The sequence below is a fragment of the Actinokineospora xionganensis genome, assembly GCF_014323725.1.
Lineage (GTDB): Bacteria > Actinomycetota > Actinomycetes > Mycobacteriales > Pseudonocardiaceae > Actinokineospora > Actinokineospora xionganensis.
Window position 1 is genome coordinate 171,318 of sequence record NZ_JABVED010000009.1, and the last position, 55,492, is coordinate 226,809.

Annotated in this window: 59 protein-coding genes and 1 tRNA gene (1 of these 60 running past the window's edge); 22 read left to right on the plus strand and 38 right to left on the minus strand. The window is 69.5% G+C overall.

From position 1 onward, the window contains the following. Positions 1-16: 16 nt before the first annotated feature. Together GPZ80_RS17455 and GPZ80_RS17460 are read right to left on the minus strand one after the other, a co-directional pair. Positions 17-889, minus strand: coding sequence for an SCO6745 family protein (locus GPZ80_RS17455; protein ID WP_187221433.1), 873 nt, complete (start codon positions 887-889; stop codon positions 17-19). 10 nt (positions 890-899) lie between these two features. Beyond that, entirely contained in the window at positions 900-1,208 is a 309-nt protein-coding gene (locus GPZ80_RS17460) for an MTH1187 family thiamine-binding protein (RefSeq protein ID WP_187221434.1), read from the minus strand. Between the two features lie 44 nt (positions 1,209-1,252). Between GPZ80_RS17460 and GPZ80_RS17465 the strand changes: the two genes are divergently transcribed. The 3 genes from GPZ80_RS17465 (at position 1,253) to GPZ80_RS17475 (ending at position 4,620) form a co-directional block, all read left to right on the plus strand. Next, the gene (locus GPZ80_RS17465; RefSeq protein ID WP_187221435.1) at positions 1,253-2,296 is read left to right on the plus strand and encodes a DNA polymerase IV; all 1,044 of its coding nucleotides are present in this window, start codon (positions 1,253-1,255) and stop codon (positions 2,294-2,296) included. Between the two features lie 36 nt (positions 2,297-2,332). Beyond that, complete coding sequence (locus GPZ80_RS17470) at positions 2,333-2,836, plus strand: MarR family winged helix-turn-helix transcriptional regulator (protein WP_091370617.1); 504 nt, start codon at positions 2,333-2,335, stop codon at positions 2,834-2,836. Positions 2,837-2,910: 74 nt separating this feature from the next. Next, positions 2,911-4,620 carry a hypothetical protein gene (locus GPZ80_RS17475; RefSeq protein WP_187221436.1) on the plus strand — a complete coding sequence of 570 codons (1,710 nt, stop codon included), beginning with the start codon at positions 2,911-2,913 and terminating at the stop codon, positions 4,618-4,620. On the opposite strand, the gene GPZ80_RS17480 is transcribed toward GPZ80_RS17475, so the two are convergent. From GPZ80_RS17480 to GPZ80_RS17500, 5 genes are all read right to left on the minus strand, one after another. Further along, a complete protein-coding gene (locus GPZ80_RS17480; protein ID WP_187221437.1) occupies positions 4,588-4,911 on the minus strand; it encodes a DUF3817 domain-containing protein in 324 nt (107 codons plus the stop codon). The two genes, GPZ80_RS17475 and GPZ80_RS17480, sit on opposite strands and share 33 nt — an antisense overlap. A gap of 54 nt (positions 4,912-4,965) precedes the next feature. Next, on the minus strand, positions 4,966-6,015 hold the full coding sequence (locus tag GPZ80_RS17485; protein ID WP_187221438.1) for an ABC transporter permease: 1,050 nt from the start codon (positions 6,013-6,015) through the stop codon (positions 4,966-4,968). Then, a complete protein-coding gene (locus GPZ80_RS17490) occupies positions 6,012-6,923 on the minus strand; it encodes an ABC transporter ATP-binding protein (protein ID WP_187221439.1) in 912 nt (303 codons plus the stop codon). Before GPZ80_RS17490 ends, GPZ80_RS17485 begins: the two co-directional genes overlap by 4 nt. 70 nt (positions 6,924-6,993) lie before the next feature. After that, the gene (gene meaB, locus GPZ80_RS17495) at positions 6,994-7,962 is read right to left on the minus strand and encodes a methylmalonyl Co-A mutase-associated GTPase MeaB (protein ID WP_187221440.1); all 969 of its coding nucleotides are present in this window, start codon (positions 7,960-7,962) and stop codon (positions 6,994-6,996) included. A gap of 2 nt (positions 7,963-7,964) precedes the next feature. Beyond that, complete coding sequence (locus GPZ80_RS17500; RefSeq protein WP_187221441.1) at positions 7,965-9,152, minus strand: acetyl-CoA C-acetyltransferase; 1,188 nt, start codon at positions 9,150-9,152, stop codon at positions 7,965-7,967. 131 nt (positions 9,153-9,283) lie between these two features. On the opposite strand from GPZ80_RS17500, the gene mce reads away from it, so the two are divergent. The 3 genes from mce to GPZ80_RS17515 all read left to right on the plus strand — a co-directional run bounded on the left by mce (position 9,284) and on the right by GPZ80_RS17515 (position 10,871). Beyond that, complete coding sequence (gene mce, locus GPZ80_RS17505; protein WP_187221442.1) at positions 9,284-9,730, plus strand: methylmalonyl-CoA epimerase; 447 nt, start codon at positions 9,284-9,286, stop codon at positions 9,728-9,730. Between the two features lie 114 nt (positions 9,731-9,844). Continuing rightward, on the plus strand, positions 9,845-10,699 hold the full coding sequence (locus tag GPZ80_RS17510; RefSeq protein WP_187221443.1) for a helix-turn-helix domain-containing protein: 855 nt from the start codon (positions 9,845-9,847) through the stop codon (positions 10,697-10,699). 7 nt (positions 10,700-10,706) lie between these two features. After that, positions 10,707-10,871 carry a DUF397 domain-containing protein gene (locus GPZ80_RS17515; protein WP_312880401.1) on the plus strand — a complete coding sequence of 55 codons (165 nt, stop codon included), beginning with the start codon at positions 10,707-10,709 and terminating at the stop codon, positions 10,869-10,871. A 42-nt stretch (positions 10,872-10,913) separates the two neighbouring features. Here the strand turns inward: GPZ80_RS17515 and GPZ80_RS17520 are convergent, their stop codons facing one another. The 6 genes from GPZ80_RS17520 to GPZ80_RS17545 form a co-directional block, all read right to left on the minus strand. Continuing rightward, positions 10,914-11,231: a hypothetical protein gene (locus GPZ80_RS17520; protein ID WP_187221445.1), complete on the minus strand. Its 318-nt coding sequence runs from the start codon at positions 11,229-11,231 to the stop codon at positions 10,914-10,916. A gap of 7 nt (positions 11,232-11,238) precedes the next feature. Next, positions 11,239-12,951: a High-affinity nickel-transporter gene (locus tag GPZ80_RS32775; RefSeq protein ID WP_312880402.1), complete on the minus strand. Its 1,713-nt coding sequence runs from the start codon at positions 12,949-12,951 to the stop codon at positions 11,239-11,241. Then, positions 12,948-14,243, minus strand: coding sequence for a tetratricopeptide repeat protein (locus GPZ80_RS17530; protein WP_187221446.1), 1,296 nt, complete (start codon positions 14,241-14,243; stop codon positions 12,948-12,950). The genes GPZ80_RS32775 and GPZ80_RS17530 overlap by 4 nt, the downstream gene beginning before the upstream one ends. Before the next feature lie 64 nt (positions 14,244-14,307). After that, complete coding sequence (locus tag GPZ80_RS17535) at positions 14,308-15,894, minus strand: DUF4331 domain-containing protein (protein WP_187221447.1); 1,587 nt, start codon at positions 15,892-15,894, stop codon at positions 14,308-14,310. Between the two features lie 133 nt (positions 15,895-16,027). Beyond that, positions 16,028-17,488: a peptide MFS transporter gene (locus GPZ80_RS17540; protein ID WP_187221448.1), complete on the minus strand. Its 1,461-nt coding sequence runs from the start codon at positions 17,486-17,488 to the stop codon at positions 16,028-16,030. Positions 17,489-17,576: 88 nt separating this feature from the next. Further along, positions 17,577-17,873: a VOC family protein gene (locus GPZ80_RS17545; RefSeq protein WP_187221449.1), complete on the minus strand. Its 297-nt coding sequence runs from the start codon at positions 17,871-17,873 to the stop codon at positions 17,577-17,579. Between the two features lie 42 nt (positions 17,874-17,915). Here GPZ80_RS17545 and GPZ80_RS17550 point away from each other — a divergent pair, with 42 nt between their 5' ends. Then, positions 17,916-18,437, plus strand: a complete 522-nt coding sequence (locus GPZ80_RS17550; RefSeq protein ID WP_376771689.1) for a TetR/AcrR family transcriptional regulator — start codon at positions 17,916-17,918, stop codon at positions 18,435-18,437. 10 nt (positions 18,438-18,447) lie between these two features. Here the strand turns inward: GPZ80_RS17550 and GPZ80_RS17555 are convergent, their stop codons facing one another. Beyond that, a complete protein-coding gene (locus GPZ80_RS17555; RefSeq protein ID WP_446678427.1) occupies positions 18,448-18,819 on the minus strand; it encodes an SPW repeat protein in 372 nt (123 codons plus the stop codon). A 190-nt stretch (positions 18,820-19,009) separates the two neighbouring features. Between GPZ80_RS17555 and ccrA the strand changes: the two genes are divergently transcribed. Continuing rightward, positions 19,010-20,341, plus strand: coding sequence for a crotonyl-CoA carboxylase/reductase (ccrA, locus tag GPZ80_RS17560; protein ID WP_187221451.1), 1,332 nt, complete (start codon positions 19,010-19,012; stop codon positions 20,339-20,341). Positions 20,342-20,422: 81 nt separating this feature from the next. After that, positions 20,423-21,625: a chromosome segregation protein gene (locus GPZ80_RS17565; protein WP_187221452.1), complete on the plus strand. Its 1,203-nt coding sequence runs from the start codon at positions 20,423-20,425 to the stop codon at positions 21,623-21,625. 156 nt (positions 21,626-21,781) lie between these two features. Here the strand turns inward: GPZ80_RS17565 and GPZ80_RS17570 are convergent, their stop codons facing one another. After that, a complete protein-coding gene (locus tag GPZ80_RS17570; RefSeq protein ID WP_246477199.1) occupies positions 21,782-22,225 on the minus strand; it encodes a nucleoside deaminase in 444 nt (147 codons plus the stop codon). A gap of 94 nt (positions 22,226-22,319) precedes the next feature. Between GPZ80_RS17570 and GPZ80_RS17575 the strand changes: the two genes are divergently transcribed. Beyond that, a complete protein-coding gene (locus tag GPZ80_RS17575; protein ID WP_187221453.1) occupies positions 22,320-22,772 on the plus strand; it encodes a universal stress protein in 453 nt (150 codons plus the stop codon). Between the two features lie 39 nt (positions 22,773-22,811). Here the strand turns inward: GPZ80_RS17575 and GPZ80_RS17580 are convergent, their stop codons facing one another. Further along, positions 22,812-23,687 (minus strand): RNA-guided endonuclease InsQ/TnpB family protein, encoded by an 876-nt coding sequence (locus GPZ80_RS17580; protein ID WP_312880403.1) that lies wholly within the window; start codon positions 23,685-23,687, stop codon positions 22,812-22,814. A 218-nt stretch (positions 23,688-23,905) separates the two neighbouring features. On the opposite strand from GPZ80_RS17580, the gene GPZ80_RS17585 reads away from it, so the two are divergent. Next, complete coding sequence (locus tag GPZ80_RS17585; RefSeq protein ID WP_187221454.1) at positions 23,906-24,940, plus strand: adenylate/guanylate cyclase domain-containing protein; 1,035 nt, start codon at positions 23,906-23,908, stop codon at positions 24,938-24,940. 31 nt (positions 24,941-24,971) lie between these two features. On the opposite strand, the gene GPZ80_RS17590 is transcribed toward GPZ80_RS17585, so the two are convergent. From GPZ80_RS17590 to GPZ80_RS17600, 3 genes are all read right to left on the minus strand, one after another. Continuing rightward, positions 24,972-25,715 (minus strand): alpha/beta fold hydrolase, encoded by a 744-nt coding sequence (locus tag GPZ80_RS17590; protein WP_187221455.1) that lies wholly within the window; start codon positions 25,713-25,715, stop codon positions 24,972-24,974. A gap of 16 nt (positions 25,716-25,731) precedes the next feature. Further along, the gene (locus tag GPZ80_RS17595; RefSeq protein ID WP_187221456.1) at positions 25,732-26,313 is read right to left on the minus strand and encodes a hypothetical protein; all 582 of its coding nucleotides are present in this window, start codon (positions 26,311-26,313) and stop codon (positions 25,732-25,734) included. A 169-nt stretch (positions 26,314-26,482) separates the two neighbouring features. Continuing rightward, positions 26,483-26,785, minus strand: a complete 303-nt coding sequence (locus GPZ80_RS17600) for an Rv1322 family protein (protein WP_187221457.1) — start codon at positions 26,783-26,785, stop codon at positions 26,483-26,485. A gap of 79 nt (positions 26,786-26,864) precedes the next feature. Here GPZ80_RS17600 and GPZ80_RS17605 point away from each other — a divergent pair, with 79 nt between their 5' ends. Continuing rightward, positions 26,865-27,077, plus strand: coding sequence for an FmdB family zinc ribbon protein (locus GPZ80_RS17605; RefSeq protein WP_312880404.1), 213 nt, complete (start codon positions 26,865-26,867; stop codon positions 27,075-27,077). Between the two features lie 51 nt (positions 27,078-27,128). Here the strand turns inward: GPZ80_RS17605 and GPZ80_RS17610 are convergent, their stop codons facing one another. From GPZ80_RS17610 to GPZ80_RS17630, 5 genes are all read right to left on the minus strand, one after another. Next, positions 27,129-28,904: a 3-hydroxyacyl-CoA dehydrogenase family protein gene (locus tag GPZ80_RS17610; RefSeq protein ID WP_187221459.1), complete on the minus strand. Its 1,776-nt coding sequence runs from the start codon at positions 28,902-28,904 to the stop codon at positions 27,129-27,131. 107 nt (positions 28,905-29,011) lie between these two features. Beyond that, on the minus strand, positions 29,012-29,686 hold the full coding sequence (dhaM, locus tag GPZ80_RS17615; protein WP_187221460.1) for a dihydroxyacetone kinase phosphoryl donor subunit DhaM: 675 nt from the start codon (positions 29,684-29,686) through the stop codon (positions 29,012-29,014). Then, entirely contained in the window at positions 29,683-30,291 is a 609-nt protein-coding gene (dhaL, locus tag GPZ80_RS17620) for a dihydroxyacetone kinase subunit DhaL (RefSeq protein ID WP_187221461.1), read from the minus strand. Before dhaL ends, dhaM begins: the two co-directional genes overlap by 4 nt. Beyond that, entirely contained in the window at positions 30,291-31,292 is a 1,002-nt protein-coding gene (gene dhaK, locus GPZ80_RS17625; RefSeq protein ID WP_187221462.1) for a dihydroxyacetone kinase subunit DhaK, read from the minus strand. The genes dhaL and dhaK overlap by 1 nt, the downstream gene beginning before the upstream one ends. Positions 31,293-31,365: 73 nt before the next feature. Further along, positions 31,366-32,364 carry a hypothetical protein gene (locus GPZ80_RS17630; RefSeq protein ID WP_187221463.1) on the minus strand — a complete coding sequence of 333 codons (999 nt, stop codon included), beginning with the start codon at positions 32,362-32,364 and terminating at the stop codon, positions 31,366-31,368. A 207-nt stretch (positions 32,365-32,571) separates the two neighbouring features. Between GPZ80_RS17630 and GPZ80_RS17635 the strand changes: the two genes are divergently transcribed. Beyond that, complete coding sequence (locus tag GPZ80_RS17635) at positions 32,572-33,627, plus strand: cobalamin-independent methionine synthase II family protein (RefSeq protein WP_187221464.1); 1,056 nt, start codon at positions 32,572-32,574, stop codon at positions 33,625-33,627. Between the two features lie 50 nt (positions 33,628-33,677). Here the strand turns inward: GPZ80_RS17635 and GPZ80_RS17640 are convergent, their stop codons facing one another. Further along, entirely contained in the window at positions 33,678-34,172 is a 495-nt protein-coding gene (locus GPZ80_RS17640) for a hypothetical protein (protein ID WP_187221465.1), read from the minus strand. 106 nt (positions 34,173-34,278) lie between these two features. Continuing rightward, the gene (gene nucS, locus GPZ80_RS17645; RefSeq protein ID WP_187221530.1) at positions 34,279-34,938 is read right to left on the minus strand and encodes an endonuclease NucS; all 660 of its coding nucleotides are present in this window, start codon (positions 34,936-34,938) and stop codon (positions 34,279-34,281) included. 45 nt (positions 34,939-34,983) lie between these two features. Here nucS and GPZ80_RS17650 point away from each other — a divergent pair, with 45 nt between their 5' ends. Continuing rightward, positions 34,984-35,541, plus strand: coding sequence for an NUDIX domain-containing protein (locus GPZ80_RS17650; RefSeq protein WP_512699354.1), 558 nt, complete (start codon positions 34,984-34,986; stop codon positions 35,539-35,541). 332 nt (positions 35,542-35,873) lie between these two features. Here GPZ80_RS17650 and GPZ80_RS17655 read toward each other — a convergent pair whose 3' ends face one another. Further along, the gene (locus GPZ80_RS17655) at positions 35,874-36,518 is read right to left on the minus strand and encodes a response regulator (RefSeq protein ID WP_187221466.1); all 645 of its coding nucleotides are present in this window, start codon (positions 36,516-36,518) and stop codon (positions 35,874-35,876) included. Beyond that, positions 36,515-37,672 (minus strand): sensor histidine kinase, encoded by a 1,158-nt coding sequence (locus GPZ80_RS33735; RefSeq protein ID WP_187221467.1) that lies wholly within the window; start codon positions 37,670-37,672, stop codon positions 36,515-36,517. The genes GPZ80_RS17655 and GPZ80_RS33735 overlap by 4 nt, the downstream gene beginning before the upstream one ends. 134 nt (positions 37,673-37,806) lie before the next feature. Between GPZ80_RS33735 and GPZ80_RS17665 the strand changes: the two genes are divergently transcribed. Both GPZ80_RS17665 and GPZ80_RS17670 read left to right on the plus strand, forming a co-directional pair. After that, positions 37,807-38,397, plus strand: coding sequence for a hypothetical protein (locus GPZ80_RS17665; protein ID WP_187221468.1), 591 nt, complete (start codon positions 37,807-37,809; stop codon positions 38,395-38,397). Positions 38,398-38,465: 68 nt separating this feature from the next. Then, positions 38,466-39,977, plus strand: a complete 1,512-nt coding sequence (locus GPZ80_RS17670; RefSeq protein ID WP_187221469.1) for a chitinase — start codon at positions 38,466-38,468, stop codon at positions 39,975-39,977. Here the strand turns inward: GPZ80_RS17670 and GPZ80_RS17675 are convergent. From GPZ80_RS17675 to GPZ80_RS17705, 7 genes are all read right to left on the minus strand, one after another. Beyond that, positions 39,974-40,612 carry a GNAT family N-acetyltransferase gene (locus GPZ80_RS17675; protein ID WP_187221470.1) on the minus strand — a complete coding sequence of 213 codons (639 nt, stop codon included), beginning with the start codon at positions 40,610-40,612 and terminating at the stop codon, positions 39,974-39,976. The two genes, GPZ80_RS17670 and GPZ80_RS17675, sit on opposite strands and share 4 nt — an antisense overlap. Further along, positions 40,612-41,385: an enoyl-CoA hydratase-related protein gene (locus GPZ80_RS17680; protein ID WP_187221471.1), complete on the minus strand. Its 774-nt coding sequence runs from the start codon at positions 41,383-41,385 to the stop codon at positions 40,612-40,614. Before GPZ80_RS17680 ends, GPZ80_RS17675 begins: the two co-directional genes overlap by 1 nt. A gap of 81 nt (positions 41,386-41,466) precedes the next feature. Continuing rightward, the gene (gene ehuA, locus GPZ80_RS17685) at positions 41,467-42,231 is read right to left on the minus strand and encodes an ectoine/hydroxyectoine ABC transporter ATP-binding protein EhuA (RefSeq protein ID WP_187221532.1); all 765 of its coding nucleotides are present in this window, start codon (positions 42,229-42,231) and stop codon (positions 41,467-41,469) included. 7 nt (positions 42,232-42,238) lie between these two features. Further along, the gene (ehuD, locus tag GPZ80_RS17690; protein ID WP_187221472.1) at positions 42,239-42,895 is read right to left on the minus strand and encodes an ectoine/hydroxyectoine ABC transporter permease subunit EhuD; all 657 of its coding nucleotides are present in this window, start codon (positions 42,893-42,895) and stop codon (positions 42,239-42,241) included. Next, entirely contained in the window at positions 42,892-43,587 is a 696-nt protein-coding gene (gene ehuC, locus GPZ80_RS17695; RefSeq protein WP_187221473.1) for an ectoine/hydroxyectoine ABC transporter permease subunit EhuC, read from the minus strand. The genes ehuD and ehuC overlap by 4 nt, the downstream gene beginning before the upstream one ends. A 7-nt stretch (positions 43,588-43,594) precedes the next feature. Beyond that, positions 43,595-44,482 carry an ectoine/hydroxyectoine ABC transporter substrate-binding protein EhuB gene (gene ehuB, locus GPZ80_RS17700; protein ID WP_187221474.1) on the minus strand — a complete coding sequence of 296 codons (888 nt, stop codon included), beginning with the start codon at positions 44,480-44,482 and terminating at the stop codon, positions 43,595-43,597. Between the two features lie 100 nt (positions 44,483-44,582). Next, the gene (locus tag GPZ80_RS17705; protein ID WP_187221475.1) at positions 44,583-46,601 is read right to left on the minus strand and encodes an ethylmalonyl-CoA mutase; all 2,019 of its coding nucleotides are present in this window, start codon (positions 46,599-46,601) and stop codon (positions 44,583-44,585) included. Between the two features lie 134 nt (positions 46,602-46,735). Here GPZ80_RS17705 and GPZ80_RS17710 point away from each other — a divergent pair, with 134 nt between their 5' ends. Continuing rightward, positions 46,736-47,605 (plus strand): trypsin-like serine protease, encoded by an 870-nt coding sequence (locus GPZ80_RS17710; protein WP_187221476.1) that lies wholly within the window; start codon positions 46,736-46,738, stop codon positions 47,603-47,605. Positions 47,606-47,938: 333 nt separating this feature from the next. Next, a tRNA-Arg gene (locus tag GPZ80_RS17715) sits at positions 47,939-48,012 on the plus strand. A gap of 1 nt (position 48,013) precedes the next feature. Here the strand turns inward: GPZ80_RS17715 and GPZ80_RS17720 are convergent. Next, positions 48,014-48,661: a DUF998 domain-containing protein gene (locus GPZ80_RS17720; RefSeq protein ID WP_187221477.1), complete on the minus strand. Its 648-nt coding sequence runs from the start codon at positions 48,659-48,661 to the stop codon at positions 48,014-48,016. Positions 48,662-48,808: 147 nt separating this feature from the next. Here GPZ80_RS17720 and GPZ80_RS17725 point away from each other — a divergent pair, with 147 nt between their 5' ends. Next, complete coding sequence (locus GPZ80_RS17725) at positions 48,809-49,099, plus strand: hypothetical protein (protein ID WP_187221478.1); 291 nt, start codon at positions 48,809-48,811, stop codon at positions 49,097-49,099. A gap of 138 nt (positions 49,100-49,237) precedes the next feature. Here GPZ80_RS17725 and ggt read toward each other — a convergent pair whose 3' ends face one another. Beyond that, positions 49,238-51,016, minus strand: a complete 1,779-nt coding sequence (ggt, locus tag GPZ80_RS17730) for a gamma-glutamyltransferase (RefSeq protein WP_187221479.1) — start codon at positions 51,014-51,016, stop codon at positions 49,238-49,240. Positions 51,017-51,386: 370 nt separating this feature from the next. Here ggt and GPZ80_RS17735 point away from each other — a divergent pair, with 370 nt between their 5' ends. After that, positions 51,387-52,484: a sulfite oxidase gene (locus GPZ80_RS17735; protein WP_187221480.1), complete on the plus strand. Its 1,098-nt coding sequence runs from the start codon at positions 51,387-51,389 to the stop codon at positions 52,482-52,484. 42 nt (positions 52,485-52,526) lie between these two features. Here GPZ80_RS17735 and murA read toward each other — a convergent pair whose 3' ends face one another. Then, a complete protein-coding gene (murA, locus tag GPZ80_RS17740; protein ID WP_187221481.1) occupies positions 52,527-53,801 on the minus strand; it encodes a UDP-N-acetylglucosamine 1-carboxyvinyltransferase in 1,275 nt (424 codons plus the stop codon). Between the two features lie 70 nt (positions 53,802-53,871). Between murA and GPZ80_RS17745 the strand changes: the two genes are divergently transcribed. Both GPZ80_RS17745 and GPZ80_RS33740 read left to right on the plus strand, forming a co-directional pair. Next, positions 53,872-54,444, plus strand: coding sequence for a cob(I)yrinic acid a,c-diamide adenosyltransferase (locus GPZ80_RS17745; RefSeq protein WP_187221482.1), 573 nt, complete (start codon positions 53,872-53,874; stop codon positions 54,442-54,444). A gap of 233 nt (positions 54,445-54,677) precedes the next feature. After that, positions 54,678-55,492: the beginning of a sensor histidine kinase gene (locus tag GPZ80_RS33740; protein WP_187221483.1), read on the plus strand. 838 nt of this gene lie beyond the right edge of the window; the window shows 815 of its 1,653 coding nt (coding positions 1-815); the start codon lies at positions 54,678-54,680; its stop codon lies beyond the right edge, outside the window.

Genomic DNA, 55,492 nt, shown 5'->3' on the forward strand with positions numbered 1-55,492 from the left:
CGTCCGCGCCACACCCCTAGCTCCCGGCCATCTCGGCCAACGCGGTCTCCGGCGCTAGCCCCATCGGGTTGACCCGCATCGCCTCGTTCTGCCTGGTGATCCGCAGTGACAGCGGTGCGAGCAGCTCCACCAGCCGGGTCGTGCCCTGCTCGCCGAGCTGTGTCCACGGCGTGGACGCCGCCTCGTCGGTGAGCGCCTCGACGGTCTCCCGCAGGTCCCGGCCGTCGGCGGTCAGCCCGCTGTCGTCGATCAGGTCGCGTTCGCGCAGGCGGTCCTCGGCGGCGGTCCACTCGTCCTGGGGCCAGTTGCGGGCCTTGCGCATGTACTCCGGGGTCATCCCGTTGTCGGCGGCGAAGAGGACCAGCGTCTCGCACGGGTCGAGGCCCGCGGTGATGAGCGCGGCGACATGGCCGTCGCCGCGGGACTCGCGCAGGGTCGTCGCGGCCTGCCACAGCGCCAGGTGCGGCTCCTCGGGCAGGTCGAGCGCGGCGTTGGCGGCGGCGAGCGCGCGGCCCGCCGTCGGCGCCCAGCCCGCCGCGGTACGCGCGAGGTCGGCCGCCTCGGCGATCTCCGGGCCGGACACGGCCGCGCCCAGCATCCGGCGCAGCGCGCCGTCCACGCCTGTGAGCCGGGTGCGCAGGAACTCCTCGGGGGACGCGACCGTCCACGCGTCGGGCAGCGCCCGCTCCACCAGCGACGGGTGGAAGTTGTAGAACAGGCTCGTCACCAGCCACGCGGGCGCGGCGCCGAGCGGCGCGGCCCGCATTCCGAAGTAGCCCATCCACCGGCCCTTGCAGCCGAGCGCGTCGGCCGCGGCGATCGACTCGGGGCTGAAGTAGGTGACGGCGTGGTACGGCTCGAAGCACTGCCACAGTCGGCGCGGGTCCATGGCGCCGATCCTAGGAGGTCCCAGCGTCCGCCAAATACTGCTCGACCCTTTCGACCTTCGCCGTGAGCTGCCCGACGTGACCGGGGCGGATGTCGGCCTTGAGCACGAGCCCGACCCGCGGGTACTTCGCGAGCAGGACGTCGGTGGCGCGCTTGACCACGGCCATCACCTCGTCCCACTCCCCCTCGATGGTGGTGAACATGGCCGAGGTCTCGTTGGGCAGCCCGGACTCGCGGACCACCCGCACGGCCTCGGCGACGGCCTCGCCCACGTTCTCGGATTCCCCGCCGAGCGGGCTGACACTGAAGGCGACGAGCACGGTTCACTCCTGTCGTTCGGCGACTTGCCAGGCACACTAGCCAGGTGGTCTCCGACCGCTGGGTCCTGCACGTGGACCTCGACCAGTTCATCGCCGCGGTCGAGGTCCTCCGCAGGCCTGAGCTGCGCGGACTTCCCGTGGTCGTGGGCGGGCAGGGCGATCCCACGCGGCGGGCGGTGGTGGCGACGGCGTCCTATGAGGCGCGCGCGTTCGGCGTCCGGTCCGGCATCCCGCTGAAGCTGGCGGTCAAGCGCTGCCCACAGGCGGTGTTCCTGCCGAGCGATCCAGCGGCGTACACGGCGGCCTCGGCGGAGGTCATGGCCGCGCTGCGCGAGTTCGACGCAGTGGTCGAGGTGCTGGGGTGGGACGAGGCGTTCCTCGGGGTCACCACGGCCGACCCGGTGACCCTGGCCCGCGAGATCCACGACGTGGTGCTCGACCGGACCCGGCTGCACTGCTCGGTGGGCATCGGCGACAACAAGCTGCGGGCCAAGCTCGCCACCGACTTCGGCAAACCCCAGGGCGTCTTCCTGCTCACCGCCGAGAACTGGTTCGAGGTGATGGGCGAGCGCCCGACCGACGCGCTGTGGGGCATCGGCGCCAAGACCGCCCGCAAGCTGACCGAACTCGGTCTGACGACGGTCGCGGACCTGGCTGCCGCCGACCCGGACACGCTGGCCGTGCGGATGGGCCCGACGATCGGCCCGTGGCTGCGCACACTCGGCCTGGGCGCCGGGTCCACGGAGGTCTCGGGCGAGCCATACGTGCCGCGGTCGCACAGCCACGAGACGACGTTCCAGGAGAACCTCACCGACGTCGAGGACATGCGCGCGGCGGTGGTCGAGCTGACCGGGCGGCTCATGGCCGAGGTGAACGCCGACGGCAGGCCGGTGATCCGGGTCGGGGTGAAGGCGCGGTTCGCCCCGTTCTTCACCCAGACCCGCAGCCTCACCCTCGCGGGCCCGACCACCGACCAGGCCGACATCGAGGCCGCGGCCCTGGTCGCCCTGGAGCGGTTCGAGCTGGACAGGCCGGTGCGGCTGCTCGGCGTGCGGGCCGAGTTCACGCCGCCACCGGAGGGCTACTGAGGGCGGCGAGCGGTTCCCGGCTGGTAACTTCTGGCCATGAGCCCCCGCTCCCTGCCGTTCGATCCCATCGCCCGAGCTGCGGATTTGTGGCAGGAGCGGATCGGCGACGCCAAGACCATGGCCGCCGTCACCAGCGTCATGCGAGTCCAGCAGATCCTCCAGTCCGCTGTGGACGGAGCGCTCAAGCCGCACGGGCTGACCTTCGCCCGCTACGAGGCCCTGGTGCTGCTGACGTTCTCCCGCAAGGGCAGCCTCCCGATGCGGGTGATGGGCGAGCGGCTGCAACTGCACCCGACCAGCGTCACCAACATCGTCGACCGGCTCGAGGCCGACGGCCTGGTCAAGCGCACCCCGCACCCCACCGACCGCCGCACCACGCTGGCTGAGATCACCGAGGCGGGCCGTGAGCGGCAGGCGCAGGCCACCGCCGCGGTCACCACCGTGGACTTCGGGCTCAAGGGTCTGACCGAGCGCCAGACCGCGCAGCTCACGGACCTGCTGGCGAAGGTCCGCAAGGCCGCGGGCGACTTCCAGGATTAATCGCAGGTCACCACAGGTAACAGACACCGCACTCTCCGGCGACTCCCTTAGACAGGCTCGCTGCGGAGGCGGATATGTCGACGATCGAGATTCGCGTGCACGGCATCGGTGACCACGACTACTACAGCGCGCTGGGCAGGCCCGCGGTCATGTCGTCCAACGACCGCGCCGACGTCGTACCGCCGCCGATCGTGCCCGCGCACGAGCTGAGACTGGTCAACTGGTCGCGGTCCTCACGCAAGCTGTCCGGCGGCCTGCTGTGGTACCTCGCGTTCCCGTTCACCCTGGCCAACGCCGCGGGCAACATGGGACCTGCCGACGGGGCGTGGGTGAAGCGACTGCTGCGAGCCTCGGTCACGGCGGTCGGGGTGCTGTTGTCGGTCGCCGCCGCGGCCTGGCTGATCGTTTTCGCGGAAACCGTGCTCAAGGTCGTCCCGGCCCCCGACGACACCCGGACATTCGCCCGAGTGATCTCGTTCGGCATCCCGTGCGCCCTGGCCGCGACCATGGTCGTCCGGGCGAAGTGGCGCGGACTGGGCATCCGGCGAGTCGTGCTGTGGCTCAACGTGCTCGCGGTGGTCGGGTTCGGCACCTGGGTCGCGCTGACCCTGCCCGCACAGCGGCTCTACGCCGGCTGGCCATCGCGCGACATCTGTCCGCAACGTGGGGCCGTCCAGTGCTCCTTGCCTGAGGAGCGCCTGGACGCGATGGCGGCGATCGTCGCGGTGACGACTGTCGCCACGTTGCTGATAGTCGTGCTGCTGATGGTGCTGCGGCTGTTCACCGACGCCAAAGCGAGCGTCGCCGGTGCGGCGGCGCTGCTGGCCGTCGCCATGGTCTCCACGCACGCGTTCAGCGCGGTGCTGCGGATGGGGATCGACTGGATCTCCGCGTGGGCGTCCCCGGTGGCCTCGGGCAGGCTCGACACCCTCACCGCCTGGGACCGGGCGCTCATGGCCTACTACGACAAGGGCACGGTGGTGTCGTCACGGCTGGACTACATCGCGGTGTTCGGTGTCATGGCCGCCGCCGCCCTGGTCGCGGCCGCGGTGGTCGCGATTCGAGTCAAGCGGCAGGAGCCGCCGCGCACCCTGGTGGACACCGTGACGGCCAGGCTCGGGTTGATCCTGCTCGGGACGCTCGTGTTCGCGGTCGCGTTCTCCGCCCCACTCGTCGCTGCCCGGGAATGGCTGCTGACCGGCGGACCGGGTGAGGTGGCCGTGCGGTTGATCCACGTGCTGACCGTGGCCACCGTCCTCGCGGTCTTCCTGCGCCACCGCCTGCCCGCGCTGAGCAGGGTGATGGGCCGGTTCGCCGACATCGTCGGGTTCTGGCCGGTGGAACACCATCCACTGGGCGGTGTCTCCTACCGCAAGTCGACCCTCGCCGGAGTCGCCCACGCGGTGGGTGACGCGGAGCGGGTCGTGCTCGTCGGGCACAGCCAGGGATCGGTCGTCTGCGCGTGGTGGCTGGCGAAACACGACGGACCTCTACCAAGGGTGAGCCTGGTCACCTGCGGCTCACCGCTGCACTCGCTCTACCGGACGTACTTTCCCTGCCACTTCACCGAAGCGTTCTTCGCCACCGTGGTCGAGCGAAGCCCCGACTGGAAGAACTTCTGGCGGCCAACCGACCCGATCGCCAGTCCACTCCCCGAAGCGGACAACACCGAACTCGACGATCCACTGGCCTTGGGCCACAGCGACTACTGGATCGACCAGGCGCAGACGACCTGGATCAGCGAGCGGCTGCTAGCCGAGCTGGCGGACGCGGACGGGGTCTAGCTTGCCGGTGCGCAGCGCCCAGCGCTCGAAGACGATGGTGGCCAGCGGCGGGATACTGGACACGAGGGCCCACACCGTCGTCCACCGGTTCCACCGCTGCTCGCGCGCGGTGAAGGCCACGACGACGATGTAGGCGACGAAGACCGCGCCGTGGATCGGGCCGAAGACCTTGACCCCGAACTCGCCGAGGTCGGTCGCGTACTTGAAGAACATGCCGATCAGGAGACCGACCCAGGAGACGGCTTCAGCGAGAGCGACGATGCGCAAACGGCCTGCGGGGGTGTCGAACATGGCTCCAGTGTGGAGCGTGAGCGCGCTCACGCGCCCGCCGGGTGGGCGGTGAGGTCAGCTGTCCTCCCAGGTGAACACCTTGCTCGCGATGAACCCGACGACGAGGGTGAACCCGACGAGCACCGCGCACGGCACCAGCAGCGCCGAGGCGTCCTGGCCGCGGACCAGGAAGTCCATCATCCCGTCGTTCATGTGCCGCAGTGGGAAGGCCTTCGACACGCTCTGCAGCCACGGCGGCGCGGCGTCGATCGGGAAGAACGTGCCGGACAGGAAAGCCATGGGCAGCACGACGATGTTGGCCGCGCCGGTGGCGGCCTCCTCGGTCTTGCAGAACGCGCCGATGAGCATGCCGATGGCGAAGAAGGCCAGGACTCCCAGCAGGAACACGGGAATCGAGAGCCACCACGTGCCGGACAGCCGCAAGCCGAAGATGGGAAGCAGGGCCACACCGACGAACACCAGCGCTTGGACGAACGCGACGGCGATCGTCACGGTCAGCCGCGAGCTGAGCACGGTCGACGGTGTGATGGGCGCCAGCCGCAGCCTTCGCAGCACCTGCTTGCGGCGCCAGTTGACCATCGTCAGCGCCGCGCCGAAGACCGCGGTGACCGCGATGCCCCACGACATGATTCCCGGTGTCAGGTACTGGATCGGCTTGAGTGAGGCGTCTTCGACCTGTTCCGCCGCGAACGCGAAGCGCGGCGGCTGACCGCTCGCCCGCACGTTGAGTTCCTGTGTGACACCGGCCACGAGACCGCGGACGATCCCCGCGCGGGACTGGTCGCTCGCGGCGAAGCGCAGTCGGACGGTGTCTCCAGTGGCTTCGACGAGACCGGGGAGGTCGCCGTCGCGCACCTTCCGCACGCCCACCTCGACCGAGTCGAACCGCTCCAGCTCCACCGCTCCGGTCTGTTCGAGCGCGGCGAGGACCGGGCCGTCGCCGACCGCGCCGATCTTGATCTTCTCCGCGCCCGCGTCGCGGAACAGCAGGCCGAAGATCACCAGGAACATCAGGGGGAAGATGAACGAGAAGAACAGGGTTGCCTTGTCCCGGAAGAACCCTTTGGCCATGGCCTTCGACAGGCTGGTGAACGCGCCGCTCATGCTCGGTACTCCCGCCCGGTCAGGTCGAGGAAGACGTCCTCGAGCGTGGCGGTCCGCACCTGCAGGCCGTCGAGGGTGCCGCGTTCGGCAAGGGTGGAGAGCACGGGAGCCGGGGTGCGGGTGGAGATCGTGAGCGAGACCTCGTCGGCGTGGACGTCGTCCGCGCCCGCGATGGCCCTGGCATCCTCAAGGGACAGTGAGCCCCGTTCGAGGATCACGTGCGTCGGCGCGTCCAGGCCGCGCACGAGCGTGGCGGGCGGGTCCATGGCGAGGATGCGCCCGTGGTCCATGATCGCGACGCGGTCGCAGAGGATCTCGGCCTCGTCGAGGTAGTGCGTGGTGTAGACGATGGTCTTGCCGCGCTCCTGGATCGCGCGAAGCACGTCCCACAGGTTCCGCCGCGCCTGCGGGTCGAGGGCGGCGGTGGGCTCGTCAAGGAAGACGACGTCGGGGTCGTGGACGAGCGCGCAGGCGATCGAGAGGCGCTGGCGCTGGCCGCCGGACAGCTTGTCCTCGCGGGTGTCGGCCTTGTCGGTCAGGCCGACGAGGTCGAGCATCTCCCCCGCGGTCTTCGCGTCGATTCCGTAAAGCGAGGCGAAGGTCTCCAGCTGCTCGCGCGCGGTCAGCTTCTCGAAGAAGGCCGACGCCTGCAGCTGCACGCCGATACGCGGAAGCAGCGCGACGTTGCGTGGGAACGGGTTCTCACCGAGCAGGCGCACGCTCCCGCCGTCGGGCACGCGCAGGCCCTCGACGATCTCCAGCGTGGTCGTCTTGCCCGCGCCGTTCGGACCTAGGATCCCGAAGAACTCACCCTCGGCGACAGTGAAAGACACACCGTCGACGGCTTTGAGTTCCCCATAGGCCTTGTGGATGTCCTCGACCACTATCGCGGGCGGGGTGAGAGTCATACGCGCAAACGTAGTCACGAAGACACAGTCGTGTGGTCGGGAGCGCGCTGTTTGGGCCGGATGGACCCGCCTATGTGGACGCCTGGACGCTCTCGATCAAGGAGTCGGCGGCGGAGTAGGGGTCGACCTCGCCCGCCATCACCCGCTTCGCCAGCCCTTCGAGGGCGTCGCCGTGCACGTCGGCCAGTTTCGCGCGCAGCGATTCGACCGCGATGGCTTCGATCTCGGTGCGGGCGCGGACCGCGCGGCGTTCTTCGAGCTCGCCGTGCTCGGCCATCCAGGTTCGGTGGGTGTCGATCGCCGCGACCACGTCGGTGATGCCCTCCAGGCGGGCGGCGACGGTCTTGACGATCGGCTGACGCCAGCTCGCGCCACGGATCTCCCGGCGCCCCAACGAGATCATGTACTTCAGCTCGCGGACGGTGGTGTCGGCGCCGTCGCGGTCGGCCTTGTTGACGACGAAGACGTCGGCGATCTCGAGGATGCCCGCTTTCGCCGCCTGGATGCCGTCGCCCATGCCGGGGGCGAGCAGGACGATCGTGGTGTCGGCGAGCGCCACGACCTCCACCTCGGACTGGCCGACGCCGACGGTCTCGATGAGGACGACGTCGAACCCGGCCGCGTCGAGCACCCGCAGCGCCTGCGGGGTCGCCCACGCCATGCCGCCGAGGTGGCCGCGGGTGGCCATGGAGCGGATGAACACATCCGGGTCGGTCGCGTGTTCCTGCATCCGGATGCGGTCGCCCAGCAGGGCTCCGCCGGAGAACGGCGACGACGGGTCGATCGCGAGCACACCCACCCGCTTGCCCTGCGCGCGGTAGGCCGCGACGAGGGCCGAGGTGGTCGTGGACTTGCCGACACCCGGCGACCCGGTGAGCCCGATGACCTGGGCCCGCCCGCCGAGGGGCGCCAGCGCCGCGGCCACCTCACGCAGCTGCGGGCTGGCGTCCTCGACGAGAGAGATGAGCCTGGCGACCGCGCGCGGCTCACGCCGCCGCGCACGGTCGACAAGATCTGCTACCTCGACCTGACGGGCCAAGCTCAGGCCTTGGGCACGGAGATGATCAGGGCGTCGCCCTGGCCACCGCCGCCACACAGGGCCGCCGCGCCGACACCGCCGCCACGACGCTTGAGCTCGTAGGCCAGGTGTACGACGAGACGGGCGCCGGAAGCGCCGATCGGGTGGCCCAGCGCGATGGCGCCGCCGTTGACGTTGACGATGTCCTCGGAGACGCCCAGCTTCTTGGTGGAGACGACGCCGACCGCGGCGAACGCCTCGTTGATCTCGATCAGGTCGAGGTCTGCGGCCTCGATGCCCTGCTTGGCCAGCGCGGCGTTGATGGCGTTGGACGGCTGCTCGTGCAGGCTCGCGTCCGGGCCCGCCACGACGCCGTGGGCGCCGATCTCGGCGATCCAGGACAGGCCCAGCTCCTCGGCCTTGGCCTTGCTCATCACGACCACAGCGGCGGCGCCGTCGGAGATCTGCGAGGCCGAGCCCGCGGTGATGGTGCCGTCGCTGGCGAACGCCGGGCGCAGCTTGCCCAGGCTCTCGACGGTGGTCTCGCCGCGCACACCTTCGTCGGTGTCGAAGACGATCGGGTCGCCCTTGCGCTGCGGGATGGTGACCGGGGCGATCTCGTCGGCGAACACGCCGTCGGCGATGGCCTTGGCCGCCTTCTGGTGCGAGGCCGCGGAGAACGCGTCCTGCTCCTCACGGGTGAGGTCGTAGCGGGCGTTCACCTTCTCGGTGGAGACACCCATGGCGACCTGGTCGAACGCGCAGAACAGGCCGTCGTAGGCCATGTGGTCCTGCAGCGTGACGTCGCCGTACTTGAAGCCGGAACGGGACTTCGGCAGCAGGTGCGGCGCCTGGGTCATGGACTCCTGGCCACCGGCGACGATGATGTCGAACTCGCCCGCGCGGATCAGCTGGTCGGCCAGCGCGATCGCGTCGAGGCCGGACAGGCAGACCTTGTTGATGGTCAGCGCGGGGACGTTCATCGGGATGCCCGCGGCGACGGCGGCCTGACGGGCCGGGATCTGGCCCGCGCCCGCGGTGAGCACCTGGCCCATGATCGTGTACTGCACCTGCTCGGGCTTCACGCCCGCCTTCTCCAGGGCGGCCTTGATGGCGACCCCGCCGAGCTGCGCTCCGCTGAAGTCCTTCAGCGAGCCGAGCAGGCGACCGATCGGGGTGCGGGCCCCCGCGACGATGACGGTTCCGGACACAGCGGTCTCCTCAGCGTGCGAACGTGCGTTAACTCGGACCTTACTCGCGCAGAACCGCTTCGCCATGTGCCTGTGTGAGTAGCCGCACAGCAAATAGTTACCGATGGGTAGGAACGGCGTATCTTCTGTCTATGACCGATGCCCTGAAGCCTCACGTCGTCGCAATCGACCACGTCGGGATCGCCGTTCCCGACCTCGACGCGGCTATCGCGTTCTACCGCGAGAACTTCGGCCTCGAGTCGGTCCACGAGGAGACGAACGAGGAGCAGGGCGTCCGCGAGGCCATGCTCCGGGTCCCCGGCGACACCACCGGCCCGGCCATCCAGCTGCTGGCCCCGCTCAACGAGCGGTCGACGATCGCGAAGTTCATCGGCCGCAGCGGCCCCGGCCTGCAGCAGCTGGCCTACCGCGTCGTCGACGTCGAGGCCACCGCCGACGCCCTGCGCGCGAAGGGCCTGCGTCTGCTCTACGACAAGCCCAAGCGCGGGACGTCGAACAGCCGGGTGAACTTCGTGCACCCGAAGGACGCGGGCGGCGTGCTCGTGGAACTCGTCGAGCCCGCCGCCGACACGCACTAGCCGCGTTCACGCGCGGATTGCCTCTGTGGCAACGATCCCGCGATCGTGCTTCCTTCAGGTGGAATCACGGCGCGAGGGCGATGCGTGGGCCGGTGCGCGCACTAGCTTGCGTTCATGACATTGGTTCGGGACGCGTCGGTCCGCGCACGCGAACTCGGGGCGGCGCTGAAGGCGGCGCGGTCGAAGGTCGGGTTCCACGGCAACGAGATCGCCGAGCGGCTGGGCTGGTCGACGAGCAAGGTCTCTCGGATGGAGACGGGCGACCGGGCATGCGGCAAGCTCGACGTCGCCACCTATCTCGCCTACTGCGGAGTGGTCGGCGACGAGCTCGCCCGGTTGATCGACATGGCCGAGGAACCGGATTCCGGACTGTGGTCGCAGGGCCTCGACGAGCACGTCGGCGACGACCTGCGCACGCTGGTCATGCTGGAATCGAGCGCGCGGACAGCGCACAACTACGAACCGCTCGCCATCCCCGGCCTGACCCAGACCGAGGGGTACATCAGGGCGCTGTTCCGTGCGGGCGGCATGGTGTCGCAGGAGGCGTTCGACAGCCTGGTCTATGCCCGCCTGCGCAGGCAGCGCGTGCTTGACCGTGACGACGCGCCCGACTTCCACTTCTTCGTGCACGAGAACGCGCTGCGTACCCAGGTGGGCGGACCGCGAGTGATGCACGAGCAGATGCTGCACCTGCTCCTGTTGGGCACGCAGCCGAACTGCCGAATCCGTGTCGCGCCCAGGGGCGTCGAACCCCGGACCGGCTTCGTCGGACCGTTCGCCTGCTACGAGCAGGCCGAATACCGATCAGTCGTGTACGTGGAGCAGCTTGGCGCGAGCACGTTCCTCGACGGCCCGCCGGTCGAGATGTATCAGCGGGTGCTCGCGTCACTCGCCACCGACGCGCTGAGTGAGGAAGAATCGCGGTCGCTGCTTGCCAGGTTGGCAAGCGACTACGACCGCCCGGGGTGATCATCGCGTGCAGTGGCGCAAGAGCAGTTTCAGCGGCGGCGACGGCCAGGGTAACTGCGTCGAGGTCGCCTGGCCCGCGCCACAGGTGGCCGTGCGGGATTCCAAGGCCCCGCACGGCCGAACCCTCGCCTTCAGCCGCTCACGCTGGAGGGTCTTCCTCGCCCGCGTCTGACGCGCGAGTGTTGGCGCGGGCACCCCTGGGCGACGCGACGCGCTAACCGAGCAGGGCAGCCACGTTGGCTTTGTCCGCGCCGAGCGTGACGTAGAGCTGGGCCCAGGCCCGGTCGGTCTCGGTGGCGGGCGCGTTGTCGCAGAACTGCTTCTTGCCGTTGGCGGTGTAGTACTTGAGCAGCGCCAAGGTCTCGTCGGTGCGGCGCAGAGCGTCGTCGGTGTAGCGCGGGCCGGGTGGGGCGGGCTGGTGCTTGATGCAGGCAGGTTCGCCTTGCCCCTCGTCGTCGAATCTCGGGCCCGGGTCCGGGGGCGACGAGCACGCGGTGAGGGCCAGCAGCAGGGCGATCAGGATCTTGCGCATGTCGGTCCTATCCGAGTCCGGTGGCCGCGCGCACGGCGAGGCCGATGCCGACGATCAGCACGAGGGTCGCGGTGAGCACGGGGATGAGGGCGGTGACCCGCCAAGCCCTGGCGCGCAGGTTCTCCAGGCGCTGGAGACGATCGCGCATGCGCACGAGGAGCACGCCGACAAGGGTGAGCGTGCCCGCCATGCCGAGGCCGTAGCCGAGGACAAGCAGAACGCCGAACCAGGTGCGGCCCAGGGCGACCGCGCCGAGCAGGACGACCAGGGCGGACGGGCTGGGCACGAGCCCGCCCGCGACACCCATGCCGATCAACCCCGCCCGACGGACCCCGTGTCCGTGTCCGTGTCCATGCCCGTGCCCATGCCCATGACCGTGACCGTGGCCGTGGCCGTGGCCGTGGCCGTGGCCGTGGCCGTGGCCCAGTCCATGCACGTGACCGTGTCCATGTCCATGTCCATGACCGGCCGTGGCTCCGAGCCCAGGTTCGGACGCGACTCCCGGCCCATGTCCGTGGGCGTCTCCAAGCCCGGGCCCGACTCCGGGCGCATCCGCGTGGCCGTGGCCAGGCGCGGGTTCGCGATCGAGCACCTGCCCGAGGCCGACACCCTGCTCGTCACCGCGAGGATGGCCGAGCCGATGTTTGCCACCCCCCGCGGGGACCGGTGCGCCCGCCCCGACCAGTACTGGCATGTCGATCAGCTGGGTCACCGGTTCCCTCCGATGCCGAAGGGCCGAGCGGAGCAGCGCGGCGCCGATGCCCGCGACCAACAGCCCGCTGATCACGCCGAGCACCGCCAGCACGCCCTCCCCCGCGATCGCGCTCGAAGCGCTGATCACCAGGCCCAAGATGAGCACGCCTGCCGTGTGCGTGATCGTGACCGTGGCCCCCACCAGCACCGCGTCCCGCGTGGTCCCCTGCCTGCCCGCCAGATACGCGGCGATCACCGTCTTCCCGTGCCCGGGCAGCGCCGCGTGCGAAGCTCCCAGCACCAGCGAAAGCACCACTGCCAACAGCCCCACCAGCGGCGTGAGCTCCTTGCTTCCCGCGATGTCGGTGAACCATCCGGTCATGCCCGCCACCGCCGAGCCGAACCACCCGGAGCCGGACGCCATACCCGCCACACCGGAACCGGAGGAGCCCGGTTGGACCCGCAGCGTCGCCGCGCGCACATCCAATGGGTCGGAGAGCAAATCGTCGGGGTAGGCACGCAACTCGTCGCTGATGGTCGCGGAAGGCACCGGGGACTCACTCAACGCCACGCCTTCACCGCGCGCGGTGAGCTCGTGCCAGCCGACGCGGTCGTCGCGGAAGGAATCCCGGACGTCGACCGTGGCCGAGCCGCTCAAGTCGACCGCGGCGCTGAGTTCACACGTCACCCTGGTCGTCGCCAGCCCCGCCTCGCCGGGCCGGAACTCCCTCGACGCGCGGGACACGCGCCAGGAGACCGCGTCCCCGTCCACCGACAGCGCGATCGCGTCCCGCAAGGCAGCGCACTGTTCGCCCGCGTAGCCCGCGGAGTCGATCTCGGCCCGCTCCTGAAGGGTCGGGATCTCGGCCAGGTCGACCACGGCTCGAAGGTCGATCCGGTCGGGGTGCAGGGTCAACCCGTTGTAGTGGTTGACGGTGAAGTTGCCGAGCGGATGGGCGACCGCGCTCCCCGGCGCCGCGACCAGCGCGCCGAGGCCGATCATCAGGACCGTGACCAGCCGTTTCACTTGCCCGCCCGGATGGTCTCAAGCGTCTGCCGCGCGGTCGCGGCGTCGGCGACGGAGAAATGGGGATTGATCGACAGGGCCTGTTCCAGTGCCGTGGCGGCCTCCGCCTGCCTGCCCAGGCTGTGCAGGATCATGCCGCGATGGAAGGCCAGGCCCGCGTTGCGCCAGCCAAGCGCGCCCGCGCGGTCGGCGAAGGTCAGGGCCTCCGCGTCGCGGCCGTTGAGGTGCAGGGCCCACGCCATCGCGTCGGCGACGAGGACCTGGTGCCGCCTGCCCCATTCGGCTTCGGCGAGTCGAAGCGCGGTGGTCACGTCACCCCGGTCGGCGGCGATCACGGAACCGTCGAGGTCGTCGGTGGCGCCCGCGGCCTCGGCGAGCGCGCGCTGGGCGTCGAGCACGGTGAACTGCGCCGCCGCTTCCTCGGGGCGGCCCGCGGCGGTCAGCAGCAGCGCGTAGTCGTGGAGGTGTTCGGGCAGTGGGGCGCGACTGACCACGTCGCGGTAGCCGGCGAGCGCGTCGTCGGTCTGGCCGCGCGCGGCGGCGACCTTCGCCCGGCCGCGGAGCAGCGAGACGTCGCGTGGGTCGGCCCGCAGCCCGTCCTCGTAGTGCCGAGCGGCGCCGTCGAGGTCGCCGGTGTCGAAGGCCAGCTCACCGAGTTGGTAGTCGCAGAACGCGCCGCAGCCGTCGGCTCGGGCACGTTCGAGCGCGGCGCGGGCCTCGTCGACCTGGCCGCGGAGTTCGAGGTCGTAGGCGGCACGGGTGAAGGAGGCGACCCCGGGTTTGAGGTCGAGCATGCGCTGGACCGCGTCGGTGGCGGCCTCGGCGTCGCCGAGTTGGGTGTAGGCGTCGGCCAGCACGCCGTAGACCTCCGCGGTGTCCGGTGCGACGGCTCTGGCCTTCTCACCCCACTGCCGGGCGGCGGTGAAGTCGTGTCTGGCGTTGGCCAGCGCGCCCAGCCCGATCAGCGCCTCGGCGTTGCGCTCCGGCCGCAGCGCCAGCGACTTCTCCAGCGCGCCCTGCGCCTTGGGGTAGTAGTTCGGGTCCGCGCGCACCCTGGCCTGCTCGACGTAGGCGATGCCGAGCCGCGCCCAGGCGTCCGGGTCGTTCGGGACGCGGCGCAGCTTGGCCTGAGCCGCGTCGACCGCGCGGTCCAGTGCGGACAGACTCGGCGCCGACGCGGTCGGCACGGCGGGGCGGGCGAACAGGGTCGAGGCGCTCGCGGCGAGCACGGCGACGCCGGCGACGATCACCGCCACGGCGAAGATCCGCCTGCGCCCGGGTGTGGAAGACATGCGGGAAACCTCCGGGGAACGCGGACCCCCGGGCGCACGCCACGTGCGCCCGGGGTGTCTCCGACTAGGCGAACGCGGGCGCGGACTCGGGCCTGCGCCGGTACAGCGCGACACCCGAGCCGATCAGCACTGCCGCGAGAAGGCCGCCCAGCAGCGGCTGGCTCGGCGGCAAAGTGGACCAGAACGGCGGCGGGACCATGGAGGAGCCGCCGGACGAGGTCTGGTTCACCGAGGTGTTGCCCGGCAGCGCGACATACGGGAACGACGCGCCGAAGGGCTTGTCGTTCGCGTCGACCTTGTCGCCCGCCGCCAGCGCCGGGACGATCCCGGACACCGCGGCGCCCTCGACCGCCTGCACGGCGATGTCGACGACGTCGTCGGTGAGCCTGCGGCCGTTCGGGAAGCCCTGCAGGTCCCCCGCGAGCACACCGAGCCGGTTCGGGTCGGCGGCGGGCGGGATACCCACGTTGAGGCGCAACTGCTCGGACGGGGCGAACTTGTTCGGGTCGACGTCGGCGTTGTTCAACTGGGAGTTGAGGTCGGCCTGGATCGGCCCGCCCGCCTTCGTGGTGATCCCGGTCAGGAAGATCTCCACCAGGTCGTCACGCGGGGTCGGAGGTGCGGGCAGCCCGTAGATCGCCTCGATCAGCTTGGGCAGCTCCGGGTCGGTGACCCGGTTGACCAGGTCCGGGATGTTGCGGTCCTGGTCGGGGGTCAGCGAGTTGAACTTGTCCTTGAGCCCGGCGGGCACGACGACCTCGTTGACCAGTGGGTTCCCCAGGCGCGAGACCTGGACGAACGGCCCGAACGCCTGCTGCTCACCCGGCTTGAGCTTGATCGACTTGCGCTCGGTGTCGCTCCAGACGCCGATGACCGGGTTGCGGCCCGCGTCGCCGTTGAGCACCACTGAGGACTTGGGGACCTGCAGCGCGATGGTGTTCACGCTGAAGCCGGCGAGGGTGTCCTGCCCGACCTCGGAAAGGTTCCCGCCGTAGAGCAGGTCGAACACGCGCAGGTCGAGGAAGAACGAGTCGTCGGCCTGCCCGACGTAGCTCTTGCCGCCACCGGGAACGTCGGTGATGGCCTGGTCCCGCAGCGTGCCGTAGTCCGGCATGGAGGCGGCACCGGTGTTGGACGGCGCGACCTTGCCGTTCTTGATCAGCGTCTTGGCGTGGCCGTGCTTGTTCACCACTTCGAGCGTGTAGGTCTGGCGGAACAACAGGTTCTCGTCGTCGAGCGAGGTGACGGGCCCGTTGTTGTAGAGGAACGTGGACTTCCCGCGGCGGTCGTCGGTGCGGAAGGTCCACCGGTAGGTGACGTCTGGCTTCGCGTCACCGTCGCTGTCGATGTTGATGTCGTGGCGGGCGTCGGTCGCCCACGGGTAGAAGTTCGGTCCGCCGTTCGGTTCCTGGAACGGGTACCAGTTGGCGATCAGGGTGACGGTGTCCGGGTTGTCGGGGCTGACGAACGCGTAGACGTCGGTGTTGTCCACCGGTGGGTCTGCCGCGATCAGCGGCGCTTCCCGGTGGCTCGAGGCGACGGCGGGGCCGGGCGCGAGCCCGACCAGGACGCCCGTGAGCACCGTGCTGCCTGCCGCGATCAACGCGACCGCCACCCGTCGTCGGCGACGGGTGGGTGGGGGTGCTGACATGCTTCATCCCTTCATCGAATTGCGGCCCGACTCGCGCACGCGCGAACGGGACTTCTGCAATTCGGAGCCGGTCGTGATCGAGTTCACTACCCGACTGGATGAATTCTTGTCGCACATCAATAGCGATAACGATTTAGCGAATTCCGTTCATCAACTTCCGGACAGCGGGCGTCAGCAGGGCCATGACCACGCCCAACACGATCGCGCCCGCACCGAGCAGACCGAAGTACGTGGGCTCCGAATCCTTCGAGTAGTACTCAGCCAGTGCTCCGGCGACCGACGTGCCCAGCGCGACCGACAAGAAAAACAGCGCCACCATCTGCGCGCCGTAGGCCTTCGGGGCGAGCTTCGTCGACAGTGACAGACCGACCGGGGACAGGCACATCTCGCCGAGCACGAAGATCACCAACACCAGCACCACGAGCAACGGGTTGATCACCTTCGGGCCCTCGATGAAGCCCAGCGACGCCATCACCAGGAACGCCACGCCCATCGCGGCGACGCCGAGGGCGAACTTGACCGGCGTCGACGGCTGCCGCGAGCCCAGCCGCACCCACAGTGCGGCGAAGACCGGGGCCAGGAGCACCACGAACAGGGGCTCCACGGAGGCGAACCACGACGGCGGGATCTCGAAGCCCATGAGGTTCAGGTCGACCCGGGTCTCGGCGTAGATCGCCAGCACCGTGAACTGCTGCTGGAACAGCGCCCAGAAGCCGAAGCTGACCAGGAACATCGGAATGAACGCGACGACCCGCTGCCGCTCGACACCGTCGACCTTGCGGCTGGTCAGCAGGATCGCGAACAGGGTCACCGCGGCGACCCCGATGACCCAGGTGACGACGATCGCCAGGTTGTCCGCGCCGACGACACCGGTCAGCACCAGGGCGAGCACTGCCGCGACGCCCGCGCCGATCACCGCGAACGCCCGGACGCGGCCCGGTCCGTCGAGCGGGTTGGGGACGATCCGGCCGGACTCGGGCAGGTGCTTGCGCCCGAGGACGTACTGAGTGAGCCCGGCGGCCATGCCGACGGCGGCGAGCCCGAAGCCCCAGTGGAAGCCGACACGGGTCTGCAGCAGCCCGGTGAGCAGCGGTCCGACGAGCGCCCCGAGGTTGATGCCCATGTAGAAGATCGAGAAGCCGGAGTCCCGCCGCTCGTCGTCCGCCGCGTACAGCGCGCCGACCAGCGCGGTGGCGGTCGCCTTGAGTCCACCCGAGCCGAGCGCCACACAGATGAGGCCCACGGCCACGCCCGTGACGCCGGGCAGGACAGCGAGGGCGACGTGTCCGGCGAGGATCAGCGAGCCGCTGTAGAACAGCGTGCGCTCGGGGCCGAAAAGTCGGTCGGCGACCCAGGACCCGGCGATCGTGGCCAGGTACACCGAGCCGCCGTACGCGCCGACGATGCCCGCCGCGGTGGACTGGGTGATCCCCAGCCCGCCGTCGGCGACGCTGAAGTACAAGTAGTAGAGCAGGATCGACTGCATCCCGTAGTAGGAGAAGCGCTCCCACAGCTCCGTGCCGAACAGGTTGGCCAGGCCGCGCGGGTGTCCGAAGAAACCCTTGCCCTGTTCGAGGTCGGTAGTGGCGGTCACGGTCGCCGGTCCCCTCTCACTCCGTTGTGTGGAGAACTCCCGAGGAGACCGTACGACAGGTGACCTTCCTACGAAGGTAGGTACCCGTTCACAAACCGTTCGCGGCGAGCCACGCCGCGTCGGGCGCGATCATCTGAACGAGTTCGAGCAGCAGACCGCCGGGCACGGCGACGTGGAAGTGCCGCTGGCCCCACGGTTCATCCGTGCCCGGCTTCACGATTTCCGCGCCCGCCGCACGCAGGCGGACTTCCTCCGCCGCGGCGTCCTCCACCACCAGGGCGAAGATCGTTCCGGCCACGGGACGGTCGCGATAGGGCTCCGGCGTCGACTCGTGGTCGACCTGGACGATGTCGAACCTGAACGACTCGGCCGACTCGTGACGCAACGACGATCGACGCCTAGCGCTGGTGGGCGCGGCGGTGGAGGTGTGGCGCGCGAAGGAGCCCGAGGACTGACGTTCCGGGCGGTCGACGCCGAGGCGGGCGTGCCCAAGGGCACCGCTTCGAACTACTTCCCCAGTCGCGACGCGCTGCTCGACCAGGTCGGCGCGCACATCCACGTGCGACTCGCGCCCGATCCGGCGCGGGTGGAGGAGACATTGCGGGCACCGCGCGACCGGGAGCTGGTCGTGCGGTTCACGCGCGACATCCTTCGGCGCTTGCACGCCGACCGCGCGGGCTATCTGGCGCTGCTGGAACTGCGTCTGGAGGCCACCCGGCGGCCGGACCTGCGGGCCGGGTTCACCGAGACCATCCGCGCGCGGCTGGAGGACAGCATCGCGTTCCACCTCGACTCCGGGCTCCCCGGGGATCGAACGACGGTGGTGCTGCTCTATATCGCCATGACCGGGTTGATCGTCGAGTCGCTGACCCTTCCCGGCGTCCTGGGCGACGAAGAAGCCCTGGTCAGCGCGCTGGTCGACCGGGCCGCGGCGATCGCGGCCCGGTGACCTCGCCGGTTCAGTGCGATCCGGCCATCCGGCTGGCCGCCTGCGCCATCGGCAGAGCGGCGGCACCCGCCACCACGGTCAGGGCACCGATGATCCAGGAGGACCACGCGATGCCGGTCAGGTCCGTGTAGCTCATGACCCAGGGCGAGATGAACAGCAGCACGCCGAGCACGATCTGGATCGCCTCACCGGCGACCATGCCCGGCATCGCGAGCGATACCAGGCCGTCGAGGGCGATCAGCGCGCCCAGCACGACCATGGTCCACATCGCGGCGTTGTCGGTTGCCATCCAGAGTGGAGACGCCATCGCGACGACGCCGAGAACCACCTCGGCCCAGTCGTGCGGACGGGTCCACGGTTTGACCGCTTGCGACTCGTTCACGAGACCACCTCCATCAAAGGGAGATCCCGAGACCATGGTCCGCTCAGTAGGAGCCGCTGGTCAATATCGACCTGCAACGATCGAGTGCGTGCCATCCCTCACATCATCGGTACCTGCTGTCTACCGCTAAGTAACATCACGCCACCTGGGTGTTTGAGCCCTTGTGACCGATTCGCCGGGAGGTCCCGCAGTGCAGAAGATCCTCGACGCCATCCAGGCCGACGAGCTCGACGCGATCGGCTCGTTGCCGGTTCCGGAGTCGTACCGGGGTGTGACCGTGCACGCCGACGAGGCCGGGATGTTCGAAGGTCTCGAGTCCCGGGACAAGGACCCGCGCAAGTCGCTGCACCTCGACGACGTGCCGGTCCCCGAACTGGGCCCCGGTGAGGCGCTCGTCGCGGTGATGGCCAGCGCCATCAACTACAACACCGTGTGGACCTCGATCTTCGAGCCGGTCTCCACCTTCAAGTTCCTCGAGCGCTACGGCAAGATGTCGCCGCTGTCGAAGAAGCACGACCTGCCGTACCACGTGGTCGGCTCCGACCTGTCCGGCGTCGTGCTCCGCACCGGCCCTGGTGTGCACGCATGGAAGCCGGGCGACGAGGTCGTCGCGCACTGTCTCAACGTCGAACTCGAAGGCCCCGACGGCCACAACGACACGATGATGGACAGCGAGCAGCGCATCTGGGGCTTCGAGACCAACTTCGGCGGGCTCGCCGAGGTCGCGCTGGTCAAGTCCAACCAGCTCATGCCCAAGCCCAAGCACCTGACGTGGGAAGAGGCCGCGTCCCCCGGCCTGGTGAACTCCACCGCCTACCGCCAGCTCGTCTCGAGCAACGGCGCGGGCATGAAGCAGGGTGACGTCGTGCTGATCTGGGGCGCCTCCGGCGGCCTCGGCTCTTACGCGACCCAGTTCGCCCTCAACGGCGGCGCGATCCCCGTGTGTGTGGTGTCGAGCCAGGAGAAGGCCGACATCGTCCGCAAGATGGGCGCGGAGCTGATCATCGACCGCAGCGCCGAGGGCTACAAGTTCTGGAAGGACGAGAACACCCAGGACCCGAAGGAGTGGCAGCGGTTCGGCAAGAAGATCCGCGAGCTGACCGGCGGCGAGGACCCGGACATCGTCTTCGAGCACCCGGGCCGCGAGACCTTCGGCGCGTCGGTCTACGTCACCCGCAAGGGCGGCACGATCGTCACCTGCGCGTCGACCTCGGGCTACATGCACCAGTACGACAACCGGTACCTGTGGATGAGCCTCAAGCGGATCGTCGGCTCGCACTTCGCGAACTACCGCGAGTCCTGGGAAGCGAACCGGCTCATCGCCAAGGGTCTGATCCACCCGACGCTGTCGAAGACCTACGCGCTGGCCGACACCGGCCAGGCCACGCTCGACGTGCACCGCAACGCCCACCAGGGCAAGGTCGGCGTGCTCTGCCTGGCCCCGGAAGAGGGTCTTGGCGTGCGCGACCACGAGATGCGGGCCAAGCACCTCGACGCGATCAACCGTTTTCGCGGTGTCTGATTGATCACCCGGACGGGCCGTTCGATGTGGGATACCGCTACTTGTCGTGAGTGGCGTAACCCAGACAGGTAGCGTGACCCCATGGGATTGGGCGAGGAACGCGATCTCGTGCCGTTGGGTGCCGGATTCGACATCACCAAGCGGGGCTACAGCCGCGCGCAGGTCGAAGAGCACCTTGAGCGGCTCGACGCCGAACTGCAGCTACTGCACGCCGACCGCAACGCGGCCGTCTCACAGGCGACGGATCTCGCGAAGCAGCTCGAACGGAGCCGCTCCGAGATCGACGAACTCAAGGGTCAGGTCGAGCGGCTCTCCTTGCCGCCGACCACCCTTGAGGGCCTGAGCGAGCGGCTGCAGCGGATGCTGCGGCTCGCCCAGGACGAGGCGAGTGAGGAACGGGCCAGGGCGGAGGTCGACGCCGAGCGCATCCGGCAGAAGGCCGAAGCCGACGCGCTGATCCTCAAGCAGCGCTACGAGAAGCTGATGGCCGACCTCGATCAGCGCCGCAAGGCGATGGAGGCCGAACACGTCGGCGTCGTCGAGAAGGCCCGTACGGACGCCGAGCAGACCGTCGCCGCGGCGAAGGCGGAGGCGGCGAGGATCGATGCCGCGTCCCTGGAGCGGCGAACCAAGGTCGAAGAGGACTTCGAGATCGCCATGGCCTCGCGCCGCACGGAGTCGATGCGCGCGCTGGCCGAGCAGGAGGCGACCAGCAAGTCCGAAGCCGAACGCCGCGTGCGTGAGGCCACGGAGGAAGCCAACCGCAGGCGGCACGAAGCAATCACCGAGTCGACCTCGCGGCTCAAGGAGGCCACCACGGAGGCGCACCGCCGTGTCCGGGAGGCCACCGAGGAAGCCAACCGCCGGATCACCCACGCCACCCAGCGCGTGGCCGCACTGCGCCAGCTGCGAGCCCGGGTGGCGGACCAGCTGCACACCGCACGCGACCTCATCGCCGACGCCCACGTCCAACTGGCCGACGCGACGCCGATCCTCGACCCGCTCCCGGAGGAGCGGGCCCCGAAGACGATCGACGGCACCCCGGCGGACGAGAGCCCGACCAAGATGATGAAGCCGGTCGGGCCGCCGCAGGAGCACTGGGAAGCCGTGGAGTCCGACACCGAGCGCACCCCGGCGAGCAAGCCGGAGCGCCCGACCGAGAAGCCCGAACCGAAGAACACTCCGCCCGCCGAGGCTGTGCGTGCGAAGCCCGAGCCGAATGGCGAGCGCACCCAACGGCTCCCCAAGCCGACTCAGGAGTCCTCAGCAGGCGCACCCCGCTGATCACAGCGCCCAGAGCCGGGCATTGAGTGCGCGCGGGCGCAGTCAATGCCCGGCTCTTTGCTCCCGCAGATCGCCTCGCCCCTCGTCCTGGCCATCTTCACTCAAGCCAGAGGGGCATCCCACCCCAGAACGGCAAGGCCCGAAGAGCGAGCCGTGTCAGACCGCGCCGATGTCCTCATACCAAAGGGCCGGATTGGCCGCGATAAACGAGCTCATGAGGCTGAAGCACTCGGGGTCGTCGAGCACAACAACCTCAACCCCATGCTCAGCAAGCCAGTCATGCCCACCGGTGAACGTCCGAGACTCCCCGATCACCACTTTCGAGATCCCGAACTGCCGTACCAATCCACTGCAGTACCAGCACGGCGACAGTGTCGTCACCATCGTCGTCCCCACATAGGACCGCCGCCGACCAGCGGCCCGAAACGCCGAAGTCTCCCCATGGACCGACGGATCGCCGTCCTGCACGCGCCGGTTGTGCCCACGACCCCAAAGTTCACCGGATGGTCCGAACAGCGCGGCGCCGATCGGGATGCCGCCCTCGGCCAGTCCGATTTGTGCCTCGGCGATGGCTATGGCGAGCATCTCTGTCGTTTTCATCGCGTCGATTCTCGTTCTGGCGCGTCCGACGGGCGAATCGGTCGTTGACCTGGTTAAGTCTACCGGCAAGTAGGACTCGGGAGGGACATCCGCAATGGCCGCCTATCAGACCGTAGTCGTCGGCACCGATGGCTCGGATTCGTCGTACCGCGCCGTCGATCGCGCCGCCGCGATCGCCGGCGACACGGGCGCGACGCTCGTGATCGCCTGTGCTTTCCAGCCCGCCAGCGCACGGACCGTCGAACGGGCTCAGGACTCGCTGGGCTCCGACGTCGCGTACCAGGTGGTCGGGTCCAACCCCGCCGAGGAGTCGGTGCGCACCGCGGCCGAGCGCGCCGCCCGCGCGGGCGCCACCAAGGTCAAGACCGTGGTCGTCGACGGTGACCCGGTGCCCGCGCTGACCAAGGTCGTGCACGAGCACAACGCCGACCTGCTGGTGATCGGCAACCGGGGCCTCAACACCCTCGCGGGCCGCATCCTGGGCTCGGTGCCGTCGGAGGCCGCGCGCAAGTCGACCGTCGACGTGCTCATCGTCCACACAACTTGACATCCTCCCCTGGTTGAAATCAGGGGATTACAACTGCGACTACCCCACGAGGAAGAGGTCGTGTTGAGGTTCACGGTTCGCAGGCCCGCCCAACGGCGGGCCTCCCCGTGCAGCCACGGCATGCCCTGCGGCGTTACGGATATCGCACGCCGCGTTCACGTCAGCGTTGGCGACGAAGCCGCAGGATCGGCAGCGGAAGGCGGCTTCGTTCTCGCGCGCCTTCCGATCTGCGGCCCCACACGCCGAACAACTCTGACTGGTGTATCGCGGGTCGACCTTCACGACCCGACCTGGGGCCTTCTGCTCGAGTCGGGTGACCAACTGTCCCCATCCGTTGGCGAGGACGCCCTGGTTCAGGCCTGCCTTCTGCCGCACACCTCGACCGGGTGCGTCGGCCGTGCCTTTCGCCGACCGGGTCATGTTGGTGATCTTCAAATGTTCGACGCCGATCACGTCGAACTCCCGGGCCGGCCGGGTGCCGATCTTCTCAACCCAGTCCTTGCGCCGGTCGGTTTCACGAGCCTTGAGTCGCGCGATCGCCGTCTTGACCTTGCCACGCCGGTTGGAGCCGCGTCGTGCCCGGGCGAGCTTGCGTCGCAGCCGCAGCAACCGCGCCTTTTCCGTGTCGCGGAGAGTGGGCGCGGACAACAGTTCCCCGGTGGACAACGCCGCCGACACCACTACACCGCGATCTACACCCACAACGTCGCCGATACCCGGTGCCGGAACGGGCTCGGGCGCAACGGGGAACGCCACATGCCAGCGGTCTGCCCGGTCGCGGGTGATGCTGTACGACTTCAACCACGGGTTCTCCGCCCGCGCCTCGGTCAGCCGGCGGGACTGCTCGACGAACCCCGGCGCTGTCTTGCGTCCAGGCTGCCAGTGGGCGAGTTGTTCCACGGCGAGGTTCCACACGACTCAGGCATGCCCACAATGCTCAAGCAACGCCCGCTCCTGAGCGGGTGTCGGCTGGAGACGGAACCGACACATGTCGATCAACGTAGTGACCAGCACCGACAAAACCAGGAGACCCCGGTGAGACCCGGCAGGCCACGGCAATCACGGACCTTGGCGAGCTACCCGCTCGTGATTCCTCTCATCCGTGAACACCGGACCACCATCGGGAGCACCACGTGACCGAGGAGTTCGGGGCGGCGCAGCGGCAGGTCGAGGAGATCCTTCTCGGCGGCGAGCGCCGCTACACCCGTCAGCAGGTCCGCGAGAAGGCGGGCGTGCCGCTGGACCGCTCCGTCATGCTGTGGCGGGCACTCGGCTTCGCCACCGTCGGCGACGACGATGTGGTGTTCACCGACAGCGATGTCGAGGCCCTGCGGGTCACGCAGGAACTCATGTTGGCGGGCATCATCGAGCCCGAGATGACCACCGCGACCGCGCGGATGCTCGGCCAGCACCTTTCCCGGCTGGCCGAGTGGCAGGTCCACCTGATGACCGACATCCTCTCGGCGAACCCCGAGCTGGTCTCCGACGAGCGCCAGCTCGGCCGGTTCGTCGAGCGCCTGGTGCCCGACCTCGAACGCCTGCAGAACTACACCTGGCGCAGGCACCTGGCGGCCTACGCGGGCCGCGCGTTGGCCAGCCCGGGTGAGCAGTTGCAGGTGCGCAACGAGGTCGTCGGGTTCGCCGACATGGTCGGCTTCACCACGCTGACCCGCCGGGCCAACGAGGCCGAGCTGGTCACCATGGTCGACCGGTTCGACGCGATGACCGCGGAGATCGTCGCGGACAACCACGGCCGGATCGTGAAGATGCTCGGCGACGAGGTGCTGTACGTCGCCGACTCCCCGCAGCAGGGCGCGGAGATCGCGCTGCGGCTGCTGGAGGCCGCGGCGGCCGACCCGGATCTGCCCGCCCTGCGCGCGGGCATGGCCTACGGCCGCGTCCTCAACCGCTTCGGCGACGTCTACGGGTCGGTGGTCAACATCGCCGCCCGGCTCACCGGTGTCGCCCGCCCCGGCACGGTGATGATCGACCGCGCGCTGGCCGACGAGTTGAGCGGGGTCGAGGCGTACACCGTGCGCAGCCGCAGGCCGGTGTCGGTGCGCGGCTTCAGCAGGCTCAAGTGCGCGGTGCTGCGCCGCTCGGAGGAGTCGAAGGTGCCCACCATCGACCTCGTCCCCGACGGGCGTCCGCGCCGCAAACGCCGGTAACCGCGACGTCCCATGAGGACCGTGGCCCTGGCTAGCGCTTGGCCAGCCAGGGTGTGACCGCGCCCAGGAAAGCCCCCGGGGACTCGATCGACGGCAGGTGGCCGGTGTCGGGCAGCAGTTGCAGCTCGCCACCGGTCAGCTCCGCGAGCTCCTGCGCCACCGGCACCGGCATCAGCTTGTCGAGCGCACCATGCACGACGAGGGTGTCGACGCCCGCGGACCGCAGGGTGTCGCGTGAGTCCATGCGGATCGCCATGGCACGTTGGGCCCACGCCACGGCGGCTGGGCTCTGCGACTCCATCTGCTCGCGCACCGTGCCCGCGTAGGCCTGGTCTGCCAGCAGCATCGGCAGCATCGTGTCGGCGAGCCAGGGCGCGGTCCCCTCGGCTTCGGCGCGCTCCGCCACCTTGAGCCGGTTGGCGGCGGCCTCCTCGGTGTCGGCGACGGCCTTGGTGTCGACGAGCAGCAGCCCGGACACGCGCCGCGGCGCCGCCCGCAGCGCGGCCATGGCGCAGTAACCGCCCATGGAGCAGCCGCCGATCACGGCGCGGTCGAGTCCGAGTTCGTCGAGCAGGGCCACGACATCCTGGCCGAGGGTCTCCACCGACGGCTCGGCGTCGCCCGCCTGCGTGCGGCCGAAGCCGCGCAGGTCGGGGGTGATCAGCCGGACGACTTCGGAGAGCGCCTCGCGGACCGGGTCCCACATACGCGAGTCCAGCGGGAACGCGTGGAGCAGGACGACAGGGGTGCCGGAGCCGGTATCGGTGAAGTGCACGTCGCCATTGTGACCCTCAGAAGCGGCCTTCGCGGACCCGCCGCACCGCGTCCTCACCCGAGAGTTCGGCGCGCGCGTCCGGGTTGTCCAGGTAGAACTGCAGGGTGTGCAGGACGACGAGCTGGTCGAGGTCCATGCTCCGCATGGGCACCGCGCACGCGACGTCACGGCCGAACTTGGCGGCCACCTTGCGCATCCGGGTGTCGGCCGCGACCGCGGAGATGAGGCCCAGGTAGTTCTGGGTCGGCCCGGTCCGCGACCGCCCGATGCGCAGGCTCAGCGGACGGACCTCGGTGAGGTCCTGCCACGGCAGCCGGACCACCGGATGCACCCAAGTCAGCGCGATGTGGTCGGGGGTGAGCAGGATGCCCACCATCCGCTGCTTGCGCTTGAGCGCGAAAAACCCCGCGGCCAGCAGCAGGACACCGAGGATTCCGAGCACGACAGCGCCGACCGTGGGACCCACACCGCCCCGGATGATCAGCAGCGCGGCGAGCCCGCCGAGGCCGAGTCCGAAGATGATCAAGATGATGCCCGCCGCGACTCTCGCCTGCCGGGCCGGGATCAGCAGACCGGTGACGCCGTCGAAAGTCGCCACGCACACGGCTCCCGTCGGGGTTCCGGAGGGCTGGGCGGATCCGTCCGCGGCACGCCAAGGCCGCGGACACGGAAGCGAGCGGTCGTCCATGTGTCAATGCAAGCGCATACGAGGGCGTCACCGCCAGCCAAACCCGCAGCCCGACGGTGAAGTCGATCACCCAGTCGGGTCAGCGCCTGCGCGACGTCGGCCCGCGGCGGCCGCGTGCGGCCCAGCACGCCTGGTGCCAGTGTCGGCGGTCCTCCACCGAGCCGTAGTCGTCGGCGGGCCAGGTGACCACGTGGGCCATGCCGACGGGAATCTCGTGGTCGCATCCCGGGCAGCGGTACATCTTGGTCGCGTGTGCCCCGGGAACGTTGCGGACCAGCCAGTCGCCGTCGTGGGCGCTCTCGCGCCGCTGGGCGGCCAGCCCGCCGCTGAGCGGACGGGGATCGTCGCCGATGGCGTACTTGGGTCGGTTGCGGCGGGGCACGGTGAAACTGTGACATGGCGCCTGGTGGCGCTGCTCGGTCGCCTTGATGGTGACGTTCCGTGGGAGGCAGAATATGCGGGTGCCCACTTATGAGTTCCGCTGCCGCGAGTGCGGATCGACCTTCGACGTGCGACGCCCGATGGCCGAGTCGTCCGACCCCGCCGCCTGCCCCGAGGGCCACGCCGACACGGTGAAGCTGCTCAAGATGGCAGGCCTCGCCGGATCCAACACCTCCGCCGCAACAGCACCCCAAGCTGGCGGAGGCTGCTGCGGCGGCGGTTGTTGCGGCTAGTCAGTGCTGTGGCATGGCGCCTGCCGGCCGACGCCATGTCACAGCGCGATTTTAGTAATCCCGGAAGCCCTTGCCGGTCTTGCGGCCCAAGCGGCCCGCGGTGACCAGGTGCTCCAGCAGCGGGGCCGGGGCGTAACCGGCCTCACGGAACTCGTTGTAGAGCGTGCGCTCGATGGCCAGCGACACGTCGAGGCCGACGACGTCGAGGAGTTCGAACGGGCCCATCGGAAGGCCACAGCCGACCTTCATCGCGCTGTCGATGTCGTCGGCGCCCGCGTAGTGCGCCTCCAGCATCTTGATCGCGTCGTTGAGGTACGGGAAGAGCAGGGCGTTGACGATGAAGCCCGCGCGGTCGCCGCAGTGGACCGGCTTCTTGCCGACCTTCTCGCAGATCGCGTGCGCGGTGGCGACGACGTCCTCGGCCGTGGAGATGGTCTCGACGATCTCGACCAGCTTCATGATCGGCGCGGGGTTGAAGAAGTGCAGGCCGACCACGTCGGCCGGGCGCGAGGTCGCCGCGGCGCACTCGATGACCGGCAGCGACGACGTGGTGGTGGCCAGGATCGCACCCGGCTTGAGCACCTCGTCGAGCGCGCCGAAAACCGCCTGCTTGATGGCGAGTTCCTCGGCGACGGCCTCGACCACGAGGTCGCAGTCGGCCAGTTCCTCGAACTCCACGGCCGGGCTGATGCGGCCGAGGATCGCGTCGCGCTCCTCCTCGGCGAGGCGGCCCTTGGCGACCTGGCGGTCGAGCGACTTGCGCACCTTGCCGATCGCCGCGGTCGCCTTGTCCGCGCTGCGGGCGCGGAGTACGACGTCGAAACCCTTGCGGGCGAAGACTTCGACGATCCCGGTGGCCATCGTGCCGGTGCCGACCACGCCGACCCGCTGGACGTCGCGAGTGGACACCCCGGTGTCCCCGGCGGCGGCCGGGGTCTGGGCGTCGGCGACGACGTTGGGCGAGTCCGGGGCGTCGTAGGTGTAGAAGCCCTTGCCGGTCTTGCGGCCGAGCAGACCCGCGGTGATCATCTGCTTGAGGATCGGGGCGGGGGCGTGCAGCCGGTTGCGCGACTGCGCGTACATCGTCTCGAGGATCTCGTAGGCGGTGTCGAGGCCGATGAGGTCGAGCAGCGCCAGCGGGCCCATCGGGTAGCCGCAGCCGTAGCGCATGGCGGCGTCGAGGTCCTCGCGGGTGGCGTACTTCGTCTCGAACATCGACACGGCGTGGTTGAGGTAGCCGAAGAGCAGCGCGTTGGCGATGAAGCCCGCGCGGTCGCCCATGACGACCGGCTCCTTGCCCAGGCGCTCGGCGAAGGCGACGACGTCGGTGACCACGTCCGGCTCGGTCACCACGGTCTTGACGACCTCGGTGAGCTTGAGGACCGGCGCCGGGTTGAAGAAGTGCAGGCCGACGACCTTGCCCGGGCGGCCGGTGTGCACACCGATCTCGGTGATCGACAGCGACGAGGTGTTGGAGGCGAGGATGGTGTCCGGGCCGACGATGGTGTCCAGCTCGGCGAACACGCGCGCCTTGAGTTCGAGCGACTCCGGGATCGCCTCGATCACCAGGTCGGCGCCCGCGAGGTCGTTGAGCGACGTGCTGTAGGTGACCCGGCCCAGCAGCTCGTCGCGGGCGGCCTCGTCGAGCTTGCCCTTGGCGAGCGCGCGGCTCGTGGAGTGCTCGATGTGGCCGCGTCCGCGTTCGATACCCGCGTCGTCGACCTCCACCGCGATCACCTGGACACCGGTCCTGGCCAGTACCTCGGCGATGCCCGCACCCATGGTCCCGAGCCCGACAACACCGACGGTGGAGAACTCACGCGCCACAGCTACCTCCGCAGTCACCGAAAAGCACAACAGATGCTACCTGTCAGTAACATCGTGTGCTGATGATGCCACGCGACCAGGGGATCGCCAGGTGAACTGCGCCACTCTCACCCGGGCGAGCTCTCCTCGAAACCGCGTTCGGCCAGGTCAGCCACCCTCCGCATGGCTTCGTCGGCTTCCGGCCCGGTGGCCGCCACGCGCACCCGGTCACCACCGGCCGCGCCGAGACCCATCAGACTGAGCACACTTCGCGCGTCCGCCGCGCGTCCGCCGAAAGTGACCGTGACCTCGGCCTCCACCCCCGCCAGGGCCCGGGCGAGCAGGCCCGCGGGACGCGCGTGCAGGCCTACGTCGTTGGTGAGCAGGATTTCGACACCCTCAGTGGAGTCGGATTCGTCGGGTATCAGGTCGCCCATCGCGCCCGCGGCGGCGGAGAGCACCGCGTCGAGGTCCGCGCCACCCTGCGCGGCGGCGGCCGCGGCCACCGCGCCCTCCACCAGCGGCGCGTCGACGACGGCGGCGGAGTCGGGATCGCCGAGCATCTCGACGGCCAGGTCGGCGACCATCTTCGCGCTGCCGAGGTCGTAGAGCACGACCACGCCCGCGCCGCTCTGCGCGGCTTCGAGGGCCAGCGAGACCGCCTCGAAGTCGGTGCCGAGTTCGCCGTCGAGGCCGCCTGCGGTGGCGATGGTGACGTCAGGAGCCATCTGCGCGGCCACCTCGGCGACGCCCTCCGCCAACCGTTGGCTGTGCGAGACGATCACCAGTCCGACCCGGCTCATGTCGAATCCGCGAAGGAACGCAGCAGCAGAGCCGAGGACCGCGCACCCGGATCAAGGTGGCCCGCGCTGCGCTCCCCCAGGTAGGACGCGCGTCCCTTGCGCGCCACCAGCGGCACGGTCGACTCCGCGCCCGCCTCCGCGGCGTCGGCGGCGGCGCGCAGGACCTCGCCGACCGTCGACCCCTGGGCCTTCGCGGCGGGCACGAGCGCGTCGACCATCGTCTTGTCCCCCACCTCGGCCTTGCCTCGGGCGACGACACCGTCGACCGCCGCCCGCAACGCGGTCGAGATCAGCTCGGGGGTGAGTTCGGGGCCATCCCCGAGCGCGGTGGCCGCGCGCAGGAACGCCGTCCCGTAGAGCGGGCCCGCGGCTCCCCCGACCTTCGAGATCAGCGTGGTGGCGACCAGCTTGAGCACCGCCGCCGGAGTGTCCGGAGTGGACTCGTCGAGCCGGGCGACGACGAAGCCGAAACCGCGCTTGAGGTTCTCCCCGTGGTCGCCGTCGCCGATGGCCTGGTCGAGCCGGACGAGTTCGTCGCGGTGCTCGGTGATCACGGCTGCGGCCTCGCGGATGGCGGCGGCCACGGCGCCCGCGTCGCAGCCCATCAGGCTCCCCACCGCAGCGCGGCGGTGCGGACCGGCGCGTCCCACAGGGCGGTGAGTTCGTCGTCGAGGCGCAGCAGGGTGAGGCTCATGCCTTGCATCTCCAGGCTCGTGATGAACGGTCCCACCAGTCTGCGTTCGACCGTGATCCCCCGCTCGGCGAGCATCCGCTCGGCGATGCCGTGGGCCAGGTAGAGCTCCAGCAGCGGCGTGCCGCCCATGGAGTTGGTGAACAGGAGAACCCGGCTCTTCTCGGCGAACGGGAGGTCGTCGAGGATCGGGTCGAGCAGCGCGGCCACGATGGCGTCGGCGTCGGCCAGGGGCTCGCGGCTGCGGCCCGGCTCGCCGTGGATGCCGATGCCGACCTCCATCTCGTCCTCGGCGAGGGTGAAGCTCGGCTCGCCGACGTGCGGCACCGTCGGGGCGGTCAGCGCGATGCCCATCGACCGCACGTTTCCCACGACCGCGCGGGCCAGCCGCTCGCAGGTGTCGAGGTCGGCGCCGGACTCGGCCGCGGCGCCCACGATCTTCTCCAGCAGGACCGTCCCGCCGACGCCGCGCCGCCCGGCCGTCCACGTCGAATCGCGCACCGCGACGTCGTCGTCGATCACCACCGTGCGCACGTCGATCCCGTCGGCGGCGACGAGTTCGGCGGCGGTCTCGAAGTTCAGCACGTCGCCGGTGTAGTTCTTGACCACCAACAGGACACCCGCGCCGCCGTCGACCTGGGTCACCGCGGCCTGCACCTGGTCGGGCGTGGGGGAGGTGAAGACAGCGCCCGGGCAGGCGGCGTCGAGCATCCCGGGGCCGACGAACCCGCCGTGCAGCGGCTCGTGGCCGGAACCGCCGCCGGAGACGATCGCGACCTTGCCCCGCACCGGCGCGTCCGCTCGGGCGACGACGGCCGGGTCTTCGGTGATCCGCAGCAGACCCGGATGGGCGAGCGCCATCCCGCGCAGCGCGTCGGCCACGATGGTCGTCGGATCGTTGATGATCTTCTTCATCGCGCGCCTCTCACCGGAACGGGTGCGTCTTCCGTTCCTACACCGCCGCGGCCCGGCGCGAAAGGCGTGCAGGTCAGCCTGTGGGCAGCTTGGGGATCAGCGCCTTCGCCGCGGCCTCGACCTTGGCGCACGGGTCGCCCGCCTTGTCGTCGTAGCGACTGAAGGACAGGGAGACGACCTCGGCCCACTCGTTGTTCGGCGGGAAGGGCGCGTGGGCCCAGTCGAGCCTGCAGCGGTCGCCGGAGAGCTTCTTCTGTGCCTTCACCCCGCCCAGGTCCACCGGGGTGGTCTCCGCGGCGTCGGCGAGGTCGTCGGGCTTCGGTCCGACCTTGAAGTTCAGGGAGAACGACGCGCCGTTGGGACTCCAGTCGCACGAGTGCAGTGTGGTGGGCCGGGCGTTGGCCTCACCGATGTTCTCGGTGACCGTGGACTCGTCCAGGACCGCGCACGGGTCGATCCCGGCCACGGTGCCCTTGGCCAGCGCCAGCTTCTGCGCGCCCGCCTGCAGGTTCTTGATGACGCCTTCCATCACCTTGCGCCCCGGCTCGCAGAGGGGGCCCGCGGGGCCGCTGATCTGCAGCGTGATCGCCCGCTTGGGTGAGGCCTCGGTGATGACGCCGATGAAGCACGCGGTCTTGTCCTCGAGTTCGGACTCGCTCGCGGGCAGGCCGCCGATCTTGAACGTCCCCTCGGCCGACTTCCCACTCGCCGACTCGCCGAGGACGAGGTTGAAGTTCAGCTCCTTGCCCGCTTTGTCCTTCATGTAGTGCGCGCAGGCGCCGAGGTCACGCAGGCGGTTCTTCGCGGGGGTGCCCACCGACGCCATGGTCTGGTCGTCGAGCAGCGCGCAGGGGTCGACCAGCCGCAGGTTCTCGGCGGTGAACGCGGCCTCGCCCCCGACCGGCTTGCCGTCGACCGGGGTGTCGACACCTCCGCCGCCGCCGAGTTCGGCCGCCGCGGCCACCGTGGACCGGGGGAAGTTCTTCTTGGCCAGGTCGGGGCTCGCGCACCCGGCGAGCACCCCCACCAGACACACGACCACGCCGACCGACCACCGCGCTGCACGCCTCACGGCGTGAACCGTAGCCAGTCGCGGCCGACCGTGTGTCGGCAACCGGCTTATTCGAGCGCGGCGAGCGGCGGGCCCCGGGTCGCCCGCACTACGACGACATGCGCATTACTTGATCTATTCGGGTCAATCCTGGTCGGGATCGGCCACCGGCCACACGAGTTTGGGCACGCTCGGTGGTGACCACGAAAAGCACCGGAAGGACCCACCGTGTCACTGCCCACCGAACCCATCGGGAGCATCCCCCGACCCGCTTTCCTGATCGAAGCCTTGGGGGACCACGCGGCCGGCCGAATCGACGACGCGATGCTCGCGGTATCGACCGAGAAAGCGCTGGTCGACACACTGCGGCGGTTCGAGGAGACCGGGTCACCGGTCGTCACCGACGGCGAACAGGGCAAACCCAGCTTCGTCACCTACCCGATCGCCGGTCTCGACGCGCTGGCCCCCGACGGCGCCGTGATCCCGTTCGCGGACGGCCACACCCGGCAGCTGCCACGCCTGACCGGGCCATTCAGCTACCAGATCCACGCCGACAGCTACCTGGCCAAGGCCCGCGCGCACACCGACAGGCCTGTCAAGCAGGCAGTGATCGCGGCGTCGGCGATCAGCCTGCTCTACCCCGCCGACGGGGTGCCCGGCTACGACCGCGACCAGTTCCTTGACGACTTGGTGGACGGCGCCGAGGCCGACATCCGGCGCAGCCTCGACGCGGGCGCGCACAGCGTGCAGATCGACTTCACCGAGGGCAGGCTGTCGCTCAAGCTCGACCCCAGCGGCGCGCTGCTGCGCGCGTTCGTGGACCTGAACAACCAGGTTCTCGACCGGTTCACCGATGAGGAGCGCAAGCGCATCGGCGTGCACACCTGCCCCGGCGGCGATCAGGACTCGGCGCACAGCCTCGACGTCGACTACATCGACCTGCTTCCGGCACTGTTCGATCTGCGAGCCGGGAACTTCTACGTCCAACTGGCGAGCGAGTCCGACCCGCGCCGGGTGTTGGGCGCGATCAGGGAACACTCAACGGAAGAACAACGCGTGTTCGTCGGTGTGACCGACCCCATCGATCCGCGCGTGGAGACCCCGGAGGAGGTGCGGGACCGCGTGCTGACAGCCGCCGAGTTCATCTCCCTTGACCGCCTCGGCACCTGCGACGACTGCGGTTTCTCACCGTTCGCCGACGACGTCTCGACCTCGCGGGACACGGCGTTCGCCAAGATCGCCGCACGGGTCGCGGGCACACGCCTGGCGGCCGAGCTGCTGTAGACCCGTCGGGCGGGCGCTGTTCGACTGGACAGCGCCCGCCCGCGGTGAGGTCAGCGAGTCGTCGTGACGGCCGTGGGCTCAGTGGTGATCGTCGTCGTGGGCGTGATCGTCGTCGTGGGCGTGATCGTGGTCGTCGGCTGCTGCGTGGTGGAGGTGATCGGCGCGGTCGGGGCAGCCGCGAACGCGCTGTAGGAGAACCAGATAGTCGCCCCGCTCTTGGGCTGGGTGGCGGTGACCATCGCCCGCACCTTGAACGTGGTCGGGGTGAACGAGTCGCGCACGGTGTTGAGCATGAAGCCGTTCCAGCCCGCGGGCGTGTTCGCCGAGACGACCACCGCCGTGGGCGCCACGCCCAGCGCGTGCGACACCGTGCACACCCCGAGGCTGTCCAGCACGCAGGAGACGGCGTCAGCCGTCATCCGCGGGGTCGGCGCGGGCCCCACGGGGCTTGTCGCACTCGCCGACACCGCCACCACCGCGATCCCAGCGGCGGCGGCCAGCCCGGCGACCGCCAGTTTGACCGCGCGAATACCTGGACGCGACATGATTCCCCCATTGGTTTCATTCCGCGGATTCGCGGAGCAAGATCACGTGGGAAACGTCGTGGACCCATGCCGATCCGTTACCCGGATCACCGGATCGGACCAACTGTCAGAACAGGCGGAATTCGTCCGATTCGATTCCGCGCAGCGTGTCGTAATCCAGCACCACGCACCGGATTCCGCGGTCCTCGGCGAGCACGCGGGCCTGCGGCTTGATGATCTGGGCGGCGTAGATTCCCTGCACCGGGGCGAGCAGCGGGTCCCGGTTGAGCAGTTCCAGGTATCGGGTCAGCTGTTCCACGCCATCGATGTCGCCTCGCCGCTTGATCTCCACGGCCACCGAGCCGCCGGTGTTGTCGCGGCACAGGATGTCGACCGGGCCGATCGCGGTCGGGTATTCGCGGCGGACCAGGGTCCAGCCGTCGCCGAGGGTGGTGATGTGTTCGGCGAGGAGTTCCTGGAGGTGGGCCTCCACGCCGTCCTTGACCAGGCCCGGTTCGAGGCCGAGTTCGTGCTTGGAGTCATGCGTGATCTCTTCGATCGTGATGACGATCTTCTCGCCCGCCTTGTTCTGCACCGTCCACGTGTCCGGCTCCTCGGTGAGCCAGCACGGCGGCGTCATCCAGTTCAGCGGTTTGTACGCGCGGTCGTCGGAATGGACCGACACCGACCCGTCGGCCTTCACCAGCAGGAGCCGGTTGGCCATGGGGAGGTGGGCGGTCAACCGACCGACGTAGTCGACTTGGCAGCGAGCGATCACGAGGCGCACGGCCAGCAGGTTAGTCCCGTCGGCCGGGTGCGGCAGGATCACCCCGTGGACACCCTCGGCACCGAACAGGTCTATGCGAACGCCTGGATGACCGTCCGCGAGGACCGGGTCCGCCGCCATGACGGCAGCGCGGGCATCTACGGCGTGATCGACAAACCCGACTACGCGCTGGTCATCCCCCTCGACGGCGACCGGCTGATGCTCGTCGAGCAGTTCCGCTACCCGCTCGGCGAGCGGCGCTGGGAGTTCCCCCAAGGCACCGCCCCCAACCGCGAGCACGTCGAGACCGCGACCCTCGCCGCCCGCGAGTTGCGAGAGGAGACGGGGCTGCGCGCGGGGACGATCACCAAGATCGGCTCGCTCGACTGCGCGGCGGGCATGTCGAGCCAGCGCGGGCACGTGTTCCTCGCGACCGACCTGACCGAGGGCGAGCCGGAGCGCGAACCCGAGGAACAGGACATGCGTACCGCCTGGTTCACCCGCGCGGAGTTCGAACGGCTCGTGCGGACGGGTGAGATCACCGACGCCCAGTCCATCGCGGCGTACGGGCTGCTGCTGCTGCTGCGGGGGTTAGGCCAGCCCCACCGCGGAGACGCCAGCTGACCTGACTGCGCGCGGCGGGCGGTGCGGCAAGGCTGGTGGACATGATGGGCAGCAAGGCTGGTCGCGGCGGGGATGTCCGTCGGCTGCTCAGCACCTTCGCCCTAGGCAGGGTCTCGAAGTCCTGACCAGGCAACATTCGTAGTGATGCCAGCGTCGGCGTGTCGTTGATCAAATAGGTGAGGTCTCCGGTAGATCGATCAACGACCAGGCGCTTGTTGCCGTAGTACCGCCGGGTCAGCACGTCGACTGCTCAGGTGTTCCGCCCAGCGACCACCCCCAATTCGCAAGGGGCCAAACCCACTGCCACCGCCAACCAACCGCTGAACAAGCAACTAAACCAGTCCAGCTTCCTGAGCAAGCACAGCCGCCTGCACCCTCGACCGCAGATCCAACTTCGTCAGCATCCGCGAAACGTGTGTCTTCACCGTCGCCTCCGCGATCCCGAGTTTGCGCGCGATCTCCTGGTTGGACAGTCCTTCCCCCACTCCCACAAGCACTTCCGCCTCCCGGTCCGTCAGCTCGTCGAGCCCCGCGGGCCGCACCGTCGCCTTCGGTTGGGCGTCCGCGAAGGCGCTGATCAGTCGGCGGGTGACTCCCGGCTCCAGAACTCCGTCCCCCGCCGCCACCAGCCGGACCGACTCGATCAGCCGGACCGCGTCCACGGACTTGAGCAGGAACCCGGCCGCCCCCGCGCGAAGGGCTCCGTAGACGTACTCGTCCATGTCGAACGTGGTCAGCACCAGCACCGCGCACACGCCGTCGGCGACGAGTCTGCGGGTGGCCTCGATGCCGTCGACCTCGGGCATCCGCACGTCCATCAGGACCACGTCCGGCCGCAGCGCGGTCGCCTTGCGGACCGCGGCGGCGCCGTCGGCGGCTTCGGCGATCACCTCGATGCCCTCGGCGTTGTCCAGGATCAGGCAAAGCCCGGCCCGGATCGCCGCGTGGTCGTCAGCCACCAGCACCTTGATCGTCATTCGTCCTCCACCGGCAGTTCCGCGCGTACCCGCCAGCCGCGCGCGCATGGGCCCGCGACGAGCACCCCGCCCACGGCCTGGGCGCGTTCGGACATTGTGATCAGGCCTGTTCCCGACGGGTTGAGCACCGCGCCCGCGCCGTCGTCGATCACCTCGACGACCAGTGTCCCTTCGCCGTGGCGGACGTTCACCTCGGCCCGTGACCCGGGTGCGTGCTTGACCGCGTTGGTGAGCGCCTCCTGCACGATCCGGAACGCCGACAGGTCGACCGCGGCGGGTAGTTCCGGCGGGTGCTCGGCGTCGACCCGCACGTCGAGCCCGGACGCGCGTGCGGAGCGGATCAACCGGTCCAGTTCGCGCAGGCGCGCCGGGGCGGTGCGTTCGGAGACGTCGTCGTCGGCGCGCAGTAGACCGATCATGGCGCGCATCTCGGCGAGGGCGTCGACGCTGTTCTCGCGCACCGACCGCAGCACCGTCCGGGTCCGCGGGTGGCCGTCGGGGAGGGTCAGCAGGGCCTCGGACTGGATGGCGATGGCCGAGAGGTGACCCGCGATCACGTCGTGCAGGTCGCGTGCCATGGAGGCGCGCTCGGCGTGGACGGCGGCGTCGCGGTCGAGGGCGGCGATGCGCGCGAGGTCGTCGGCGCGGGCGCGCTCGGCTTCGGCGGACTCCCGCTGCTGCCTCATGTTCATCCCCCACCACACCGGCACCAGCGGCAGCGCGCACAGCGTCAGCAGAAGTTCCGCGGTGGAGCGCATGTTCCAGCCGCGCACGACCGCGATCACGACGACGCCCGCGATGAGGATCGCGACCGCGCTCGCGATCACCCGGCTGGCCCGGCGCGACCCGTACAGCACAGCGGAGTGCAGGTGCTCACCCGCCACCAGGAGCACCGGCAGGGTCAGCCCCAAGATGACGTCGAGGGCCACAAGCGGCCAGCCCGCCACCATCGCGGCGACCGGCATGCGCTTGCGGAGCAACAGGAGCGCGCACATACCTGCGAGGACCACCCCGTGCGCCCACCGCGGCGCGCTCACCAGTGCGTCGGCGTCGAGCGGCGCCAGATCCTTGATGAGGACCAGTGCGCCGAGGCTGAACGCGAAGACCGCGTGCCACGCCGGGTTGTGCCACGGTCGGGCCGAGTGTTCCCTCACTCGACAATCACAACACACCTGGTCACCCCAGCGTCCCCGGCAAAAGTCCTAGATCCGTCTGCAACTAAAGGATGACTCCGATCCTCGACCTTTGACCGATACCAGCGGCAGGCCGCCCGGGGCAGACTTGGCGAGTGCGATTCATTCTGGACAACCCACTCTTCGCCGTGATCGCCCTGTGCGAGATCGGTTTCTGGGTGTTGCTCGGCGCGGGCCTCGTCTCCCGTTACGCCTTGCGGATGCGGCGGACGGGCGCGGCCCTGCTCGTGGCGACGCCCATTGTGGACGTCATCCTGCTCTTGGCGACCGTCCTGGATCTACGCCGTGGCGGCGAGGCCGGCTTGGTGCATGGGTTAGGCGCCGCCTATCTCGGCTTCAGTGTCGCTTTCGGACCGAGTGTGATCCGCTGGGCCGACCGATGGTTCGCGTACCGGTTCGCGGATGGTCCGCGCCCGGTGAGAGTCCCCAAACATGGTCCGGAACGGACGCGCCACGAATGGCGCGAATGGGGGAAGTGCGTCTTGGCGTGCGGCATCGGAGTGGCGGTGCTGGCTCTGTTGTCGTTCATCGTCGGCTCACCGGAGCGAACGACAGCACTCTGGTCGGGTTGGTCCGCGTGGATCCCGAAGCTCGGCGCGGTGACGGCCATCTGGTTCGCCACTGGTCCTTTATGGACATTGTTCGACCGGGACGACGAGGCGGTAATGGGAACACATGGGGGTTGACAGGCCAAGTGGTCTAGTCCATTTTTGGATTTCGACCACCCTGCAGCTGTCATGCCCTGGAGGCAGCCATGACGCTCCCTGCCAAGCGAGCGATCGTCGCCCTGTTATCCGCTCTCTCAATCTGCGTCGGGCTCATCCTGGCTTTCACAGGACAAGCGGCCGCCGCGAACCTCGTCGCCAATCCCGGATTCGAATCAGGGTCGCTCAGCGGCTGGTCCTGTTCCAGCGCGGGTGCCGTGACCAGCGGCGACGCCCATGCCGGCAGCTATGCGCTGACGGGCACGCCTGCCGGTCAGGACAACGCACGGTGCACGCAGACCGTGACCGTCAAGCCGAATTCGGCCTACACCCTGACCGCCTGGGTCAAGGGCGCCTACACCTACTTGGGAGCGACCGGAACGGGCACCAGCGACCCGAGCACGTGGACCCCGACCTCGGGCGTGTGGACGCAGCTCTCCACCAAGTTCACCACGGGCGCGGCCACCACCTCGGTGTCGATCTACCTGCACGGCTGGTACGGCCAGCCCGCCTACAGGGCCGACGATGTCGTCCTCGACGGCCCCGGCACCACGCCGCCCACCAGCACGACGGCGCCTACGACGACGCCGTCGACCACCACGCCCACCACAACTCCGACCACAACCACCAACCCGACGACGACCACGCCGACGACCCCGCCGACGACCGGGCTGCCCGCCCATGTCCTCACCGGCTACTGGCAGAACTTCTACAACGGCGCCCGAGCCCTCACCCTCGCCGCCGTGCCGACCACCTACGACATCATCGCCGTCTCCTTCGCCGACGCCGTCCCGGGCACGCCCGGAGCGGTGACGTTCACCCTCGACTCCGGTCTGTCGAGCCAACTCGGCGGCTACACGGACGCGCAGTTCAAGGCGGACATCCGCACGGCCCAGGCCCGGGGCCAGAAGGTGATCCTGTCCGTCGGCGGCGAGAAGGGCACCGTGACGGTCGGCGACTCGGCCGCCGCAAACGCTTTCGCCTCCAGCATGGCCCGCCTGATCAGGGACTACGGGTTCGACGGCGTCGACATCGACCTGGAGAACGGCATCAACGCCACCCACATGGCTTCCGCGCTGCGCCAGATCCACGCGGCGGGCGGGAAGATCATCACGATGGCGCCGCAGACGATCGACATGCAGTCGACCTCGGGCGGGTACTTCCAGTTGGCGTTGGCGATCAAGGACATCCTGACCATCGTCAACATGCAGTACTACAACTCCGGATCGATGATGGGCTGCGACCAGAAGGTCTACGGACAGGGCTCGGTCGACTTCCTGACCGCGCTGGCCTGCATCCAGTTGCAGGGCGGCCTGCGCGCCGACCAGGTCGGTCTCGGACTGCCCGCCTCGCCTTCGGGTGCGGGCGGCGGCTACCAGTCCCCCGCCAACGTCAACGCGGCGCTCAGCTGCCTGGCTCGGCGGACCAACTGTGGCGGGTTCACCCCCGCCGTGGCATATCCGACGATCCGCGGGGCGATGACCTGGTCGATCAACTGGGACGCCTCAAATGGGTACGCGTTCGCCAATTCGGTGGCCGCGCACCTGGACACCCTGCCCTAGTCGGCAAGCGGCTCGACACCACGGGTCATCATCACGCCTTCGATCTCCACGCCGTCCGGCATCAGGATTTCCCGCCGTTCGGTTTCGCGGAAGCCGAAGGACCGGTACAGCGGCACTCCCGGCAAGGTCGCCAGGAGCGCCAGCGAACCGAATCCTTCGGCGACCGCGGCCCGTCGGCACGATTCGAGGATCGCCCGGCCGAGACCGCGCCTGGTCCAGTCCGCCCGCACGAACATGGCGCGGATTCGGGCGGGCTCGGTGGCCGGGTCGATCAGCCGGAGATCGTCGTCGCCGGGCCCGGAGCCGGTGTAGAGCTTGCCGCGCCTGCTCCAGCCGCCGCAGGCGATTATCTCGCCATCGGCCTCGTGGACGAAGTACGTGCCGTCCTCGATCAGCGTCAGGTCGATGTGCGCGATATATGCCACCGCGCTCACCGTCTCCGGCTCGCCGTAGAACCGGGGGAACAGCTCGCCCACAGACGCGCGCATCAGCTCGGCGATCCGCGGTGCGTCCGCGAGTGTCGCCGGACGTTGAGGAGGCACCGCGTCGGCCGTCAGCCCGGCCACACCGGGGAACGCTTGTCCGGGGACGCCATCACGCCGTTCTCGGCGCTGGGGAGAAACCGGGTCGGTCATCAGTCCGGCCACACGGGCGAGCGCTTCTCCAGGAACGCCGCCATGCCTTCCTTGGCGCCGGGCAGCTGCGAGGCCGCCGCCATCACTTCCAGCGCGATGGCGTAGGCGTCGGCTTCGGGGCGGTCCAACTGGGCGTAAAGGGTCTGCTTGCCCAGCGCCTTGCCTGCGGCGCTGCCGCGGGTGGCGCGCCGCATCAGTTCGTCGACGGCCTTGTCCAACTCGTTGTCGGGGACGACCTGGTTGACCATGCCCCACTGCTCGGCGGTGTGGGCGTCCACGACGTCGCCGGTCAGGGCCATCTCCATCAGCCGCTTGCGGCCGATCGCCCTCGCCACCGGCACCGCCGGGGTGTGGCAGAACCATCCACCCTTGCCGCCGGGAAGGGCGAAACCCGCCGACTCGGCGGCGACCGCGAGGTCACAGGAGGCGACGAGCTGGCAGCCCGCCGCGGTGGCCAGGCCGTGCACACGGGCGATGACCACCTGGGGCACCGACTCGATGGTGCGCATCAGGTCCGTGCACAGCCGCAGCAACTCACGCACTCCGCCCAGGTCGCGGGCGGAGACGTCGCCGAAGTCGTGGCCCGCGGAGAAGACCGGCCCCTCCGCGGCCAGGACGATCCCGGTCGCGTCGGAGGCGCCCGCCGCGCGGAACGCGTCGAGGAGTTCGGCCAGGTGGTCCTCGGACAGCGAGTTCCGCCGTGCCGGACGGTTCATGGTGATCCGAACGACGCTGCCCGCCCGCTCGACGAGGATGTGCTGGTAGTCGGCCATGCCTCGACGGTACTGCCGTCTGCTTCACCCGACCACCACCCGCGGGATTTCACAGGGGGCGGTGATCGCCCCGGGCGCCGCTCAGGTCCGGCCGACCACCGCCTGCAGGAACTCCCGCGTCCGCTCCTCACGCGGATCGGTGAACAGCCGCTCAGGCGGCGCGTCCTCGATGACCCGGCCGTGGTCGAACATCAGCACGCGGTCGGACACGTCTCGGGCGAAGCCCATCTCGTGGGTGACGCACAGGAACGTGATGTCCGTGGTGTCGGCGATGTGGCCGAGCAGGCCCAGCACACCCGCCACCAGTTCCGGGTCGAGCGCGGAGGTCACCTCGTCGAGCAGCAGCACGTCCGGGCGCATCGCCAGAGCGCGGGCGATGGCGACCCGCTGCTGTTGACCGCCGGACAGCCGGGACGGGTGTTCGTCGGCCTTGTCCGCCAGGCCGACCAGGTCGAGCAGGTCGCGGGCGCGTTCGTCGGCTTCGGCGGGGGTCAGGCCGAGGACCCGGACCGGGGCCTCGGTGATGTTGCGCAGCACGGTCATGTTGGGGAACAGGTTGAACTGCTGGAACACCATCCCGATCCGTGTGCGCACCCCGGCGAGGTGCTTCTCGTCGGCCGGAACGAGTTTCCCGCCGCGGTGCATGTGGCTCAGCGGGGAGCCGTCGATCTCGATCAGGCCGTCGGTGACCCGCTCCAGGGTCATCACCAGCCGCAGGATCGTGGTCTTGCCCGAGCCGCTCGGGCCGATCAGGGTGACGAACTCTCCCGGCGCCATGCGGCAGGTGAAGCCGTCGAGAACCGTGTTGTCGCCGAAGCGTTTGACGACGTTGTCGAAGCGGATCATCGGGGGGTCAGACTGGTTCGACACGACGCTCCAACCTCCGCACCAGCAGGGACGCGGGATAGCTCAGCAACAGGAACAGCAAGCCGGCGATCGTGTAGACCTCGACGAACCGGTACGACTCGTTGCCCGCCGCCTTGGCCGCGTTGACCAGGTCGACCACGCCGATGGCCAGCAGCAGCGGGGTCTCCTTGAACATCGAGATCGTGTAGTTCCCCAGCGCGGGCAGGACTCTGGGCACGGCCTGCGGCAGGATCACCGATGTCCACACGCGGCGGCGCGGCAGCGAGAGGGCCGTGGCGGCCTCCCACTGTCCTTTTGGGACAGCGTCGATTCCCGCGCGGTACACCTCGGAGGTGTAGCAGGCGTAGTGCACGCCGATGGCGATCACGCCGGTCACGAACGCCGACATGCGAATGCCGAACGCGGACGGGAACACGTAGTACAACACGAAGATCTGCACCAGCAGCGGCGTGCTGCGGACGAACTCGATGAACAGGAACAACAACTGGTCGACCACGGGGATCCGAGCCCGGCGCACCAGGGCGAACACGAGTCCCAGGGTGTAGGCGACGAGTGAGCCCAGCACGGTGATCTGCAGGGTGACCAGCAATCCCTGCAGGATCAGCGGCACCGAGTTCGCGGCGAACTGCCAGTCCCACGTCATCCGACACCCCCGAGGAACCGGTTCCGCACGGGTTCCCGGCCGATCCGGCGGCAGGCTGCCCGCTCCAGCAGCCGCATCACGGCCGTGATCACCAGTGCCAGCACCAGGTACAGCAGCAGCTCGACCACGTAGATGAACGGCAGGTCCGCCCCATGCGTCGGCCGCAGCTGCTCACCGCGCTGCACGATCTCGGTCACCTGGATGAACGACAGCAGCGCGGTGCTCTTGAGCAGCTGGATGAACAGGTTGCCGAACGGCGGCAGCATCTCCACGAACGCCTGCGGCAGCACCACTCGGCGCATCCGTTGCGCGGGCGTGAAGCTCAGTGCCAGCGCGCCCTCCACTTGGGACCGAGGCACGGCCCGCACGGCCCCGCGCACGATCTCCGCGCCGTAGGCGCCGTGGTTGAGCCCGAGCACCAGGATGCCCGCGTACAGCGGTACCAACTGCAGGCCGACGAGGGCGGGAAGGGCGAAGTAGAGCCAGAACAGCTGGACCACCTCGGACGTCCCGCGCAGCCCCTCGACGTACACCCGGGCGATCACCCGGACCGCCCGGGATCGCGACAGCAGGGCGAGCCCGGCGGCGAGCGAGAGCACGATGGTCAGCGCGATGCCGCCGACGGCGGCGATCACCGTGAAGGGCAGACCCTCCAGAATCGTCGATACTATGCGATTCGCGTTGTCCGGCACGGTCGGCTCAGGCGGCGCAGAGCTTCTCGGTCGTCAGCCCGGCGGCGGGCAGGTTGTCCTTGCCGAACCCGAACGGCTCGACGATGCGCAGCCATTCCCCGCTCTCGTGCAGCTTCTTCAGCTCGGCGTTGAACGCCTCCAGCAGCGCGGTGTCCTCCTTGCGGAACACGAAACCGCCCGCGGACACGACGTCCTTCCCCTTGTCCTGCGGGGTGAAACCGGGAGTGACCTCGACGGCGACGTCCGGGTTCTTCTTGACCAGGTCCTTGAGCGAGATGTCGGTCAGCGCGGCCGCGCCCACCCTGCCGTCGGCCACCGCGCGCAGCAGGGTGTCCTGGCTGTCGAGCGTCTCGATCTGGGTCACGCCCGCGGACTCGGCGTACCCCTTCTCCACGGCCGCGGACAGCACGGCGAGCTTGAGCCCCTTCGCCTTCACCTCGTCGAAGCCGCGCACACCTTCGGGATTTCCGCGCGGCACAAGCAAAGCCGTCAGAGCACTGTAGTCCGGGATGGAGAACGCGACCTGCCCGCAGCGGGCGGGCGTGATGTTCATGCCCGCCGCGACCATGTCGAACTGCTTCGCGGTGACGCCGGGAATCAGCCCGTCGAAGTTGGTCGCGACCGCCTCGACGTCGGCGATTCCCAGTGCCTTGAACACCGCGCGGGCCACCTCCGGCGCCTCGCCGGTGACCCGGCCCGACGCGTCGGTGAACCCGTACGGAGCTTCGTTGGCGATACCGATCTTGATCTTGCCCGCGGCCTTCGCCGCGGCCAACGGATCACCCGAGGACACGCTGGTGCAGGCGGAGAGAGCCCAGCCACCCGTGGCGGCCAGGGCTCCCACCGCGGCCGTTCGTCGAAATAATTCCCGCCGCGTCCAGCCCTGATCCACCATCGCGTTCGCCCCGTTTCGCGCGCATCGACAAGTTACGTGTGTGTGCGTCGAACGTAGGGGGATCACCCGTTTAGGTCAATAACCGGTGATTAACCCACTGTTAGGGCAGCTTGTTGGCCTCGCGGATGACGTTGACGATCTCGTCCATGATCTGCGTCATCTCGTAGTCCTTGGGCGTGAAGACCCGGGCCACACCGCGCTCGGCGAGGATCTTCGCGTCGTCGGGCGGGATGATGCCGCCGACGACAACCGGTACATCCCCCGCACCGGCGGCCCTCAAACCCTCGACCACCGCGGGAACCGCTTCCAGGTGCGAGCCGGACAGGATCGACAGGCCGACCACATGCACGCCCTCCTGCACCGCGGCCGCCACGATCTGGTCCGGCGTGAGGCGAATGCCCTGATAGACGACCTCGAAGCCGGTGTCGCGGGCCCGCACGGCGATCTGCTCGGCACCGTTGGAGTGGCCGTCGAGGCCGGGCTTGCCGACCAGCATGCGCAGCCGCTCGCCCAGTTCCTCGCCGGTCGCCTTGACCCGCTCGCGCACGGCCGCCAGCTCGACGCCCGCCTCGCCGCCGACCGAGGCGCCGGAGACGCCAGTGGGGGCGCGGTACTCGCCGAAGACCTCGCGCAGCGCGGCGGACCACTCACCGGTGGTCACCCCGGCGTGCGCGCAGGCCAGCGTGGCGTCCATCAGGTTGACGTCGGTCTTCGCGGCCTCACGCAGCTTGCGCAGCGACTCGTCCACCGCGGCCGCGTCGCGCTCGGAGCGCCAGCGCCGGACGGCCTCGACGGCCTCCAACTCGGCGGCCGGGTCGGCGGTCTCGATGGCCTTGGCGCCCTCGGCCTGCAGCGGGCTCGGCTCGGTGGTGTCGAACTTGTTGACACCGACGATGACCTGCTCGCCGTTCTCGATGAGCCTGCGGCGCTCCGCGAGCGAGCCGACCATCTGAGTCTTCATGTAGCCGGACTCGACAGCCGCGACCGCGCCGCCCATGGCCTGCACGCGGTCGATCTCCTCGCGCGCGCCGGTGATGATCTCGTTGACCTTGGCCTCGATGACCGGGGAGCCGTCGAAGATGTCCTCGTACTCCAGCAGGTCGGTCTCGTAGGCGAGGACCTGCTGCATGCGCAGCGCCCACTGCTGGTCCCACGGGCGCGGCAGGCCGAGGGCCTCGTTCCACGCGGGCAGCTGGATCGCGCGGGCGCGGGCCTTGCGCGAGAGCGACACGGCGAGCATCTCCAGCACGATGCGCTGGACGTTGTTCTCCGGCTGCGCCTCGGTCAGGCCGAGCGAGTTGACCTGCACGCCGTAGCGGAACCGGCGCTGCTTCTCGTCGGTGATGCCGTAGCGGTCGCGGGTGATCTCGTCCCACAGCTCGGTGAAGGCGCGCATCTTGCACATCTCTTCGATGAACCGCACGCCCGCGTTGACGAAGAAGGAGATGCGGGAGACGACCTCGCCGAACTTCTCGGCGGGCACCTGCCCGGAGTCGCGCACCGCGTCGAGGACGGCGATGGCCGTGCACATCGCGTAGGCCACTTCCTGCACCGGGGTCGCGCCGACCTCCTGCAGGTGGTAGCTGCAGATGTTGATCGGGTTCCACTTCGGCACGTTCGACACGGTCCACGCGACCATGTCGGTGATCAGCCGCAGGCTCGGCCCGGGCGGGAAGACGTAGGTGCCGCGGGACAGGTATTCCTTGATGATGTCGTTCTGCGTGGTGCCCGCGAGCTTGGCGACGACCTCGTGCCAGTCGGCGCCCTCGGCCTCGGCCTGCTCCTGGGCCACCGAGACGTAGAGCGACAGCAGCCACATGGCCGTCGCGTTGATCGTCATCGAGGTGTTGGCCACACCGAGCGGGATCTGGTCGAACAGGGTGCGCATGTCGCCGATGTGCGTGACCGGGACGCCGACCTTGCCGACCTCGCCCTTGGCGAGTTCGTGGTCGGGGTCATAGCCGGTCTGCGTCGGCAGGTCGAAGGCGATGGAGAGGCCGGTCTGCCCCTTGGACAGGTTGCGGCGGTAGAGCTCGTTGGACTTGGTCGCGGAAGAGTGCCCGGCGTAGGTGCGCATGACCCACGGGCGGTCTCGCTCACGGTCTGACGGATACGGCACCGGTTTACCTCCGTTAACAGCCCTTTTCGTGGAGCGTACTGGTCAGTAACGAATTTCGGCTCGGTGCCATTGCTCACAGGCACGCTCACCGGTTGACTGTCGCAACCTGAATCCCTTTCTCGGAGGCTTTGACCATGAGTCTTAAGTTCCTCGTGCCCGCCGTCGCCGCAGCGGCGCTGACCAGCGTGTTATCGATCCCAGCATCGGCGATCAACAGCTACAACGCCACCCCCGCGCCCGAGCGGACCGAGGTCGGCGCGCTGGTGGTCCAGTGGGACAACGACGACGACCCGGCCACGCCCGACCGCATCGACTGGATGTGTTCGGGGACCATGGTCGACCGCGACACGTTCCTGACCGCGGCGCACTGCACCACCGACTGGGCCGAGGGCGTGCGGTTCTACGTCTCCCTCGCGCAGAACGTGCAGGCCGACCTGGACGCGGCCGCGCTGGCCCACCCGGGCGACCCCGCGGCCGTCGGGGCGGCGGTCGGCGTCGAGGGTGTCGCCCACAACGACCCTCAGTACCCGGGCAACTCCGCGGACTCGCATGACATCTCCGTGGTGCAGCTGCCGGCCGCCGCGCTCGCGGCCCGCTGGAACTTCACTCCCGCGACGCTGCCCGCCGCGGGCAAGCTCGACACCCTCGGCCCGCGCGGCCTCGAAGCCGTGCCGTTCACCGTGGCCGGATACGGCACCCAAGAGGCCGTGCGTGGCCCAGGTGGACAGACCCACCCGGGCGGCGGCGTGCGGATGAAGGCGCCGGTGGGCTTCGACGCGCTCAACAACACGTGGGTGCGCCTGCACATGACCGCGCCCCAGGGCAACGGCGGCGCCTGCTACGGCGACTCGGGTGGCCCGAACTTCGCGGTCATCGACGGCAAGCGGACCCTGGTCGCGACCACGATCACCGGCGACGGCCCCTGCTACGCGACCAACGTGTCCTACCGGCTCGACGCGCCGACCGCGCGCGCCTTCATGAGCCAGTTCGTGACTCTGCCCTAATTCGCTGGACATGGACCGTCCACGTCGGACATGCTGAGCGCAACGAAACGAGGAGCGACGATGACAGCAGCGAACGTGCAGCGAGGGGTGGGGCGCCGATTCGGCACCGCACACATCGTTCGCCGACGCCTGGGCATCGGCTTCCCGCAGTGAGATCCGTGATCCTCACGTGAGGGAGCCGCCCATCGCCAGCACCGATGGGCGGCTCTCTTGTTTCCCCAGACCATTTCCCAGTTCGCCCCGTCGCGCCCGCTACCGCGTGGCCCGGCGAACGAAACCGGCTTGCCCTCGGGTGAGCCCTCCCGGCCGCCGCTTCACCGCGCGGCCGGGCGAATCCCTGTAGCTCAGCTGGACAGAGCGCGCCGCTACGAACGGCGAGGTCCCAGGTTCAAGTCCTGGCAGGGATGCTCAGCGCTTGAGGATGGCGATGGCCTTGCCCTTCGTCGCCCACGCCACACCGAAGGCCAGCACGGCGCCGGATTCCAGCCACAGTGCGGGATGCAGCGCCTTGGTCTCGTTGTCGAAGAGGTAGGCGATCACCGGGATCAGGCCGATGCAGACGATGATCGCGACACCGCAGGCGGCGTAGACCTTGTTGCGTGCTTCGCTGTGCTCACCGGGGTTCTCGCCGTCCTGCCGGGTGAACAGGAACAGGCAGAAGTACGCCAGGGACAGGAAGAACACGGCCGCGGCGGCGACGTGGACGTACCCGAGCAGCTTGTCGTCCGCGACGCTGACGTTGGGGCCGCCGCTGGGCGAAGTGGGGAAGATCGCGACCCCGATGGCGGACAGGCCCGCGAGGTTGGCGACCCAGTCGTCGACCACGCTGTAACCGCGGTAGCAGAACAGGAAGACGCCGACCGCCCACATGGCGCCGACAAGGACGTCACGCATCCCGGTGTAGTAGTAGCCGCTGAGCGAGTTCTGCAGTCCGCCACCGTCGAGCAGGATCTTCCCGAGGATGAGCACGGGTGGCAGCGCGAGGCCGATCAGGCCGATCGCCCTGCGCAGGTAGAGGTATGAGTGGACGAGGTCGCGTCCCACTGTCTGAGTCATGGCCGCCTCCGGAGACTCGGTTCCGTGGATCGGCTCGCGCGGACCACACCGACCCGACACCAGTTGATCGCATCCGAGGTGGCGAACATAACCGCCTAACGGTTACGTCTTGTGCTCGGGAGGCGGACTCGCGCGATGATGGAGGGCATGGATGTGCCCGCGCCGTTCCTCATCCTGGTGGCGATCGCCGTCATCGGCCTGATCGGCCTCGTCCTGCGCTGGGGCATGGCGTCGGACGCCGACCGGCGCAAGGATTACGGCCTGCTCCGCGAAGTCGCCAAGGTCCGCAGCGTCGAGGCCGCCCGCTTCGTCGAACTCGAACTCCAAAAGGCAGGCGTCCGCGCCACCACAGTCCCCAGCGAGGACGGCGAGACCTACCAAGTCCTCGTCTTCCCCGCCGACGAACAACTCGCCATCCAAACCCTCCTCAACACCTGACCCACCCGCGAGTCCAACGTTCAGAACAACGAGTCCAACGTTCAGAACATCCTGCTTCCAGCCTCACGTGACGTGAGAGGGAAATTCGATGTTCTGAACGTTGGACTCGTTGTTCTGAACGTTGGACTCGCGGGTGGGTTAGGGGGTGGGGTGAAGGACGGCGGCGGAGGTTCCGCCGCGGCGGAACTCTTCGCCCACGGCCAGGACTTTGCCGGCGCCGGTGAACTCCAGGGTGGCGGCGGCGCCGATGAAGCGCTGTTCGGCGAAGACGTGGCCGATGGACTTCAGGCCGCCCGCGGCGGCGATGAAGGCAGGCTCGGCGACCGTCGTCGGGGAGTTGCGCTGGGTGGCGCGCGGGGCGGCGACGGCATCCCTGAGGGACATGCCGAAGTCGACCCGGTTGACCAGGATCTGCAGGACCGTCGTGATGATCGTCGACCCTCCCGGCGACCCGACCGCGAGCCACGGCTTGCCGTCCTTGAGCACGATCGTCGGCGACATGCTCGACCGCGGCCGCTTGCCCGGCGCGGCCAGGTTCGGATCGGGCGCCGAGCCCTGCGACGGGGTGAAGTTGAAGTCGGTCAGCTCGTTGTTGAGCAGGAACCCGCGGCCCGGCACCACGATGCCGCTGCCGCCGACCTGCTCGATGGTGTTGGTGTAGGACACCACGTTGCCGCGCTTGTCGGAGACCACGAAGTGGTTCGTGTGGACCTCGTTCTCCGACGACGCCGTCCCCGCCGCCGCGGGCTCGCAGCCCGCGTCCGGGGCGGTCGGCGCGGGCAGCACCGACGCCGGGTCGATCAGGCAGGCCCGCTTGGCCGCGTGCGCGTCCGACAGCAGCCGCTCCTGCGGGACGTCGACGTAGGCCGGGTCGCCGATGTGGCGGTTGCGGTCGGCGAAGGCGAGCTTGCTGGCCTCCAGGTAGTGATGCAGCGCCTGGGTGCGCTCCATGCCCCCGATGTCGAACGTCTCCAGGATGTTGAGCGCCTCACCCACGGTGATGCCGCCGCTGGAGCTGGGCGCCATGCCGTAGACGTCGTAACCCCGATAGCCGACGTGTGACGGCGCGCGGTCGATGGTCCGGTAGTCCCGCAGGTCCTCGACCGTCATCCGACCCTTCGGCGGGGTGATGGTGGCGTCGGCGGCCAGCGGCGGGTTCTGCGTGGTCTCGGCGACGTCCTCGCCGATCTTGCCGCCGTAGAACGCGCGCGTCCCGTCCTTGGCGATCTCGCGGTAGGTGTCGGCCAGGTCGGGGTTGCGCAGGATGTAGCCGACCTCCGGCGCGGTCCCACCAGGGAGGAACAGCTCGGCGGTCGAGCTGAACTGCTTGAAGCGGGCTTCGTTCTCCAGGATCTCCGACCGCAGCTGCGGGGTGACCGGGAAACCCTTCTCGGCGACCTTGATGGCGGGCTTGAGGTTGTCCTTGAGACTGAACCGGCCCCACCGCCGCAGTGCGCGCTCCCAGGTGGCCAGCATGCCCGGCGTGCCTACGGACAGGCCGCTGTTGACAGCCGTCCAGAACGGATACGGCGTGCCCGTGGCCGGGTTGATGAACATCTGCGCGTCGCCGGCGGCAGGCGTCGTCTCGCGACCGTCGATCGTGGACACCTGGCGGGTGCGGGCGTCGTAGTAGACGAAGTACCCGCCGCCACCGAGGCCCGCCATGTTCGGGTCGGTCACCCCCAGGGTCGCGGCGACGGCCACGGCAGCGTCCGCGGCGGTGCCGCCTCTGCGCAGCACGTCGATCCCGGCTTGGGTGGATTCGATGGAGTCGGAGACAACCGCCCCGCCATAACCCTCCGCGAACGGGGCCTTCACCAGTGGGGGCGCGGCCACCGCGGCCGACGGAGCCGCCACCAGCCCCGCTATCGCGAGTAGCGCTACGGACAGTGCGTTGCCTCGGCGTGGAGTACGCATCACGGCCTTCCTGTCGTACTGGACGGTGGTCCAGTTCTACTCGCGGTGTCCCGGCGGCGCCAGGCTTGCGCACGGGCACTTCGGGTGCGCGAACCGGCCGAAAGTGTCGGCCCCGCGCCGAGCCGGCGGTGTCGGCGTTCCGGCAGGCCGACGCCACCCACCCCGGCGTGGCGCCCTGTTGGTGCTGCGACACCGCTGGGAGACCGGCACTGCACACCTTCACCGGCACCACGGAGACGTGGATCGACGCTCAAATCCGGCTCCTGACAACCTCCGAGTTCCGCTAGCGCTCACCGTCGGCCACCGGGTGACGAGGTCCCGCCCGACCAGCCGAATGTCACACCTGGCCGTTCTGGGCGATGCTCAGGGCATGACTTCCTCCAGCGTCCGCGAAGGTGAGGCGTCCCGGATCGCGGGGCCCGATGAGGGCATCTCGCTCGAGGAGTTGCGGCTGGCGGCGCGCAACCACGGGATGCCGTTGGAGGCGCTGCGGTATGACCTGACTCCGCCGGGACTGCACTACGTGCTGGTGCACTACGACATCCCATACGTCGAGCCCGACAGCTACCGGCTGACCGTGGACGGCCGGGTCGGCACGCCGCTGGAGTTCGACCTGGCGACGCTGCGGGCGCGGCCGAAGGTGGAACTGACGGTGACGCTGGAGTGCGCGGGCAACGGGCGGGCCCGGCTGCACCCGCGGCCGGTGAGCCAGCCGTGGCTGGACGAGGCCGTCGGGACCGCTCGGTGGACCGGGACGCCCCTCGTCGATTTGCTGGCCGAGGCGGGGGTCCTTGATGACGCGGTGGATGTCGCGTTCACGGGGCTTGACCATGGCACTGATCGGGGGGTCGAGCAGGACTACCAGCGGGGGCTGTCGTTGGGGGACGCGGTGGGGCGGGACGTGCTGGTCGCCTACGAGATGAACGGGCAGCCGCTGCCGCCGCAGCATGGTGCGCCGGTGCGGCTGGTGGTGCCGGGGTGGTACGGGATGGCGAGCGTGAAGTGGCTGCGGCGGATCACCGTGCTGGACCACGAGTTCACGGGATTCCAGAACTCCACGGCGTACCGGATCAAGCACGACACCGACGAGGAGGGCGAGCCCGTCACCCGCATCCGGCCGCGCGCCTTGGTCGTGCCGCCAGGCTTCCCCGACTTCATGACCCGAAGGCGGATCGTCGACGCCGGGCCGGTCGAGCTCTTCGGCCGGGCGTGGAGTGGTCGGGACACGGTTTCCGCGGTCGAGGTCAGCGTCGATGGCGGTCGGACTTGGGGGGCCGCGGTGTTGGGCGCGCAGGTGGGAAAGCACGCGTGGCGGGCTTGGACCTTCCGCTGGTCAGCCGTCCGTGGCGAGGCCGAACTGCTGGTGCGGGCGGTTGACCGGCACGGCACGCAGCCGGTGGAGCAACCGTGGAACGTGCAGGGGATGGCCAACAACATGGCTCAGCGGGTTTTGGTGACTGTCCGCTGAACCCCGGCAGGCAAGCGCCTGCCGGGGCTCTGGGGCGATTCCCTAAATAGCTCGCTCAGGTTCTATGTCGACGCGCCTGACGTTTGCGCCCAGGCGTTGCATGTTCTCCACGAACATGGGGTAGCCGCGGTCGATGTGGAAGACGTCCCACACCTCTGTCACGCCTTCCGCACAAAGGCCGGCAAGGACCAGGCCCACCCCCGCGCGGATGTCCGAGGCCCACACCGGTGCGCTGGACAGACGTTCCACGCCCCGGATCACGGCGTGGTGGCCGTCGGTGCGGGCGTCCGCGCCGAGGCGGACCATTTCCTCCACGAAGCGGAAGCGGGCCTCGAACAGGTTCTCCGTGATCATCGACGTCCCGTCCGCGATGGCGGTCAGCGCGATGGCGAAGGGTTGCAGGTCGGTGGCGAAACCCGGGTAGGGCAGCGTCACGAAGTCGACCGCGGTGGGGCGGTCGTGCTGCACCACGCGGAAACCGTCTTCGTAGATGGTGATTTCCGAGCCCGCGCTGCGGAGCTTCTCCAGGACCAGGTCCAGGTGGTGCGGATTGACGCCCTTGACCGTGATGTCGCCCCGGGTCATCGCCGCGGCGAAGGCCCAGGTGGCGCCCACGATCCGGTCGCCGACAACGCGGTGTTCGGTGGGCCGCAGGGACTCGACGCCGTGGACCGTCAGCGTTGACGTGCCCGCGCCCTCCACCTTCGCGCCCATCTGCTGCAGCATCAGGCACAGGTCGATGATCTCCGGCTCCCGCGCCGCGTTGTCGATCACCGTGACCCCGTCGGCCAGCACCGCTGCCATCAGGATGTTCTCGGTGGCGCCCACGCTCGGGAAGTCCAGCCAGATCTGCGCACCGTGCAGGCCCTCGGCCTCGGCCACGACACAGCCGTGCTCGATCTCGCTGGTCGCGCCGAGCGAGCGCAGGCCGTTCTGGTGCATGTCGAGTGGCCGCGAGCCGATCGCGTCGCCGCCGGGGAGGGCGACGACAGCGCGCTTGCACCGGCCGACGAGCGGGCCCAGCACGCAGACCGACGCCCGCAGCTTGCCCATCGACGGCGAGTCGGCCCGGTAGTTGAGCTCCGCGGGGGTGGTGATCACCGCGCGGTCGCCCTCCAGGGTCACCTCGCAGCCCAGGCTGCGCAGGACATCGGCCATCAGGGGGACGTCGAGGATCTCCGGGCAGTTGGTCAGGGTGGTCGTGCCCTCGGCCAGCAGCGCCGCCGCCATCAGCTTGAGCACACTGTTCTTGGCGCCGACAACCGCGACGTCGCCGACGAGCCGCGCGCCGCCATGGACCTGGAAGTGCTCTGTCACGCGGGCAATGATGCCCCTACCGAACCCGCTCACCCCAGTCGGGTGCGCGTGCGGGTAATAGGCTGACGACATGTCGGTTCACATCACACGGGTCTATACCAAGGTCGGCGACAAAGGCACGACCGCACTCGGCGACGGTTCGCGGGTGCCGAAGACATCGGTCCGGCTCGCCGCCTACGCCGACGTGGACGAGGCCAACTCCTCGATCGGGGTCGCCATCGCCCTGGGCGGGCTGACCGACGAGGTCGCCGACGTCCTGCGCGGCATCCAGAACGACCTGTTCGACGTCGGCGCCGACCTGTGCGCCCCGATCGTCCCGGACCCGCCGTACCCGCCGCTGCGGATCACCGAGGCATACGTGACCAGGCTCGAAGGCTGGATCGACGACTTCAACGACCGCCTGGAGAAGCTCAACAGCTTCATCCTCCCCGGTGGCACCCCCGGCGCGGCCCTGCTGCACGTCGCCCGCACCGTCGCGCGGCGGGCCGAGCGCAACGCCTGGGCGCTGATCGAGGACGACGCCGAGCGGACGAACATCCTGGCGGCGAAGTACCTCAACCGGCTGTCCGACCTGCTGTTCGTGCTGGCCCGCATCGCCAACCCGGACGGCGACGTGCTGTGGAAGCCCGGGGCCAACGGCTGAGGAGCCAGCCCGCCTCCCCGAAACTGCATCCGCATCCAGGGCGACGCGAGCGGCTACTACCGGTTCGCCTGCCCGCTCATGGCGCCGATGGTGCGCGGCAACATCCGCAAGGACCTGCGCGATCTGGCGAACAAGGTCTCCGGATAGCCAAGCGGTCGCGCGGCTAACGTCGAGGGCCTCCGGTGCGAGAATGACCATGTCCGGGCAGGCTGAGTTCATCCTTGGGGGTTCCGGTGTCCGCACGGAACCTCGGCCCTCCACTCGTGATCGCCGCCGCCATGGGCTTCGCCGCGGCCGCCATCGCGCTCTCGGCTCCGATCGCGCACCAGAGATGGACCGACGTGGCGCTGCACGGCTTCGGCGTGGTCGCCATCGCCATCGGCGCCCGGATCTGGTCGCGCGCGTCCCGGCCGCGCATCGGCGCGCTCATCGTCCTCACGGGATCCGCCTTCCATCTGGGTGACCTCCGGGCCGTCGAAACCGAGCCCTGGTTCGCCATCGGTTTCTGCCTGGCCTATCTGTGGACCGCTGTCCTCGCGCACCTCGCCTTGGCCCTGCCGAACGGGCGGGTGGGGTCGACGGGGGCCCGAGCGCTCGTCGTCGTGTCCTATGCGGGCGCCGTCGGCACCCAGGTCGCGCGATACCTCATCGACTCCCCTGTGCCGCCGTGGTGGTGGAACCACAATCCTGGACCGAACACGGCGATGGCGGTCGCGGGCAGTGCGACCTACGTGGTCGTGACCGCCGCGACACTGGCCGTGGTCGTCCGCCGCTGGGTCTCGGCCACCAGCCTGCGCCGCAGGCACGGCGCCGCGCAGTGGGGCATGGTCCTGCTGCTGGGGACCGGCGGGATCTGCACCGCCTCCGTCGCCGCGTCCGGCGCTTCTTCCGGCACTCGTACCGGGTCGCTGTTCGTGGCCTGCGCCTTGCTCGTCGGCGCGGTCCCCCTCGCGATGGCGGCTCGCAGGCTGCACCTCGAGCTGGCCTGCGCGCGGGCGGCGCGGACCGTGCTCGACCGGTCCGGCGCGCACCAGCCGGTCATGCTGCA

What these genes read in the sequence shown, in the direction of transcription:
- GPZ80_RS17455 (WP_187221433.1), bottom strand. Translation starts at nt 889, where the DNA reads ATGGACCCGCGCCGACTGTGGCAGTGCTTCGAGCCGTACCACGCCGTC.
- GPZ80_RS17470 (WP_091370617.1), top strand. Translation starts at nt 2,333, where the DNA reads ATGAGCCCCCGCTCCCTGCCGTTCGATCCCATCGCCCGAGCTGCGGAT.
- GPZ80_RS17475 (WP_187221436.1), top strand. Translation starts at nt 2,911, where the DNA reads ATGTCGACGATCGAGATTCGCGTGCACGGCATCGGTGACCACGACTAC.
- GPZ80_RS17480 (WP_187221437.1), bottom strand. Translation starts at nt 4,911, where the DNA reads ATGTTCGACACCCCCGCAGGCCGTTTGCGCATCGTCGCTCTCGCTGAA.
- GPZ80_RS17485 (WP_187221438.1), bottom strand. Translation starts at nt 6,015, where the DNA reads ATGAGCGGCGCGTTCACCAGCCTGTCGAAGGCCATGGCCAAAGGGTTC.
- GPZ80_RS17490 (WP_187221439.1), bottom strand. Translation starts at nt 6,923, where the DNA reads ATGACTCTCACCCCGCCCGCGATAGTGGTCGAGGACATCCACAAGGCC.
- mce (WP_187221442.1), top strand. Translation starts at nt 9,284, where the DNA reads ATGACCGATGCCCTGAAGCCTCACGTCGTCGCAATCGACCACGTCGGG.
- GPZ80_RS17510 (WP_187221443.1), top strand. Translation starts at nt 9,845, where the DNA reads ATGACATTGGTTCGGGACGCGTCGGTCCGCGCACGCGAACTCGGGGCG.
- GPZ80_RS17520 (WP_187221445.1), bottom strand. Translation starts at nt 11,231, where the DNA reads ATGCGCAAGATCCTGATCGCCCTGCTGCTGGCCCTCACCGCGTGCTCG.
- GPZ80_RS17530 (WP_187221446.1), bottom strand. Translation starts at nt 14,243, where the DNA reads ATGTCTTCCACACCCGGGCGCAGGCGGATCTTCGCCGTGGCGGTGATC.
- GPZ80_RS17535 (WP_187221447.1), bottom strand. Translation starts at nt 15,894, where the DNA reads ATGTCAGCACCCCCACCCACCCGTCGCCGACGACGGGTGGCGGTCGCG.
- GPZ80_RS17565 (WP_187221452.1), top strand. Translation starts at nt 20,423, where the DNA reads ATGGGATTGGGCGAGGAACGCGATCTCGTGCCGTTGGGTGCCGGATTC.
- GPZ80_RS17570 (WP_246477199.1), bottom strand. Translation starts at nt 22,225, where the DNA reads ATGAAAACGACAGAGATGCTCGCCATAGCCATCGCCGAGGCACAAATC.
- GPZ80_RS17575 (WP_187221453.1), top strand. Translation starts at nt 22,320, where the DNA reads ATGGCCGCCTATCAGACCGTAGTCGTCGGCACCGATGGCTCGGATTCG.
- dhaM (WP_187221460.1), bottom strand. Translation starts at nt 29,686, where the DNA reads ATGAGCCGGGTCGGACTGGTGATCGTCTCGCACAGCCAACGGTTGGCG.
- dhaL (WP_187221461.1), bottom strand. Translation starts at nt 30,291, where the DNA reads ATGGGCTGCGACGCGGGCGCCGTGGCCGCCGCCATCCGCGAGGCCGCA.
- dhaK (WP_187221462.1), bottom strand. Translation starts at nt 31,292, where the DNA reads ATGAAGAAGATCATCAACGATCCGACGACCATCGTGGCCGACGCGCTG.
- GPZ80_RS17640 (WP_187221465.1), bottom strand. Translation starts at nt 34,172, where the DNA reads ATGTCGCGTCCAGGTATTCGCGCGGTCAAACTGGCGGTCGCCGGGCTG.
- GPZ80_RS17655 (WP_187221466.1), bottom strand. Translation starts at nt 36,518, where the DNA reads ATGACGATCAAGGTGCTGGTGGCTGACGACCACGCGGCGATCCGGGCC.
- GPZ80_RS17670 (WP_187221469.1), top strand. Translation starts at nt 38,466, where the DNA reads ATGACGCTCCCTGCCAAGCGAGCGATCGTCGCCCTGTTATCCGCTCTC.
- GPZ80_RS17675 (WP_187221470.1), bottom strand. Translation starts at nt 40,612, where the DNA reads ATGACCGACCCGGTTTCTCCCCAGCGCCGAGAACGGCGTGATGGCGTC.
- GPZ80_RS17680 (WP_187221471.1), bottom strand. Translation starts at nt 41,385, where the DNA reads ATGGCCGACTACCAGCACATCCTCGTCGAGCGGGCGGGCAGCGTCGTT.
- ehuA (WP_187221532.1), bottom strand. Translation starts at nt 42,231, where the DNA reads ATGATCCGCTTCGACAACGTCGTCAAACGCTTCGGCGACAACACGGTT.
- ehuD (WP_187221472.1), bottom strand. Translation starts at nt 42,895, where the DNA reads ATGACGTGGGACTGGCAGTTCGCCGCGAACTCGGTGCCGCTGATCCTG.
- ehuB (WP_187221474.1), bottom strand. Translation starts at nt 44,482, where the DNA reads ATGGTGGATCAGGGCTGGACGCGGCGGGAATTATTTCGACGAACGGCC.
- GPZ80_RS17710 (WP_187221476.1), top strand. Translation starts at nt 46,736, where the DNA reads ATGAGTCTTAAGTTCCTCGTGCCCGCCGTCGCCGCAGCGGCGCTGACC.
- GPZ80_RS17720 (WP_187221477.1), bottom strand. Translation starts at nt 48,661, where the DNA reads ATGACTCAGACAGTGGGACGCGACCTCGTCCACTCATACCTCTACCTG.
- GPZ80_RS17725 (WP_187221478.1), top strand. Translation starts at nt 48,809, where the DNA reads ATGGATGTGCCCGCGCCGTTCCTCATCCTGGTGGCGATCGCCGTCATC.
- ggt (WP_187221479.1), bottom strand. Translation starts at nt 51,016, where the DNA reads ATGCGTACTCCACGCCGAGGCAACGCACTGTCCGTAGCGCTACTCGCG.
- GPZ80_RS17735 (WP_187221480.1), top strand. Translation starts at nt 51,387, where the DNA reads ATGACTTCCTCCAGCGTCCGCGAAGGTGAGGCGTCCCGGATCGCGGGG.
- GPZ80_RS17745 (WP_187221482.1), top strand. Translation starts at nt 53,872, where the DNA reads ATGTCGGTTCACATCACACGGGTCTATACCAAGGTCGGCGACAAAGGC.